Genomic DNA, 57,671 nt, shown 5'->3' with positions numbered 1-57,671 from the left:
TGGGTGCCACCGAAAACGCGCTCATCGGAGAAAGAGAAAACCACATCGTCAGCGGTAACTTCGTCACCATTGTGGAATTTTACTCCCTGACGCAGTTTCAACTCGATTGTTTTGTCGTCCAGACGTTTCCATTCGGTTGCCAGCCCCGGCACACCACCTTGGTCACCCATCCAGTTACGGTTGATCAGGCCTTCCCAGAGATTCGGAAAAAAGACGCGTTCGCCGACGTTGGATTGCTCATTCCAAATATCCAGCGTGTTGTTATTGGTGATCTTCTGAACAGCAACCGTAATCGAGCGGCGTTTCGCTTGCGCGTATCCCCGCATAGGGAGAGCAAACGAGCCCGCAGCGGCCCCTAATGCGCCGAGCGCTTGACGTCTTTGAATGAGCATTGGCTTTACCTTCTGTGAAAAATTGCCCCCGAAAAGTCAGGGCCGTTCTCCAGCAGCTTCTGGGCAATAATCACGACAGCACTGCGACGTTTTCGTTAACCTTTTGTAAATGAGGACATTTCAGGCGACGAAGTAACAGAGCACATGGAAGAAACGCCAAATCAAGTTTGTGGGGCAACTCTGAAATCCTGCAAAATATGCACAATAAAAGTGCACCTTTCAGAAATGCTCGCAAAAGTTTCCACAACATTAACCTGCCTGACTTGACAAAATTACCCCAGCGAAACATTGCTTAATTGTTCCTTTTCCTTGGCTGCCATCACTCTCGCCAAGGCGCTGGAACACCACGCGCCTGAATATATCGGGAGCTGCGGGGATTTTTGGTTTTAGATCAAGGGTTTCCGCTTGCGTACGCTTCTTATATTCGCCCATCCCGTTCCTACCAGCTTTAATGCGGCCGTTTTTGAGGTCACCAAAAAGGCGCTGATTGATGCGGGGCATGATGTCCGCGTCACTGATCTATACGCGGAAGGTTTTGACCCTGTCCTGACCCGCGCCGATCACGAAGCTTATTTGTCCGACACCCAAAGCCTGATTAATAAGGTGCCACAGCACGTAGAAAATCTGCGTTGGGCCGAGGCATTGGTTTTTGTCTTTCCCACATGGTACTATGGCCCTCCCGCCATTCTAAAAGGCTGGTTCGAGCGCGTTTGGCTATCGGGTGTAACCTTTGAGGTTGCACAGAAAAAAGGCGATACCACTTCCTCAAAAATTAAAAACATCCGTCGGTTGATGGTTATCACGACATCAGGCTCTCCCGCATGGTGGATGTTCCTGATCGGCAATCCGTGCAAACGTTTGTTTACCCGCGCCTTGCGGGTGCTGTTCCACCCCACATGCAAAACCACGTGGATGCAGCTGTATGAAATGAACGTTATTGGCGATCCCGAGCGGAAAAAGTTTTTGGAAAAGGTCAAACGCAAAGTATCAAAGATGTGACTGCCATCACATCGATACATGTTTGGCGCACGGATCTGCGCCAAATTTGGCCGTTTCTGGACCCAAGCAAAATGAACTGATCACTTCTACAAAGACCAAATATAAAAGGGGACGTTACTATGACTTTCAAGAAATTCGGCCTTGGTGTCGTTGGCGCAATGTTGGCGGGTACAAGTGTACAAGCTGGCGAAGCCATTACTTTTGGCACGAACTGGGTACCTCAAGCCGAACATGGCGGGTTTTATCAAGCCGTTGCCGATGGCACCTACGCGGACTGCGGCCTTGACGTCACAATCGTTCCAGGTGGCCCAAACGTGAACAACCGTGCGTTGTTGCTGGCTGGTAAAATTGACTTCCTGATGGACGGCAACCTGTTGCAGCCCTTCAACTCTGCCGCCGAAGACATCCCGATGGTTGTCGTTTCCGCCATCTTCCAAAAAGAGCCGCAGATCATTATGACCCACCCCGGCCAAGGTTTGGACACATGGGAAAGCCTGAAAACGGCTGAAACCCTTTTGATCGGCAATGGCGGATACCAGTCATTTTATCGCTGGATGGTCAGCACAGGATTTCGCGATGAACAGCGCAAGCCTTATACCTATAACTCGGCCCCGTTCCTGTCAGATCTGAAAAGTGGCCAGCAAGGGTATGTAACCTCCGAGCCCTACGCGATCCAAACCAATGCCGGATTTGAACCTAACGTCTTTTTGTTGGCGGATAACGGGTTTGACACCTATTCAACCCTGATCGCCACCATGAAGAAAATGGTCGATGAAAAGCCAGAAGTTGTGCAGTGTTTTGTCGATGGGTCTGCCATCGGTTGGTACAATTATCTCTACGGTGACGCGACTGCCGCAAACGAGATGATCAAAGCAGGCAACGCCGAGTTGGGCGATGCCAATATCGAGTTTGCACGCGAGCAGATCGTAAAATACGGCATCGTTGATTCAGGCGAATCCGAAGCAAACGGCATTGGCGCAATGTCGATGGAACGCATTGCCAGCTTCTATGACAAGATGGTTGCCGCAGATGTGATTGAAGCAGGTTTAGATTATGAATCCGCTATTGATCTTAGCTTTGTGAACAAAGGTGTCGGTCTGGACGTCAAAGCCAAGCTGCTAGGCAACTAAACCGATAATCCATACGCCGTCCCATCCAGACGGCGACGAAGAGGCAGGGGTACGCCCCTGCCTTGCAATCCCGAGGGCCCCCATGACCACAAATACACTTCTGTCACTCAAGCAAGTTGGCAAAACCTTTTCAAACGGTACTGTCGCGCTGCAAGACATGTCGCTGGACGTGCAAGAAGGCTCTTTCGTCAGCCTACTTGGTCCCTCTGGCTGCGGGAAATCTACCGCGCTCAAGATCATCGCGGGGTTGGGGAACCTGACCACAGGTAACATGACATGGCCCACCGCAACGGTGGATCAATTGGGTCGGCCCGATCATGAGATATCGTTTGTTTTCCAAGAGCCAACATTGATGCTCTGGGCGACTGTGTTTGACAATGTCTGGCTGCCCCTCCGCCTGAAAGGCGTAAAGAAAAAAGCGGCCCGCGCCGCCGTAGAAGAAGCACTTGAGATGGTCGGTCTGCAAGACTTCGCTACCTCCTATCCACGTGAACTGTCTGGCGGGATGAAAATGCGGGTGTCCATCGCCCGTGCATTGGTAACCCGTCCCAAGCTGCTGCTGATGGATGAACCCTTTGCCGCGCTTGATGAAATCACGCGATCCAAACTAAACGACGATCTGTTGCGCCTGTGGCAAAAGATGAACTGGACGGTGATCTTTGTGACCCATTCGGTGTTCGAGAGTGCCTATCTATCTGACCGTATCGTTGTCATGGCTGCCCGTCCCGGACGTGTGGTGGCAGACATTGCTGTTGATGCGCCTTACCCGCGTGGTGGCGCAGAATTCCGCAGCTCACCAACTTATGCCGAGGCCAGCAACACCGCCTCCAAAGCGCTGCACGCCGCGATGCAATCGGGAGACCACCTGTAATGACAAAATCCGCCCCTAACACCCCCGAAATCCAACTGGACCCAGTTGAGCTCCGCAAAGCGCGAATTGCACGTAATGAACGTATTGGCCGCTGGCTTTTGCCGATCATTGTTATTGTGCTCACCATTGTCGGTTGGGACCTGTTTTGCGTCATCAACGAAGTTCCCCATTACGTCATCCCCAGACCGGGCCGCGTTCTGGAGGCCTTGATCGAAGACTGGTCTTTGCTGATCTCTTCACTTGGCGCGACGCTGGTTATCACCTTTTCCGCGCTGACCCTTGCGATTGTGGGCGGCGTTGGCCTTGCCATTCTCTTTGCGCAATCCAAATGGGTTGAAATGTCGTTCTTCCCCTATGCGATCATGTTGCAGGTCACACCGATCATCGTGATTGCACCGCTGATCTTTATCTATGTGGATTCCAAATTCGCGGGCTTGCTGATTTGCGCATGGATCGTAGCGTTTTTCCCGATCCTCTCTAACACCACCCTTGGCCTGAAATCCGCCGACCACAATTTGGTGGATATGATGAAGCTATACGGCGCATCACGGTGGCAGACTTTGCGCTTTTTGCGCCTGCCTTCTGCCCTGCCCTACTTCCTCGGCGGTCTGAAAATCGCTGGCGGTCTTTCCTTGATCGGCGCGATTGTGGCCGAGTTTGTGGCTGGTTCTGGTGGAGCAGGGTCGGGTCTGGCTTTCCGCATCCTTGAGGCAAGCTACCGCCTGAATATCCCTCGTATGTTTGCAGCAATCCTGTTGATTTCCTTTACGGGTATCCTGATCTTTATGGCGATGAGCTTTCTATCGTGGTTGTTCCTGCACAAATGGCACGAAAGCGCCATCAAGCGGGAAATCTAGACCCCATGTCGTCGACCCCGTTCATGACACCTGCGGAACACGGGGGGCTGCACCTATCCGAGGTCGCCCCCAATCCCGCTGGTCATATCGACCGCCTGTTTTTGCTACAGGGTGGTACAACGTCGCGTATTGTAAATGCTGATCTCCTGCCCGCTAGCAATGCAGCGGGGCGGTTGCGCATTTTTCATTTTAACGACCTGCATAATCACTTGTCTGATCTGTCCGGCCCCACGGCTGGCACACATCGTTTCGCGCAAATGGTCAAACGCGTTCGCGATGCCCGTGCTCAGGGGGATACGGTGCTTTTCTTGTCAATCGGGGATGATCACACTGGCACCATGCTGGATGAATTGATCGGCTGGAACACCGACAGCTTCACCCTTGATCCAAGCTACCGCGCCTATTCTGCAGCTGGGTTAGACGCCTCTGTTTTGGGAAATCATGAGTTTGATCGTGGTTCTGCCCTGCTCGCCAAAGGCATTCACCAAGACGCTGATTTTCCAATCCTCAGCGCAAACGTGCATGGGTCGCAACATTTGGAGATCGGGACGGACTATGCCCCAGCCGCGATTGCGATTGTCGGCGGGCTGCGCGTGGGGATGATCGGATTAACCACCCACGTAGAAACCCGTGTCGGCCAAGCAAGCGACCCCGATTTAGCCGTGGCACCGCCTGTCGCCTGCCTGAACACGGTCCTCCCCGCTATCGCGCCTTTGGTGGATGTGGTACTGATCATGTCCCACTGCGGCTATGGGGATGGTGCACATAAAAGCGGTAAAGCCGCCGAAGTCCGTGACATTGGCGAAGCCGATTTCTCCATTGCTCGGGCTGCGGCCCAACTGACGGATACCCCTGTGATGATCCTTGGAGCGCATACCCACACGCGCCTGAACGAACACGGGCTCACATCTGACAATGTATTTGACGGTGTGCCGATTTTCCAAACCGAATGTAACGGCAAATATCTAGGCGAGGTTGATATCAGCCTGAATACTGGCACGATGACCCTGAACGCCACACGCCTGCACCCGATAAAACCCAATCTACAAGCAACCTCATCGCAAGAGGCTGTTCAGCAGCCTGACGATTATGACGTGCCTTTCCAAGAAACCACAATTGATCCGATCTTGTCCCAAGTCACCCAAGCGTTACGTGCGGAACTGACCACCGTTACCACAAACCGCCTGTCATTCGATGACGCCGTTTTGTCGCGCTATGCAGCTGAATCCGCTTTGGGTAATTTCATCTGCGATACCATCCACCAACGGTTGGCCATTTTGGGACAGCAAGCAGATTTTGCCCTTTTGAATGGCGCGACCCTTCAGGCTGGAATCGAACATGGACCGCTCTCGGCTGGCGATCTGTTCAACGTGCTGCCCTACGCCGACGAAGTATTCATCGTCAAAGTCACAGGCGCACAACTGAACGATATTTTGCAATCAAACGCGCAGCGTCTCCTGCGCCATGATGAAATCGGCAAAATTGATCATACGGGTTTTCTGGCGCGGGGTTTTTTCCACAGCTCGGCCCAGCTCCGTTACTGCGTTGAGCAAGGCGCCTCTGCGGCCCATGCACGCGCCTTTGCTATCACTGTCTGCGGTCAACCGCTGGAAGACCAACTGCACCGCACATTCAACGTCATCATGTCCACATATCTGGCATTGGGTGGATTTGGGGAGCGTTGGAATGGTAAACCCATCAGCGGTGGCGTGCCCGGAGATTTGCAAGGCTATGATCTACGCCCTCTCCCTTCCACGCACACGGGGCTGGTTTTCCGCGACGAAATCGCCATGCAATTACGCAATACAGCCAGCCTAACCGATCAAACCGTTCCCGACGTTGACGGGCGTTTGACCATGACACACATTTAGCAACCGAGGCACCACATGAAACCGAATGATCCTTCCCGCCTCTATTGGGCCAATCACACCAGCGAAAGCCTTGGGCAGATGGTTGCCCGCGATCCTGTTGCCGTGCTGCCTATTGGCGCGATTGAACAACATGGCCCCCACCTACCTTTGGCCGTGGATACAGATATCAATCGGGGGCTGGTCAAAGCGACGGCGGATATTTTGGCCGCCCAAGATTTGCCCGTTTTGTTCCTGCCTACTATGCCCATCGGCAAAAGCACCGAACATCTGGATTTCCCCGGTTCGCTGTCGTTTTCCACCCAAACCCTGATCGCCATGTGGATGGAGATTGGCGAATGTGTTGCGAAAACCGGCATCAAACGGCTGGTGTTTTTCAACAGCCACGGCGGCCAAGTTGCTCCAATGGACATCGTCGCCCGTGACCTGCGTGTGAAACACGACTTGCTTACGTTTTCATGTAACTGGTTTGGGCTTGGTCTGCCCAATGGTCTGCTCACGGAGCATGAAAACACCTATGGAATTCATGCTGGTGAATTAGAAACATCGATGATGTTGGAGCTTCACCCTGATAAATGCCGCATGGAAAAGGCGCAAAATTTCCGCTCGCACATTGAAGACCTGAACGACACAACCCGCCATCTTGGCTTGGGCGCTGGAGGTAAAATCGGGTGGAAAGCCAACGACTTGAACCCGTTTGGCGCATGTGGCGATGCCACGGTGGCAACACCGGAGACTGGCGCAGCAGCAATCAACCATGTCGCAGCGGAGTTCGCCGCCATGCTGCACGAAGTTCATGCCTATGACCTGAGCCAAAGGCCGACAATATGACGCGCCACCTATTGGCAAATGTCGCCATTCCCCCTGCCCTGTCAGACCTTGCGCCAGCAACAGACGGATGGTGCCATGCGGATGTTGTGATTGAGGCAGATAAGATAGCCGCCGTGACACAGACGGGCGTAGAGGACTACGGTGACCTACCCTGCCATGACGCCAAAGGGTCAATCCTGACTTCGGCCTTTGTGGATTGTCACACCCATCTAGACAAAGCGCATGTCGCCGCATTTCATGAGTTTCCTGTGGGGGATTTATTGTCGGCGATCGATGCAATGGCGGTATATAAACAAAGCTGGACCAAGCAAAGCCTCGCCAATCGGGTCGAGTTTTCGCTGCGCTCAGCCTATGCTTACGGCGTGCGGGCCATGCGCAGCCATGTTGATTTCTCCTTAGAAAACGCTCCCTTTATCTGGGAGGTTATGACAGCCGCCCAAACCCAATGGCGCGGGCGGATTGACCTGCAATTCTCGCCGCTTGCTGGCATACCCAACTATGAAGACCCATCGTTTGTCGCTGCAGTTTCAGCAGCCGCAGCACAACAAGGCTGCCTTGGTGTGTTCCTACTCAATCAACCAAATATGGAAGACCTACTGCGTCCTGTGTTTGCATTGGCTTCGGCCAACGGCTGGGATTTGGACTTTCATGTGGATGAAGGGACAGACCCCAACTTGATCGGTCTTGCAGCCGTTGCCAACGTTACTCGCGAGACAGGTTTCAACGGAACCGTTTTATGTGGGCATTGTGTCTCGCTGAGCAGCTATCCAAACGCACAGCGCACCCAAACCATCGCCGCCGCAAAAGAAGCTGGTTTGCATTTTGTGTCCCTCCCCCTGAGCAATCTTTATCTGCAATCACGCGACCCTAACGCGCCGCCGGTATTGCGCGGCATGGCACCTGTTGCGCAACTGGCTCAGAATGGCCTCACCGTGTCGCTTGGCGCTGATAACGTACGCGATGCCTTTTGCGCCTTCGGTGATTTCGATCCGCTGGCGGTACTGGGCATTGGCGCCCAAGTCGCGCATCTAAACGAGCCGCCCCGTGACTGGATGCCACTGATCACCACAAACCCCGCAAAAACGATGAGCCTAGAGTGGGACGGTGTTCTGCGTACAGGCGCGCCTGCGGATCTGGTTTTGCTGGCCGCCCGCAACAGCGGCGAATTTAACATGCGCAACACCGCCCAACGGCGTGTGATGCGGCAAGGACGCTGGATTGATGCCGCGCCTCCTTCCTTTTCAGACCTCACCATCGATGGAGCCTATGATGCCAACTGAGACACTTAACTGGGCCGGTTTTCTTTCCGATATTGAGGGCATCGCATTTACCGATGCGCCGCAGACCGTAAAACTCAAGTCGCGGGATTACTTCTGGTATTCCCCCATCTTAAACCAGAAATTGCGCAAATGCTGGGCCCATATGGTTGTCAGCCCCAAAACCGAAGCCGAGGTGATCACCGTTGCCGCCGCCTGTGCCAAATGGCGCATCCCTGTGACCCCACGCGGCGGTGGTACTGGCAACTACGGTCAAGCCGTGCCGCTGGTAGGGGGTATCATTCTGGACATGACCCAAATGACACGCATCCTAGAGATCGGCACAGGTTTCATCCGTTGCGAAACGGGCATACTAATTGCCGATCTGGATGATGCGGTCCATGTCTCTGGCCAAGAACTGCTGATGTGGCCCTCCACCCGCTCGCAGGCCACAATTGGCGGGTTCATCTCGGGCGGGTCTGCGGGCATCGGATCAGTGCGCCACGGGGTTCTGCGCGATGACGGCAACGTGCGCAGTTTGCGCATTGTCACGCTAGAAGAAACGCCGCGCATCATCACGTTGGAGGGGCCGGACATCCAGAAAGCACACCATGCTTATGGCACTAATGGCATCATCACCGAATTGGAGCTGGCGCTGCAACCCGCAGTCGATTGGCATCACGGCATCGCCCTGTTCGATGAATACACGCAGGCTGTCCAGTTTGGCGAAGCTCTCTGCCGCGAAGATTACGACATCTATTTGATCTCGGTGGTCGATAAAGGCTTTGCGCAGTTTTACGATAAATTAACTGATGTTTTCCCAGAGGGGAAACACGCTGTCTTTTCTATGGTTGGCCCCGATACAATCGAGGCGTTCACCGCAGATGCCGCCACACATGGCGGCCACGTATCATTGATGATGAACGACACAGAGATTGAGCAGGCCAAACTGCCGCCAGCCTATGAATGCTCTTACAATCACACCACGCTTCAAGCCCTGAAAAAAGATCGAAGCTGGACTTACCTACAGGTCGCTTATCCGCAGCCTTATGACCCTGCGGCAGATACCACGATGCTGGCTGAATATGGCGATGATTTGTTGCGCCACCATGAGTTTGCACGTGAACGTGGTGAATATCAGTTGTTCGCGATTCCACTTCTCAAATTCACCACAGCAGAAAAACTCTATGAAATCACCGCACGGTATGAGGAACTTGGCTGCACCGTGTTCGACGCCCATGTGTACACAATTGCCGAAGGCGGCATGAAGCAAGTCGATCCCGTCCAGATGGCGTTTAAGGCTGAGGCCGATCCATATGGCCTGATGAACCCCGGCAAAACCAGCGAAGCCGAAGCCGTTGCCGTTTTGGGAGGTTCGGGAGACGCCCTACCTTAAGGTCAGGACCAATTAACTGGTTAAGCTACCGCATCGACTGGAAATCAGCCTGCCACTACGGATACCCGTAGACTGGAGATACTCATCGGACTGGGACATTTCATTTGAGAACGGGTTGTGATGTAACGCCATAGCTGTCAGGCCCGCAGTCAAAGGGAGACATTCTATGACCAGAAACCTCACGCGCACGACCCAAGACGCCAGAGTCTCAGAGCTTTTGGGATTGGGCGAGGAAATTGACAGCTCTGCGGCGCTTAATACCCAAGTCGCAGACGGCTTACCCGCGACATCCATGGATAGTATTTTGCAAACAATAGATGCGCAGGCGACGATCAAAATCATTCCAGAAAGAGCGCTCCGCCAAGCAAAGCTTAAAAATACCCCTCTCAGCCCGGCAAAAAGCCAAATACTCTACGACTTTGCGCGCGCTTATGTTGTTGCCGACAGGATTTACGACGGGAACAGCGCATTGATCATGCGTTTTTTGGAAAAGCCTCATAACGCGCTTGATGGCGCGGCCCCCTTAGCCATCGCAATTTCAAGCCCCGCTGGTGCGGACGCCGTTATAGACTTACTTGAGCAGTAACCTGTGCCTCTCCGCGCCCAGTTGTTGCAACACCGGCAGAACGCACTGATGATTAACTCAAAGCCGTCGTGGGTATTCTAAAGTACCTGTAGGCCAAGCTGGCTCAGAAGAGCGGCGGCTTGGCGCTTTGAGATTATAGCCCCCTTAAAAAGCCGAGCATCAGTGAGCTTGACGCCACCCAAATCAGCGCCGCGCAGATCAGCGCCCTCAAAACGGCATTCCGGAAGATGCGCATCACGGAGGGAACACTCCTCAAAGACAGCCCCCCTGAAATCACACCCCCTCAGGTCAGCTTCGCTAAAATCAACCTCCTTGAGTGTCATTTTACGAAATGAAAATCTGGGTAGAACGGCAAGGACCAACAACACCCCTTCGAACGACAGGTCCAATACACGTGCATCTGTAAAATCAGCGCCTATCATCTTGCAGTGAGCGATCTTAGTGTCCGTAAGCATAGCCCCCTTAAAGCTGGTGTTGCTGAAATCGCCGCCCTCTATCACTGTTTCCATTAGGCTGGAGCCAACAAAGCTACTGCTTGCGGCTCGGCAATTGATGAATCTAGCTTCGTCCAGCCTTGCGCCGTTAAGAGACGCGTGAGCCAGACTGCAACGCACGAATTGCCATCCGGACAGGTCGATATCCGAGAGGTTTAGTTCCGTAAGATCGCAATCTTCCAGCACCGCTGTGGTGCCTGACTTACTGATCGCTTCAAGCTCGGCCCGCTGGGGGGATTGACCCGTCAATGTGAGTTTTTCATCCATAGGGGCATTTTGCAAATGAAGCCCACATAAACAAGTCTTGTTCAGACGGGCCAACGCGAAATGGGATGTTATTCACCTGACACTCTTGAGACACGTCCAGCAGTTTAGGCGGATCAAATTGATCAACGCAGGGACCACGACAACCTACCTATAGCCCCAGTGATATCAGTGCTTGGCGCTGCAATATTGTATGGCTTGCATCCCGATTGCGACGGCTGGTCCAATCCCCAAGGCAAAGAAAACCGTGCCTAAGCCAAGCGTACCACCCAACATCCAACCGATTAAAACAACCGTGACCTCAAGAAACGTGCGCACCACAGCTATGGGAAGGTTTGTGACAGATTGAAGCCCCGTCATGAGACCATCTCTGGGGCCCGGTCCTAAGTTCGCGATCAGATATATCGCACCTCCAAACCCCGTGACCAAAACCCCGACCATCGCCAAAATGACATTCGCGATATAGCTCTCGAATGTCGGTAACAAGGGCAGTATGAATTCCAGTACCAAGGCGATAATGACCGCATTAAGAATGGTTCCAATACCCGGCACCCGCCTGAGGGGAATCCACAAGACCAAAACCATTACACTGATAACAAAGGTCGCAAAGCCAAGGCTCCACCCTGTTAAATAGGTCACGCCTTCCGCGAAAACGGTCCAAGGGCTAACCCCAACGCCCGCTGTGATAAGCAATGCTTCGCCAAGGCCAAATATCACCAATCCAATGACTAGGAATACGACAGATTTCAAAGGTGGCTTCAGGGTGAACGCTTTGGGCGAACTCCATCCCAGCTTTGGAACTGATGTGATCGAAAAAAAACTCAAAGTCAGCTCCACGCAAATGCACCAATCGTTTTCAAACCATGCCTGATGAGATAACATTCAACAAGGTCACCATTTTCAGAACGTGCCAGAAATCCGAATTGATTTTGATGGGATTTTGGATGGTCTTATGACGGTTCCATCCCGATCTCACGCAAGCAGTGTTTGCCATGACATTGACAGGCCCGAGTGACTTTCTTCAGGCGGGTCTACTCAGCCATTTCCGTTTCCTGATGATATGCAACCACCAGAAAGGCTTGGAAAATGCGCTACATCGGCACCATACGTTATTCGGTGAACACTTTAAGAACGCGTGGACATTAGACAGAGTAGACGCGTTGCGCAGTTCCTGCAAAAAGCATCCTTTTTTCATCCGCGCTATACCCCGAAGCGATCCGCTTAAATGCGTTCCACAACACGGGATAAGTGCAAGTCACCATGTCTACCGGAAAATTACTCTCAAACATGCAGCGTGACGGGCCAAAGGCATCAATGCAGGTTTCGATATACGGGCGCCACGCCTTGGCAAGTTCCTCTGAGGTTGGCGGCCTTTCTCGCGTCTCAAAACCGAAACCACCTAGTTTCATTCCCAAACCGCCAAGCTTACAGGACACATTCGTGGACGCAGCAAGCTCATAAATGTCTGCTTTCCAACCGGCAAAAACCTCGTCTCTCTTGCCCTCATATGCTCCTGAGCCGATGACCCCCCCTACATGATCAAGGATGATATTCGCGTCTGGAAATTCTCTGGCAAGGCTTGTGAGTTCCTTAAGCTGAGTGTGGTAAATCCAACTGTCAAACGACATACCGAGAGCGACTAGGCGCTCAAAGCCTTCGCGAAACTTTGGCTCCAGTAAAACACCCGCTGGTGGGGTGCGTGCAGTGGTGCGCACTGTACCCGTTATGTCATGGACGGTTGACTGCCGAATGCCACGCCATAGTCCTTGGCCCACCTCTTGGTGCATCAATAACACCTCTTCGACACTGGCCCCTTCCATCAGATCGGCTCTACCCACTATGCCTTTGCAAACACCCTTTTTTGAGGCGGGTCCATTTGCTGCTGCACGCGCGAAATCAGCCACAAATTCTGTTTCGCCAAGAGATCGCAACCTTTCGGGGCCGTCTTTTCGATAGGCCTCAGTACATTCCATGTAAACTGTCGCAATCACATTGTGGCCAGCACACAGATCAGCCGCCAGCTCATCCTGAAGGTATCGTGGCAATCGTGGGAGGTCCCACAAGTGGTGATGTGCATCCACTATTTGCAGGTCAGGCTCCAAGATTTCTTCACTATGTAATGAAAGCCATTTTGGATCTGCGGCGGGCAATATGGGGGAAGGCATAGGCGAGGTATCGGATGTCAAAGCGTGGTCCTCCAGATAATAAGGTAAACAAGTGGGCCTGTTTAAATCGCGAGACACTGCATTTGGAGCGTAGGCATCTCAAAAACAAGCGGGACCTCGTTTCTTTAACGCTGGCACAGGTAGTGAAACCGGTCAAGAATATTGAATTTGGTCCGCGAGAGGATTTTGAGGTTTGTCTATCCAGCTTGATCTGCCTTAACTATCGCACCGAATTTTCACGCTCCCTTCAAAACTTCCAGTGCGACATGGGCGGCAGGGCCTTTGTATATACGCGGTGACGCCACCCGTTGCTGCCGTCAGCCTCGCAATCAAAAAAGGGCGGGGTTGTTTCCAACCGCCGCCCCATTGCTACTTCAAAGCCCGTCGTCGCCTCAGCTTTGTTGAAGTTTGCTTTGGTCACGCGACTGCAACCAGTTCAACGTCAGCAACACGCCGATCAACACGGTTCCCACAACTTCGACAGTAAAGTCTGGCCAGAACAAGCAGATGACACCCGGCACCAAAAGAACCCGCATCCAGATCGGCATTGGTGCCCATAAAAAGCCCTCCAACGCAGCGGCAAAGGCCACCAGCCCCAGAATGGCAATGGCCCCGCTCCACAGGACAATCGGGATCGGCCCGCCCATGATGATCTCTTCGTTGAAAACCATAAACAGCGGGATCAGATACAGGCCTTTTGCGTATTTCCATGCCTGAAAACTGGTCTCCATCGGCTTTGATCCTGCGATCGCCGCACCTGCAAAACCCGCAAGCGCAACAGGGGGCGTCACGTTGCTGTCTTGAGAGTACCAGAACACAACCAAATGCGCTATCAATACAGGCACGCCAAACTGCTCGGTCAAGGCTGGACCCACAAGGATGATCAAAACGATATAGGCCGCGGTAACAGGTAATCCCATTCCAAGGATCAGGCTGGCCAGCAACACGAGGATCAATGCCAGCACGATATTGCCACCTGAAAACGCGATCATCATTGCCGAGAACTTGAGCCCAAGCCCTGTCAAGCCAACCACGCCAACCACGATACCCGCAACGGCGCAGGCCATGGAAACCGCAACGGCGTTGCGCGCGCCCAACTCAAGTGAATTGAGGACGATTTTGATCCCGCTTTTACACATGGCTGCAAATTTATCTGCGGTAGGGCCCGTCGTCGCAAAGCGCCACAACGCCCGTGCCGAAGCCGCCGCGAGGATTGACAAGATGGCGTAAAAGCCCACGCGCATCGGTGAATAGCCAGCCACAAGCAAGACAATCAGCGCCACCAACGGCAGAAGGAAATGCCAACCTTCGGCCAGCACATCCCGCACATTGGGCAGGTCTTTTATCTCTAGCCCCTTCATACCCTGTTTTACGGCAGCGATATGAACCAACAGATATACAGTCCCGAAATACAGCACAGCCGGAAAAATCGAGACAAGGACGATTTGTACATAGGGGACGCGGGTGAACTCGCTCATCAAGAAGGCGCCTGCCCCCATCAGTGGCGGCATAATCTGCCCCCCCGTTGAGGCCGCAGCCTCAATACCACCAGCTTGTGCGGGGCGGTAACCCAGCTTTTTCATCAGCGGAATGGTGAACGCACCTGTTGTGACCACGTTGGCGATGGCCGATCCCGAGATCGAGCCCATGCCCGCGCTTGCAATAACTGCCGCTTTAGCAGGGCCGCCCCGCTGCCGACCCGTGGCCGCATAGGCCAGATCGATAAAGAACTTGCCCGCGCCCGTCGCCTCAAGGAAGGCGCCAAAGAGCACAAAAATAAACACAAAAGTTGCAGCCACACCCAGCGGGATGCCAAAAATGCCTTCAGCCCCCAGTGTCATCTGGCTGGCCACCCGCTCAAGCGTATACCCACGGTGGTTCATAATACCGGGCATCCAATCCGCAAGGAACGGCAATTCTCCTCGACCGCCTGCAAAAGCATAAGCAATAAAAAATGCACCGATAAGCGTCATGCCAAGGCCCACGGCCCGCCGTGCGCCTTCCAAAACGACAAGAATCGTCAGGACACCCATAAAAACGTCGATGTTGCGCGGGAAAATCTGATTGGCGATGATATCGATGTTCATCGGCACCCATGCACCAGCAAGAATACCACAAATGATCAAAGCACCATCAATAAGCCAGCCAAACACTCCGCGCCGCTTGTTCGGGCCAAAAACCGGATAGATCAAAAAACACAGAACAAGAATGAACCCCAGATGAATGGGACGCTGGAAAAACAGCCCCAAGGGTTGCACTCCGGCCGCGTAAAGCTGGAACAGCGATAGCGCGATGCCGATGACCGCAATTGCGCGCAGCACAATCCATGGCTGCTGCGCCTCATTTGAGGGAAGTTCAGTGTCAGTTACCATTATTCGGTATTCCTTATCAGTGCGATCCGCACACGTTCGCGGGGTGCCACGGCAGAGAGCGATACAACCGTATCCCCCACTTGCAGGCGATGATCAACGGGGCCCAATCCCGGACGCAACACATAGGCATCCCCCGGAACGGGCTCGTCGATGTCGAGAATAAAATAACCGCCCTGTCCATCCGAAACCTGACGGCCTCGACCGGGGATATGCCCTAGCCCTGCGGCAAAATCAGGGAGATGCGACTTCACCAAAACCATATGCCCTGCCCGGTTTTCGTAGCAATCCGAAACCTCAAAACCTTTGACAGAATGACGCCACAAAACACACCATCCGGTGCCTTGCGGCACTGACAGGCGGGTGATCTCGCTCCCGTCTTCACGGCTGGCAACCAGTTGGTCAGCTTGGCTCATTCCCGCGCAAAGCGCGAAAAGGAGGGCCAGAAGCCCTCCCCTCACTAGTCGTCTCACTCGCGTAGATCGTCCGGTACTTCGGCACCGATTTCGTCGTAATAACGAAGCGCACCCGCATGCAGCGGGATTGGTGTCGCGGAGAGTGTGAATTCGACAGTTGTCTCATTCGTCGCAGGATGAATGGCCTGCAATTCTTTGATGTTCTCAAAGATTGTTTTTGTCAGCGAATACGCCAGATCGTCAGACATCTCGGAAGACACGGTCAGAACGTTTGGAATACCCAATACGGTGACATCTGCGGTCACACCATTATAGCTGTTGCCTGGAAGTGTCGTTTTAGCAAAGGTCGCATTGGCTTCCATCGCTGCTGTCAACTCCGCTTCGGTCAACGAAATGACGACAATATCTTGAGTAGTCGCAAGGTTCAGAATGGAGGACGTAGGTGCGCCAACGGACCAAAAACCAACGTCAATATCGCCATTCGCAAGCGCATCAGCCGTCTCGTTAAAGTTGAGCCGCTGCTCGTCGATATCATCATAAGAGATACCATTTGCCTCAAGGATTGCTTGCGTATTCACCTCAGTGCCTGAACCAGGTGCCCCAACAGAGACGCGTTTACCTTTGATATCTGCCAGCGATGTAATGCCGCTGCTTTCAAGCGCCACGATGTGCACCATGTTGGCATAAAGCGACGTCAGACCACGAACCATCGACAGTTGCTGGCCCTCAAATTTGCCTGTCCCAGTATATGCCTGTGCAACAGTATCCGCCAAAGCAATCGCAAGATCCGCATCGCCCGTCGCGATCAAACCCATGTTCTCGACGGATGCGCCTGTTACTTCTGCAGTCGCGGAATAGCCCTCGATGTGTTTGTTCACAACTTCAGCCAAGCCACCGCCAACAGGATAATAGGTCCCGCCTGTGCCGCCTGTTGCGATTGACAATTGTGTCTGCGCCACCGACGGCGTAGCAAAGCTCATTGCGACCAGCGTCGTAGCACCGAGCAAGCCAACAAATTTGGTGTTCAAGTGATGTAACATAAAAAGTCTCCCTTAAGGGCATCAAGCCCATTACGTTCTGTGTTTCCTCCAGAACTCAAAAAAGCATAAACATAGACGCAGGTGAAATACATAAGTTTACACTAAAATCATCAATTTAGTTCGTGAAAGCTCGCCAAGAGCAATGCTGAACCCATCTCACCGCTTCCAAACGGCGAGGCATCACAGTGTAAGCCGCATATCATGTGAAGAAACATCAGTCGAATCTACCACTGCAGGGATTCGGCGAAACAATGCTGCGCAGTTCGGCCAAGCAAATCTAGTGCTCTGCTAGCGGCAGTATTTACGCCTTTACACGTGCTTTGCGCCATCCGTCGATTGTATAGGTGTCATACTCACGCAGTAAGAACAGCGCAATCGCCGCTCCCAAGGCGGGAACTGCGGCCCACATCAAGTTATTGGGGTATTGAGTAAAATTGATGAGGTTCGGAATTGATGCCAACACACCGGCGGCCTGCATCAAAGCCAATACTGCATAGCTCAGGCTGCGCATAAATCCGAGAACAAAGGCCACAACGATCACCACTTGGACGATGCCCACCGCCGTCCCCATGTGACTCGTGACGAATTCAAGACCGTAAGCGTTTTTAAAAACGTTTTCAAACCATTCAGGGCGATAGAATTTAAGCGAGCTCCACACCCCGAAAAAAGCACCTATACTGAGGCGGAGTATCAGGAGGGAGAGCGATATCTTCTTGTCGTGCATGACTGCGCCAGCCTTCTATTCTATGGATTACGGTGTGACGCCCCTATCCCGATTACATTGCGGAAGCGGCACACAGCACCCAACCATAGAATTTGGGAAATTACGAAACACAGTCTTGTTATACCCTGCGCGACTAATGTTACTGGCTTGAGGAGCGCAGGCTCCCAACGATGCTAAGCGCGGCAAAGATCAGGGCCGCGACACAGACAATTGACGGCCCCGCAGGAGTATCCAACACATAAGCAGCCCGCAACCCGACCAAAGCCGAGACACTGCCAATACCTGCCGCAACCATGGCCATGCCTTCGGGTGTACGGCTCAGCGGTCTTGCAGCGGCGGCAGGAATAATCAGCATCGCAGCGATCAGCAAAACGCCGACAACTTTGATCGCAACAGCGACAGTAATGGCCAGCGCCAGCGTCAGGACAAGTTGCTCGCGCTTGGGGTTAATCCCGCTGGCATAGGCCAGATCCTCGTTCAGCGTTGCAGTTAATAAATCCGACCAGCGCCACCCAATCAGCGCCACAACAAGCGCCGCTCCGCCCCAGATCACTGACAGATCAACGCGCGACACAGCCAGAATGTCACCAAATAGATACGCCATAAGATCAATGCGAATACCCGACAGGAACGACACCGCCACCAGCCCAAAAGCCAGCGCCGAATGCGCCATTACGCCCAAAAGCGTGTCCATGGCATAGCCACGTCCCGTGAGCATGTTCACCGTGAGCGCCATGATCAACGCAACAAGCATCGTCCCCGCAAAAACCGAGATCGACAAGGCCAGCGACAGGGCGATGCCCAAAATCGAAGCATGCGCCGTGGCGTCGCCAAAATAGGCCATGCGCCGCCAAACAACAAAGCACCCCAAAGGGGCCGCTGCAAACGCCACGCCAACACCAGCAAGCGTGGCACGCACCATAAAATCGTCCAGCATTATTCGACAGCCTCTGTGGGGGAGTGGGAGCATGCGCCCAGCGCATCATGATTGTGATCGTGGTCATGGTCGTGATCGTGGCGATAAAGAGCCAACGCGCCCAGTGTGCCAGAACCGAATAATGCGCGATACTCTGGCGCGGAGGCCACGACCTCGGGCGTGCCTTCGCAACAGACATGACCGTTCAGACAGATCACCCGATCCGAGGCGCTCATCACCACGTGCAATTCGTGGCTGATCATCAAAACGGCGCAGCCCGTCTGGCGACGCACTGTATCGATTTGCTGGTAAAACGCGGCAGAACCGGGTTGATCAAGCCCCTGCGTTGCCTCATCGAGCAGCAATATTTGCGGCTTGCCGATCAATGCACGTGCCAACAAAACCCGCTGGAACTGCCCACCCGACAGGCGCGCCATCTGTGCCTTGGCAAGATCAGGCACACCCGCTTGCTTCAATGCCGCATCTATTGCTGCAGGTGCCACACCATTTGGCAGCGCCAAAAACCGCGCAACGCTCATCGGCAATGTCGGGTCGATATGCAGTTTTTGCGGCACATAACCCAATTTAACATCAGCCCCCTGTGTGACCCGCCCCTTTGACGGCTTCACAGCCCCAATGATCGCCCGCAAAAGGCTGGTTTTACCCGAACCATTCGGCCCGACGATTGTAACGATTTCCCCTGCATCCACATGCAGGGATACATTGGACAGCACAGTGTGGCCGCCGTAGCGGATGCTGAGGTTATGAACTTCAATCAGGCTCATGCGGGGGCCTTTTCAACACAAGCGGGGCAGACACCCTCGGCCTCAACCACGGTGCGCTCAATCTGGAAACCGGTGGCTTTTGCTGCAAATGCCAAAGCACCGCGCGTGATTTCAGACTGTGCTTCCGCGACGGAATCACACAGGCGACAAATCATAAAAGCAGGCGCGTGGATCGCATCGGGATGTGCGCAGGCGATAAACGCATTGAGCCGTTCGATTTTATGCGCAAGCCCGTGGGTGACCAGAAAATCAAGTGCGCGGTAAGCAACGGGGGGTTGCGAGCCGAAACCGTCATCGCGCAATTTATCGAGAATAACATAAGCCCCCAAGGCCCTGTGTTCTTGCAGCAAAATTTCCAGCACCTTGCGGCGCACAGGCGTAAACCGCAGCCCTTCCTCGGCGCAGCGTGCTTCAGCCGCGGACAAGCCACCCACCACACAAGCTGTATGATCGTGATGTGCAAAGCCCAGAGGGCCATCGGTTGAAGCACCCGAAGATTTACTTGTCATGTTATTACATTTCCCGTACTGAAACCGTAATGTTATACAATCACACGGAATCAACAATGTCCAGAACACTCCTGCCCCTTTCCTTCGCCGCGGCCCTGCTTGGCAACACTGTTTTGGCTGACGCACCAAGCGTTGCTGTCGATATCGCCCCCGTGCATTCGCTAGTTGCGCGGGTGATGGAAGGGGTCGCGACCCCGAATTTGATCATTCAATCCGGTGCCAGCCCCCACGAATACTCCTTACGCCCCTCCGAAGCGCGTGCTTTGCAAGAGGCAGATGTGGTGTTTTGGGTTAGTGAGGGCATCACGCCGTGGCTGCAAAGCGCGCTGGAGACTCTGGCCGCTGATGCAGCGGTAACCGAGCTTTTGGAGACCGATGGCACAATTGAATTGGAATTCCGCCAAGGTGCGTTGTTTGAAAAGCATGAGCACGGTGAAGAGGCGGAACACGATGGGCATGAAGAGCACGACGCACACGCAGATCATGAAGGCGATGATAACCACGATGACCATGCAGGCCACGGCCATGGAGAACATGATCCGCACGCATGGCTGTCACCCCAAAACGCATCAAACTGGCTGAACATCATCGCGGGACAACTCTCTGCCACAGATCCTGACAATGCGGGCGCATACTTTGCAAATGCTGCAGCAGGCCGCGCCGAGATTGTTGCCCTGACCGCCGAAATCAATGGGATGCTAGAGCCGCTGCGCGGTGGCAAGTTTATCGCTTTTCATGATGCCTACCAGTATTTTGAAAACGACTTTAACTTCCCTGCCTCGGGCGCGATTTCGGTCAGTGATGCATCTGATCCCAGCCCCGCCCGCATCGCCGAAATCCGCGACAGAATTGCCTCTGAAGGGATCGATTGCGTTCTGGCAGAACCCCAGTTTAATCCCGGCCTCATTGCGACGACCCTAGAGGGATCGGACGCGAAAACAGCGGTGATTGACCCCTTGGGTTCCGATCTGGAAATCGGCGCAGGTCTTTACCCTCAGGTCATCCGCAACCTTGCGGCATCCCTTGCAGATTGCCTCTAATCCGCAGCTTCGGTTATTTTCACGCAAAAAGTCTCCGCCCTTTCATGGAATGGCGGAGATCAAACCCACGTCAGAAACGGGTTTATCCAACATCGCCAATTTGGCCTTGAAATCCACGAGTGATCAGACGAAGACATCAGTGAATGTCGCAATTCAATGCGATAACGTCGCAACCGATTGCTGATAGGGTGGCTGTTACTTTGACTGAATTTTTAGATATCCCCAGCCAAATTGCACAGGCGCTGCAATATCACTCAGACAAGCCCGCCTTAGCCGACAGAGCGGCAGCGCTCAGCTATGGCCAATTAGCGGATTTTATCAGCAAGCTTCAGCCTCTTATGCCCAGCGATGCGCCTGTTGCTGTATTTGGCAAACCCTCACTGGCTTTTGGCGCTGCCGTGACAGCCTGCATCGTCTCGGGCCGCCCGTTTGTACATCTGGACCCTGCGATGCCCAACGAGGTTTTGGGTAATATTCTGGAAGAACTGGCAATCAATACCGTTTTTCTGGCCGAGCCCCCTACCGCAGGCCAATTACCCCAGAGCTGCACCCGCATTGAAGTGGCTGCGCAGCTTGATGATCTCAGCCCCACACCACCACGTCCTGTCATCGCCCCAAAGGTGGCTGCCGATGACATCATTTATATTGTTGCGACATCAGGCACGACAGGCAAACCCAAGTGCATTCCTGTGACCCAAATCTCTGCCGCGCTGTCCTATGCATGGCGCGATACCTACACCCCATATGGCCCCGATGATCGGGTGGGTGCCTATATTTTTGCCATCTGGGAGATGTTTCGCCCGCTGCGCAACGGCGCCAGCGTACATTTCGCGCAGTTCAACGAGCTGATGAGCCCGACGGCGCTGGTCCGTTTCTGGCAACGCACCGGCGTGACAGAGATGTTGTTCACGCCGTCCGCACTGGAGAAAAGCCTGCTGGCTTTACCCAACACGGCACTGCCCGATTTGTCGTTGCAGCGCATCATCCTGAACGGCGAAGTGGTGAGCGATGATCTGATCGCCGCTGTGCGCCACAAACTGCCTGATGTAACGCTGTTGAACCTCTATAGTATTTGCGAAACCCATGACATTTGCATCACCGATGTTACCGCACGAGAGGCGCAGAGCGGTCCCGTCTCAGTAGGTGTGCCGATGGCGCATCTGCGGGCCGTGGTACTGGATGACAACGATCAGCCTTGCCCCGCTGGCCAGCCCGGCTTGCTGCATTTTGAAGGCCCCGACATGTTGGGGCCCGGTTACATCAACCGCCCCGAGGAAACGGCGCTGCGGTTTCGCACCCTGAAGCTGGACGGACGCGATGCACGTTTGTACGACACTGGCGATCAAGGCTATGTGGACAGAAATAGCGCGGTGTTTGTGATTGGGCGCATCGCCCATATGCTCAAGCTGCGCGGCCACAGCATCCAGACCCGCGAATTGACGGAGTCATTGCACGACTACATCGGCTTTCAACAAGGGGTGCCGTGGATCAAACCCATCGCGGGCCAAGACAACGCGCTGGTGCTGTATTACACTTGCGACGCGGATCAGGCAGCACAGAATGCGAAGAACTGGGGCTTGGATAAGACCCAAATGCGCATTCCCGCCGCCCTATCCAAGGCCCTGCGCAAAGACCTGCCCGCCTATTGCATCCCCAGCTATCTTATCCGTCTTGATGATATCCCGATCAACGCTGTGTCAGGCAAATACGACTACAAACGCCTGCCAGATATAGATGTGCAAGATGCGCAGGTCGATGACGGCACGGCGTTGCCAACCCTCGCGCAGGCCGCCAAGGTCATGGGGTGTGATGTGGACGCCCTCGATCTCGGCCTGTCGTTCGGCGATCAGGGCGGTGATTCACTGATGGCGGTGACGTTTCTTTTGTCGCTTGAGGAGATTTACAACTGCCCTGTGGATTTCGACTTTGCCCTGAACGTGCCTTTAGGGCGGCTGCATGATCTGCTGTCCGAGGCCACACGCGACAGTGTTCAGGCAGAGTTCACCCGCACGGGAATTTTGCTGACAGGCGCCACCGGTTTTCTAGGCAGTAGCGTTCTGAAAGCCGCCGCTGCTGCCTTGCCTGAGGATCAGGTGATTTACTGTGTGATCCGCGAAAAACGTAATGCCTCCGCCGACCGCCTCCAGCGCATTGCCGCCACCCATGGGGTCGACCCCGATAGATTGGTGCTGATCTCCGCCTCGCTTGAGGACACGCGCTTTGGGTTGGATCAGCAAAGCTATCTCCAACTGGCTGCTTGTGTCCGCAGCGTCATCCACTGCGCGGCGATGGTGAATCTAGCGGTTGACCGCAGCCATTCGCAAAAGTGGTCGCAAACGGGCATCAGCAATATCTTGGCGTTTTGCGCGGAGGCGCAGGCCGATCTGCGTTACACATCTTCCACGGCAGTGTTCCCCGATGCTGGCGGTCCCTTCCCCGAAGCCGCGACCAAAGTGTTTGAAGGGTGTTCGGGCTATGGCGCGGCCAAAATCGACGCCGAGGCGCAGATCATCGCGTCTGGAGTCCCCGCTGCGATTTTTCGCCTGCCGTCGCTGTATGATCTAGCCGCGCCTAATCCTCATGACATCTACGAGATCATCATGACCGCCTGTAATCACCTACAGGCCGTGCCGGAGGGGATCACGTTTCGCATGGTTGACGTGCACAAGGTGGCGGCGGTTCTGGTTGGCATGACGCCAGTTAATGTTGGCGCGCAATATTACAACTACGGGTCAGACATCTTTGTGACACCCGTTCTGATCCCAGATCATTTTACCGTTTGTGCGCCGCAAGACTGGCTGCGTGACGCGCCGTTATCCGATGCCCAGCGGGCTTTGATCGCGTCGGATATGTTGGTGCTGCGGGCAACCTCACGGTTTGAACATACAAACGCCAAAGCCGCATGGGGGCAGGTTATGGATGGCGATTTCGCAACTGCCGCAGACCCCGCTGCCCTTGTACAGGCAAGGTTTACCAATTCGTCGCCGCGTTAACCTTGATATCTTCCATGGTAATCGCACGCCCTGCGTCACTGGCCAGAAACGCCACCAGATCAGCAATCTCGGAAGGCTGCACCAAGGCCCCTTGCGGGTTTGACGCATTGTATTTCGCCTGAATTTCGGCCCGTGACAGGCCCGTTTCCGCAGTTTCCGCGTCCACAAAGGATTTCAGCATTTCGGTTTCAACCCATGTGGGGCTGATGCTGATACAGGTGATCCCATGCGCGGCCCCTTCAAGGCTGACAACGCGCCCCAAGCCCAACAGCCCTGCCTTAGACGTGCAATAGGCCACGTTGTTTTCCAGCCCCTCATGGGCGGCGGTCGAGGCAAGATTGATGATCCGCCCCCAACCCTGCGCTTTCATAATAGGCATCACAGCGCGGATCATTTTGAATGTGCCAGTCAGATTGGTATCAATATGGGCGTCCCACATATCATCTGGATGGTCGATCACCGGAGATTCTTCATAGACACCCGCCGTATTGAGCAAGATATCCACGCGGCCATGCGCCGCAATCACACGCGCGACAAAGGCGGCCACACTGTCACTGTTGCGCACATCCAGGGCAGCCACCAGTACAGGCCGGCCCAGTTTTTCATGTAATTCAGCCACCGACGCAGGATCATCCCCGCGCCGCGCACCAATGCACACTGTAATGCCATCCGCGATAAACCGTTTAGCCGTCGCCAAACCCATACCCGACAGCCCGCCTGTAATAATCGCCACTTTCGCCATGTTATCCCCACCTTTTGTAATCCGATAGGTGCGTTGTGCACGCAAGACACCTTGGTGTTCAACTTATTGTTTTCAGACCTGCGACTTCGTGCCTCCCAACCGATCATTCCAAATTCAACACCCTATTAATTTTACTATTTGCACATGAAGGTTTAAGAGCAATGAGCGGTTTGGATCGTGATCTCTACCAACTTTAAGGACAGCTATCCCATGGCCACCAAAACGATGCTGCACCCTCGCAATCAACATAGAGAAGGTTACGATTTCGAGCGTTTAGTGGCGCAGTCACCCGAGCTTGAGGCGTTTACAACTCGCAATCCTGTCGGTCGGACGACCATCGACTTCCAAGACGTGGGCGCGGTGCGAATGCTTAACCGAGCGCTGCTAAAGACATATTATGACATAGATTTCTGGGATATTCCTGCCGATTATCTATGCCCACCGATCCCCGGCCGTGTCGATTACATCCATTATCTGGCGGACTTGCTGGCCGACAACAATGATCAAGAAATCCCCCGCGGGCCCAATATCAAGGTGTTAGACATCGGTACTGGCGCGAGCTTGGTCTATCCCCTAATCGGCCAGAGTGAATACGGCTGGGACTTCACTGGCGTCGATGTAGACGCAGGCGCGATCAAATCGGCACAACGGATTTGCGAAACCAACAAGCTGAACATCGCCCTCAGACGGCAAGATATACCTGAAAACACCCTTAGAGGCGTGATCAAGCCAGATGATGTGTTTCACGTCACCCTGTGCAACCCACCTTTCCATGCCTCTATGGAGCAAGCCAATAGAGGCACCCAACGCAAGTGGAGTAACCTTGGTAAGGGAAAGTCACAAAAACTCAATTTTGGCGGTCAAAATGCTGAACTTTGGTATCCGGGTGGAGAGATAAAATTTATCGCCAACATGGTCGAACAAAGCAGGGATTTTGCCGACCAATGCCTATGGTTTAGTTCTTTAGTGTCGAAAAAAGACAACCTCCAGCCGCTCTACAAAATCTTGAGAAAAGCTAAAGTTGCGGATTTTAAGGTCGTCGAAATGGCACAGGGGCAAAAAATAAGCCGTTTTATTGCATGGACTTACATAAGAAGAAATCAGCGCTCTCAGTTCCTTAGCGACCTTGCCAAATGAATTGACTGGCAAGCGCACTCCCCGAGGCGTTTGACCCCTCCCTTGGTGCAAGACTGGTGGAAGCCTACTTCGATTATAAAGAAAGACGTTGAGGCCTTGAGGTACGTCGGCTTTGTTACTGCTGAGGATGACTGGGGCCAAAAGTCTAGTGATATTATTTTATATCAAGCTGACATTTTCCTCAGGGGTGATGATTGGGAAACAAAGTTTAACGAAAAATCATACAGCTTAACGGAATCTGGCAGGATACACTTTGATCGGAGAGTTTCAGATATGAAACAGAGTCGTGATCCTAAAAAATGACTCTTTTCAGGTAGTCAGCCCCCTGACACAAATTTTCAAAATTTAAATATATATATTTAATACAATATGTTAAATTAACTATGAGCCCCGCCACCACAGAGAGATGGAAATTCGAATATCGCCTATCAGGCAAAGAAACCTTTCACTCACTGGCGCTTCGCCGCCTATCCTGCACCGTCGTAATCAGGCACTTCTTGTCAGTACAATTGACGACAGCTATCTGGTTTATGTAGGCCCGCGCTCGGCTGGCCCAGTCAAAACAAGGTAAATAAAAATGAAAACAGTAGGCATCACAGCAGTCCTCGCAAGCATGGCTCTTTTGCAAGCCTGTTCCACTAGCCCACAGCAGCAACGGCAAGTTGGCTGTGTCGGCGCAGCCGTAACAGGCGCGGCACTTGGTGCAGCAGTCGGCAACCAGCTCGGCGGCGGATCTGGCAAAGACATCCTGACGGCCTCCGGTGCTGTTGCAGGCGGCTTGGCCGGAAACAACGCAGCAGGCTGCTAAGCGCGCCCGCATTGCTATAAATACGATATGCGGGGACAAGGCACAGCCTTGGCACCCCGCATATATACCGGAGCGTGCGCCCTACTCGACAGCTCAAGCTGCTGCATTGGCCCCCCATCTAAAATCGGTTCTTTCAGAATGCTGTCAATCATGTGGTTGCGCCGCAGCAGCTTTTGAATGCTGCAAGTCACAATGACTATTCGCAGCCAGATTTACCGTGCCCGTATCCAACCACCTTGTCGATCCCGCGACAGTAAGCGCATGCCAAAGCGCCATTTTTCCTCGCCAGCCTCATCTGTGAACTAAATATCAACACCCTTCGCGCAGTTTATCCTGCATGAAACAGATTCAGTGTTCAATTGGTTGGGATAGCGGATGTTAAATGGACGGACACAGCGCTTGGCGCTACTTGCAATGACCCTCTTCGCGGTAATCATCACCTTATTTGCGGGCCCTGCACTCGCCCAGGTGCGGGCGACGAACCGTTTGATCATTAAACACGATTATGGAGGGTCAATCGGACAGCGGCAACACGAGCTTCGTAGCCTAAGACGTGAAAGAAAAAGAGTGGAAATTCATGGCACATGTAATTCAGCGTGCACCATGTACCTTGGCTTACCTACTGTATGCGTCAGCCCCTCAGCATCGTTTGGATTTCACGGGCCGAAAGGCGTGAATGGCCCCCTACCGCCTGACGCATTTGAACATTGGTCGCGTGTAATGTCGCAAGGTTTACCCCCCTCGCTAGAGAGGTGGTTTATGCAACAGGCACGTTATGTTCGCTCGGGGTTTCTCCGTATTTCAGGCAAGCAGTTAATCAATATGGGATACGCACGCTGCTGACCTCGTGAAAGCTAAGTCAGGCTTCAGCAAAGCAAAACGCGGCCCCGATTGGAGCCGCGTTCTTTTTAAGTCCGGTTGGATTACTTCAGGTCGAAGCGATCAAGTTCCATCACTTTCACCCAAGCAGCAATGAACTGCTTTACAAACAGGGCCTCACCGTCTCCTGCGGCATAAACTTCTGCCAATGCGCGCAACTGACTGTTGGAACCGAACACCAAATCAACACGTGTGCCCGTGCGTTTGACCTCGCCAGTTGCGACATCGCGTGCCTCAAAGACTTCCTGCTCACCTGCGACTGGCTTCCAGACAACACCCATTTCCATGAGGGCCGTAAAGAAACCATTGCTCAACGTCCCGGGTTTATCCGTCCACACACCATGCGATGCGGCGCCAAAATTGGCCCCCAACACACGCAAACCGCCAACCAGAACAGTCATTTCAGGCGCTGTAAGTGTCAAAAGCTGTGCACGGTCCACCAGCAGTTCTTCTGCGGAGATGGTAAAGTTGCGGCTCTGATAGTTGCGGAAACCATCAACCAAAGGCTTGAGCACATCGATGCTCTCCACATCGGTTTGCTTTTGGCTTGCGTCGCCACGGCCCGGCGTGAAGGGAACAGTCACATCATGACCGCCCGCTTTGGCTGCGGCTTCAACTGCTGCGGTCCCCGCCAGAACAATCATATCCGCCATCGAAACAGGCTTGCCGAAATCTGCGCGGATCGCTTCCAATACCTCCAGAACTTTGGCTAGTTGTGCCGGCTCATTGACTTCCCAATCTTTCATCGGTGCCAAACGAATGCGTGCACCATTGGCACCGCCGCGTTTGTCAGAACCACGGAAGGTTGAGGCAGATGCCCAAGCCGTTGAGACGAGTTCACCTGTGCTCAGACCCGATGCGAGGATTTTCGCTTTCAATTCAGCCACGTCCGCATCCCCGATCAATGCGTGATCCGGTGTTGGGATCGGGTCTTGCCAGATCAGTTCCTCGGTGGGGACTTCTTTACCCAGATACAGCGAAACAGGGCCCATATCGCGGTGGATCAATTTGAACCAAGCACGTGCAAAAGCGTCTGCAAATTTGTCTGGGTTGGCATGGAAATCTTTGGAGATTGCGAGGTAAATAGGGTCTTCACGCAGCGCCATATCCGCTGTGGTCATCATGGGCGGGTGTTTTGCGTCACTATGCGCATCAGGCACAGCTTTTGCCAGCTTGCCCGCCGCTGGTTTCCATTGATGTGCACCGGCAGGTGATTTGGTCAACTCCCACTCGTTGTCCAGCAACATGTCAAAGAATGTCATGTCCCAAGTGATCGGCGTCGGGGTCCATGCGCCTTCAATGCCAGAAGTGATCGCGTGCACGCCTTTGCCGCTCTCGAAGGTTGAAAGCCAGCCAAGGCCCTGCGCTTCAATCGGTGCGCCTTCTGGTTCTGGCCCAAGCAACGCGGCATCCCCTGCCCCATGCGCCTTACCAAAGGTGTGGCCCCCTGCAACAAGGGCGACAGTTTCTTCGTCGTTCATGCCCATGCGGCCAAAAGTATCGCGAATATCACGGCCAGAGGCGACAGGATCAGGATTGCCGTCGGGGCCTTCGGGGTTCACATAGATCAGACCCATCTGTACAGCGGCCAGTGGATTTTCCAGATCGCGATCACCGGAATAGCGGCTGTTTTCGCCACCGGATTCTTCCAGCCAAATTTCCTCAGAGCCCCAATAGATATCATCTTCGGGTTCCCAGATGTCCACACGGCCACCACCAAAGCCAAAGGTTTTAAAACCCATGTCTTCCAAGGCGCAGTTCCCCGTCAGAACCAGCAAATCGGCCCAAGAGATTTTATTGCCGTATTTTTGCTTGATCGGCCACAAAAGGCGGCGCGCTTTATCAAGGTTGCCGTTGTCAGGCCAAGAGTTCAGCGGCGCGAAACGCTGTGTTCCTGAAGTGGAGCCGCCACGGCCATCCGCCGTGCGATATGTCCCCGCCGAGTGCCACGCCATGCGGATAAAGAACGGGCCATAGTGGCCGTAATCCGCAGGCCACCAGTCTTGGCTGTCTTTCATCAAGGCAATAATGTCGGCTTTCAACGCATCCAGATCAAGCTGCTTGAATGCCTCGGCATAATCAAAATCGCCGCCCATCGGGTCTGATGCAGGCTGGTTCTGGTGCAGCATCTTGAGGTTCAATTGGTTTGGCCACCAATCATGGTTCGCGCGACCGCTGTTATTGGCTTGTTTATTTGCGCCAAAACCCATTGGGCAGCCGCCCTTTTCGCCGTTATCCGATCCGTCCATGCTTACTCTCCGATGCATAAAATTCCTGCGGGGATTCGCACCCCCCTATAGAATGGTTCTAACAAGTTTACCTCATATCTATAAGTTTGTTTTTCCGATAACCGTGATAAGCTAAGCCTATGATCAATTTTACGCTTAAACAGCTCCGATATTTTGAGGCCCTTGCCCGTCACGGCCATTTTGGCAATGCCGCCGATATCTGCGCCATATCGCAACCCGCCCTCTCCGCGCAGATTGCAGCGCTTGAGGCCGCTTTAGGCCAGCAATTGTTTGAACGCGGTGCACGGCAGATACGCCTCACGGCTTTTGGAGAGAAATTCGGCCTACGCGCCAGTATCATTCTACGCGAAGCAGAGGCGCTGGCAGATATGGCGCGCGGAGCTGGCAACACCGCCCTTGACCGCCTGCGTATTGGCGTAATCCCAACAATTGCGCCCTATCTGCTGCCTTCTATCATTGGCCACATCACCGCCGCCAACCCTGAAATTGATCTGATGGTACGCGAAACCATGACCCAAAAGCTAATCGAGGAATTGAGCGAAGGAAAACTGGATTGCGCCATTGTTGCCTTGCCTGTCTCGGAGCCATCTTTAACCGAAGTTGCACTGTTTGAAGAAGCCATGGTTCTGGTGCGCCCACCACAAGACGCTGACCGCCCTGTGCCTGATATGGATACGCTCAGCCAGATGAAGCTGTTGTTGCTGGAGGAAGGCCATTGTTTCCGTGATCAGGCACTGTCTTTTTGCTCCATGCGCAATGCGTTGCCACGCGAAGGCCTGGATGGATCATCGCTGTCAACGCTGGTGCAGATGGTGGGCGCAGGCATCGGTGTAACCCTGATCCCCGAAATGGCCATTCCGGTTGAAACGCGTTCGGCCACCGTCAGCATCGCTGCGCTGGGTGCGCCACATCCCAAACGCACCGTCGGAATGATCTGGCGCAAGACTTCCGCGCTCACCCCCCAGCTAGAAGAGATCGCCGATCTGGTGCGCGAAGCCGCTGCAGCACACCCCGCGTTTTCAAAACCTTAAAGGTCAGCAGCTTAAAGAGTCGTCTTTACTATCCCCTCCGTGATCCAAGCATCCAGAACAGCCAGTGCCGCATCTGCGAAGGCTTGGTCATTGATGTGACAGTCCAGCAGGCTCAGCCCGACAGGCGCTTGCACGGCTTTGGTCATTTCATCCACCATAGCGGCCAAAGCCTCGGGATCATGGGCAGGGCCGCCTTCTTTGTCCCACTCCTCAATCCCCTGTATGGGCATCAACACATGCGCAGGGCCTTTGCCTCCCGCCAGACGCTGCGCCATTTCGCGGGCAACGCCGCGCCGTTCCTCTCCCGAGAGGGCCGCCGATTTGATCAAACGGTTATGAGCATGAAACGGGCGGTCCGCATAGGCGGCGGGAATCTTTTGCCAGCCTGCAAAGTCGATCAAATCTGCGCAACCCGGTGCCACAATCTGCGGAATGCCCATGGCCCCTGCCCCTGTCAGGCGGTCCGCGCCAGAATGGACCACCGATCCGCCGATCAAATTGCTCAACTCTTGTTGCGAGAAGTCCATCACAGCGGCAAAATACCCCTGCCGTGCCAGCGCTTCAAACGCCATGCCACCCATGCCCGTGGCATGAAACACTGCCACTTCAAAACCGCGCTCTAGCAGCGGGTCGCGCAGCAGCTTCATGTATTTCAGGCACGAAGACCCCAGTGAGGTCATCCCGATGACCGGGCGTTTCTTTTCGAGTTTCTCCACTGCCATAGCAGCCCCCAGCACCGCCCCCGCCGCCTGTGACAGCGACGATTTGCAGACCGAGTTCAGGCCAAACAGCCCCCCTGCCCAGAGGATCATCTGGATATCAGGGCTCAGCCGCTCTGTCGGGATGATGGGTGAAAAGCTGACTGTTGAGACAACATATTTCGGCACACCCATCGGCAAGGCCTGTGCACAATCCAGAGCCAGATCCGTGCCCATGGTGCCACCCAGCACAATCATGCCATCCATCCGACCCTCGGCATGCATTTGCGCTGTCAGCTTGGCCGCGCCCTGCGCCATGATCTGCATGGCGATGTTTTCCTCGCGGCTGTCAATTGCCGCCTGAATAGAAGAACCACCCGCCTGCGCCACCTGATGTTTCGACACATCCGTTGGTTTTGAAGGGTCCCCCAAAACGCTCACATCCATCGACACTGTCTTGCCGCCCATCGCCTCAATGCGATCAGCCACATAATGCAGCTCTTCGTCTTTGGTGTCATATGTCCCGATCACCAGAATGGTTTTTGTCATCACAGGCCCTCCCGAGGCTTATAGCTGTATCCATGCCGTTTTGAGATCACGGAATTTGTCCATCCCATGCGGCGATTTATCATGACCATTGCCCGACTGCCCGACACCGCCCAAAGGCACAGTGTTATCCGCCCCTCCATAGGTGTTCACATGCACCACACCTGCGCGCAGGCTCTCCACCATGCGGTGCGCGCGGCTGATATCACGGGTAAAGACACCTGCCGACAACCCGTAATCCGTGCCATTGGCCAAGGCCACCGCCTCCTCCTCGGTGTCAAAAGGCTGAACCGTGACAACGGGGCCAAAGACCTCCTTTTGCACCACTGCGCTGACCTGTGCGGCGTTATCAAACACGGTTGGCGCAATGTAGAATCCGCCCGTATCGGCATGGAGACGCGTGCCGCCTGTGCGCAAATCAGCGCCTTCGGATTTGGCCAGATCAATCGCGCTCAGGATGTTATCCATTTGAGTTTGCGAGGCAATCGCCCCCGCTGCCGTGCCAAGGTCCAGCGGATCACCCACCGCCATCTTCTCGGCATAGGCGACAACACGGCCGGTGAATTCGGCATGTACATTGCGTGCCACAATGATCCGCGATGCCGCAATGCAGACCTGTCCCGAGTTACGGAAGATCGCGCCCACAGCCGTCTTGGCCGCTGCATCCAGATCAGCAGTATCATCAAACACAACCAGCGGGGATTTACCGCCCAGCTCTAGGTAGACCCGTTTGAGATTGCTCGCCGCCGCATATTCCATCAAGCGCCGCCCGACCCCGCCAGAACCTGTGAACGTCAGCACATCCACATCCATGTGCCGGCCCAGCGCAGCGCCCGCACCAATCCCCGTGCCTGTCACCACGTTTAACACGCCGTCGGGCAGCCCTGCTTCATGACAAATCTCAACGAGTCGCAGCAGGCTCAGCGAGGCGATTTCAGAAGGTTTCACCACCACGCTATTACCTGCCGCCAATGCAGGCGCGATCTTCCATGCACCGATCATCAACGGGAAATTCCACGGCACAATCGCACCGACCACACCCACTGGCGCATGCAGCACCATACCCAGCGTGCCGGGCGCTGTGGGGGCGACTTCGCCATATTGTTTATCGCACAATTCACCGTAATAACGGAAAGTACCTGCCGCTGACATCGGCTCGGCTTTGATCGCCATAGAAATTTCTGTGCCGTTATCCCGCACCCCCAGCACGGCCAAGGCTTGCGCCTCGGCGGCGATCGCATCGCCAATCCGCTGCAAGATACGCCCCCGCGCTGCAGGGGCCATGCGCGACCAACGGCCATCGTCAAAGGCACGGCGTGCCGCAATAACAGCGCGGTCAATATCCTCACCCCCCCCCGCAGCAATGGTGCTCAGCACTGTACCGTCAATCGGGGAAATCACATCCAGCGCCGCCCCCGTGGCCGACGAAACAGCAATGCCGTCGATGATGTTTTGCCCTGCCTCTACAGGTGTGTTGCGCAACGTGTTAATCTGGTCTTGGGTGATCATAAGTCCCCCTCCTGTGTCAGGTGAATATCTGTATCAACATCGCGCGGCGGATTGCGCCAATCGCGGATTAGGGTGCGGATGTGGAGGCCAATCACCAATAGGATCATTACAAAAATGATCATCGAAATCGGGCGATCGATCATGTCCCATGGGGTCTTGACCCGTGGCATCGCAGACCGCAGTTTCGTTTCCATGATCCCGCCCAGCACCATGCCCAGAATGATCGGCACAATCGGCAAGTTCAGCCGTTTCAGGATCACGCCAAACACCCCGAACCCCGCCGCCAAAGCACAATCTGTCAGGGAATTGCGCAGACTATAAACCCCCACAAATCCCAGCAGCAGGATCGTCACCCCGATCAAGCGCGTGGGCAGTTCAATAATCCGCGTCAAAACGTTGGTGGAAAAGATCAGGAACACCAGCACAATCACATTCAACACCAACAGCGCGAGATAAAGCGCCATGACAAAATCCATCTGACCTTGGAACAACTGCGGCCCCGGAATGACGTTGTGCACGTAAAAAACGGTCAACATCATCGCCGTCAGCGCTTCGCCCGGGATACCCAGCGCCAACAGCGGGATCATCGCCGCCGCAGGTACCGCGTTATTCGCCGCCTCAGAAGCAATCAGCCCTTCGGGTGCGCCTTTACCAAACAGTTCAGGCGTTTTGGAGGTTTTCTGTGCATAGGTGTAGGACATGAATTGCGCGGTGAATTCGCCCACCCCCGGTATCATACCCATCAACACGCCAAAGCCGGACGAAACCGTCGCCACACGTTTGTAGAGCCATAACTCTTTTAGCCCTGACAAAAGCGAGCCGCTGACTGATTTGATCTTAGGCGTCTCATCAGGCTGAACCAGCAGCAAAAAGGCTTGGCTCAGCGCGAATAATCCCAAAACCACAACAATCAGATCAACGCCAGACGTCAGCCACGTTTGCCCAAAGGTGAACTGGCGTGAATAGGTAATCGGTTCCAGCCCAATGGTTTGCAAAAAGATACCGAAAGACGCCAACATACCCGCTGCGAACACCTGACCACGGTGGGCAAGCACCACAAGGATGATCCCCAAAAGCGCGGCCAGAAAAATCTCGCGCGATCCGAAATGCGGTGCGACTTTGGCCAATAGCGGGGCCAGCAGCATCAGGCAGATGATGGAAAAAACACCGCCAAAGAAAGACGCCGAATAGGCCAGTGCCACAGCGCGGCGGGCCTCGCCATTTTGGGTCATCGGGTAGCCGTCATATGTGGTCAATGCATTCACTGCCGTACCGGGTGTGTTGATCAACACCGCAGGCAGCGCACCACCATACATGCTGGACCCGTAAATGCCCAACAACATCACCAGCCCCACCAATGGCGGCATGGCGAATGTCGCAGGCAACAGGATCGCAATCGCCACCGCCGCGCCGACGCCCGGAATAGCGCCAATAATCACGCCCCCGATAGAGCCAACCAGCAGTGCCAAAAGCACCTGCCAATCCATTAACAACGTCACGGCAGAAGTCAGTACATCCATCTCGGCTACCTTCAGAAATATGTGAGCATGAAGGCGCGCAATCCGCTCGGGAGAAGCTCATAAACGGCCCCTCCGGGGATTTTCACCTGTAGGAAAGATTTGAACAAAACCACGATTACAATCGCCATACCCGACATACTGAACAGCACCCGCCAATTGCGGTATCCCGCACGCAGGCTCAGCAAAACGGCGAACAGCATCGTTGTTCCCAAATAGCCCAATTGTAGCACAACCAAGACATAAGCCATGAACCAGCCTGCATATTCCAGTGCACGCACCCATTGGAACACCTCGCTCCAACGGCCCAAAATGCGCGGCGACAACGCCGAGGACAGCAAATGCAAGGCTGCAAAAAACACCATCAGCATCACTGAGATACTGGGCCAGAAGGCGGGCTGGGTGAATGTCTTGCCCCCTGTCTTCCACGGTGCTTGCGTGCCAAGCTGGCTGAGCAGAAACAACGATAGAGCCAGAAACATCCACGCAAAGACAATATCACCCGGGCGCCGATAGCGTTTGAACAGCTCTTGCAAGCCTTTGAGACGGGTCATGGCGGACCTTTCTTGAATGTAGATCAGATCGCAAAAAGGCACCGCCGCTCTGGATCAGAACAGCGGTGCAGGCATCGCTATTTAAGCAACCCGTCAATGACGCCCATTGTCTTGATGTCTTGGCTGATGCGGGCTTTGCTGGCCTCGGCATCCTGCCAGTAAACCAATGCGCCTGTCTCAGCGGCAAGCGCCTGCGCGCGTTCGGATTTCATCGTTTCCGCCGCAACTGCGATGATTTTCTCACGCACATCGGCGGGTGTATCCTTGTGCACAAACAATCCGTTCCACAGCGACACGTTCAAATCCGGCTCCAGCTCGGCCACAGTCGGCGAATCTGATGTCAGGCTGATCCGTTCCTCGCCAATAGAGGCCAGAACTTTGACCTCATCCAGACAGGGCAGAACCAGTTGCAGCGTGGTGTTTATCACATCCACATCGCCCGAGGCCAATGTATTGCAATCCAGCGCATCAAATGCCGCGTCAGACGCGTATGAGAAATCCATTTTCGCGGCCAGCGCCTTGGTCACCTGCGTCGGCACCAGCGGCGCGCCAAAGTGGCCCAACAACACGTCGTTTTCTTGTGCATAGGCTGCAAGCCCCGCCATATCGTCATAAGGCGCATCTTTGCCCGCAACGATCACAAACGGATATGTGAGGAAAGTGCCGAGCGGTTCAAACGGATCAGGGTTCAATTCGGGAATGCCGATGTTCGGACCAACCACGGGCACCGCGATCAAGAACGATCCGATCGTATACCCATCCGCAGGGGCATTTGCGACCTCTACTGCACCGGGGAACGGGCCGCCGCCGCCGCCGGGCTTGTTCACAACAGCCGCTGGCACGCCGTATTTGGCCTGAAAATCATCCGCAATCATCCGCGTCAGCACGTCCTCCAAATCACCCGGAGGCCATGGCACCACAAATGACACAGGTTTTTCCGGATAATCGGCAACCGCTGCGATGGGCGCGGCCAGCATTACCAGCGCGGTGCCGGATGCCAGAATGGCTTTGGTAAGGTTCTTCATTTTCATCTCCCTGATGCGGGCTCTGCGGCCCCTCATTTCCGCCTTGACGTTATTGGTACGTTATTGTTACCAGCGGTACATATAGTTTGCACAGCGCATTTGTATCTGTCAACATTCCATCCAACGGGCACCCGAATTCGCCCGCCACACCGGAGCAAAACCCAATGGCGAAACCTGTAATGAGCACTGTAGACAAGGCATTATCACTGCTGCGCCATTTTTCTGTGCAACAGCCCGAAATGGGTCTGAGCGAGCTGGCAAGGATGGCAGGATACGACAAAACAACGGTTTTGCGCTGCATGACCGCCTTGGAAAACAACGGATTTATTGAGCAAGACTCGGTCTCGAAACGCTACCGCCTTGGGCTGGCACCGATCAACCTTGCCCGTATCCGCGAGCGCAGCTTTCCATTGCTCGCCGTTCTGCAACCCCATGTGGACCGTCTGCGCGAGCGCACAAACGAAACATCACATGCAACGGTTTATTCCTCAGGCAAATTGGTCAACGCCTTTGTCAGCGACCCTGATCGCGCCATTCGCGTATCCATGGACCCTTATGCAAATCTGCCGTTTCACGCTACGGCGTCGGGCATTGTTGTTGCCGCCCACCTACCGCCAAGCGAACGCGCCAAAATAGTCGGGAAATGGGATTTCGAGAAATTCACCGACAAAACCCCCACGTCGCCCGAAGCAATGGAGCCGCTGTTTGCACAAGCCCGAAAACAGGGATTTGCCCGCTCGGATCAATCCTATGATATTGACGTCATCGGCACCGCAGTTGCGTTTTTCGGCCCTACGGGATTGCCTGCTGGCGCCATAGCTGTCGCGGCTGTGGCATCGCGTTTTGACGCGGAACTGGCCCAGACCATCCAACAAGAACTGCTGACCACGGGCCGTGAACTCACCATGGCATTGGGCGGCATTCTTCCCACCCCTTAATTTTCCACATCCTTCAAACTGGAGCTATTCATATGAAAGACGAAAACTTCCTCAAGGCCAATAACGCCCAACATATGTGGCATCCGATGACCAGCCCCGCAGATTCGCTGGCTAACCCACCGCGCATCATCACCAAAGGCAGCGGCGTGCGGATTACCGATATTGACGGGCATGAAACGATTGACGCCGTTGGCGGGCTTTGGAACGTCAATCTTGGCTTCTCGAATACCGCCGTGAAAGAAGCCATTTCAAACCAGTTGGATGAACTCCCCTACTATTCAACCTTCCGTGGTACGTCGAACGATCAGGTGATCGAACTGAGCTATATGCTGGGCGAGTTTTTCAAACCCGACGGGCTGACGCGGTCCTTCTTTACGTCTGGCGGGTCCGACAGCGTAGAAGTGATGCTGCGTTTGGCGCGGCAGTACCACAAGATCAAAGGCGAAAGCGGCCGGACAAAATTTCTGTCGCTGAAAAAAGGCTATCATGGCACGCATATGGGCGGTGCCTCGATCAACGGGAACGCCAATTTCCGCACCCAATATGAACCCCTGATGGCAGGCTGCTATCACATCCCTGCCCCCTATACATACCGTAACCCCTTCAATGAAACCGACCCAGAAAAACTGGCCCAGCTTTGCTTGCAAGCACTGGAGGACGAGATCGCCTTCCAAGGGGCAAACACCATTGCGGCCTTTATCATGGAACCCGTGCTGGGCGCAGGCGGTGTGATCCCACCGCATCCAGGCTTCCTGCCTGCTGTGCGTGAAATCTGTTCGCGCAACGGCATCTTGTTATTGCTGGACGAGGTCATCACCGCTTATGGCCGTTTGGGCAGTTGGTCTGGTGCGCGGCATTTCGGCGTAAAACCTGATATGATCGCCACCGCCAAGGCCATCACCAACGGCTATTATCCCTTTGGCGCGACGATGATTTCCGACACTGTTGCCGAAGTTTTTGAAAGCGACCAAACCGCCGCTGCCAACATCGCCTCGGGGTATACCTATTCCGGTCACCCTGTCGGTGCGGCGGCTGCTGTTGCTTGCCTCAAGGAGACCCTGCGTCTGAATGTAAAAGACAACGCCGCCGCGCGTGGGACGCAGATGTTTGAAGGGGTGCAGGCATTGATGGCCAAACACGACATCATTGGCGACATCCGTGGGGGTGTGGGCCTGATGACAGCGATGGAATTGATCGGTGACAAAGACAAAAAAGCGCCGCTAGACAAGGCGCGGATCGCAAAATTCTATGAAGCAACCTATGCGGCAGGTACCATGGTGCGTGTCTCTGGCCCAAATGTCATCATCTCGCCCTCGCTTGTCATTGAGCAAGCAGATGTGACCAAAATTCTGGCAGATCTGGATCACGGCTTGTCACAAGCCTGATCACCCTATGCGCATCTGATCCGTCAGGTGCGCATATTTTTATAAGTTTCAGCAACAATCCAATGTCGACTGGGAAACCTTGGCTTCTCTTGGATTTGGCAGCAGGAAATGCCCCCTATCCAGCAGATCGTCGATTGAAGAGAAATCCAGATTGAGCACTGCCAAAGTCTCGGCCTCAGTGCGGCAAACTGTGACTTTCACACCGCCTTCATATTCAGCAAGCGATTGATACATACGCGCCGATCCATAGGCTATTTCGCTAGGCGCATAGATCACTGTATGTGTCTTATCTTTTTTCTTACCTTCAACGGCATTTACCATGTTGAGGGCAGACCAAATCTGATTGAAATCTGCGTCTAGCACCTCCAATCCCGAAAAATCACAAAGATCGGGACGTCCTAAAACATAGTTTTCGTCATTTAGATACATTTCAAACATTGCACGAAATTGATCCAATGCCACGGCTCCCGACCAACGCGCATACACAACATCCAGTTCATTCGATATTAAATAGTTCATGGGCACGGACATAGACCTTCTGAAGCTGGACATATCAACCATAGAGATTTTTCAACAAGACAAGGCCCCACCGCCAATAAAAATTTAATATAAACAAACAGCTATAAATACTTACGTCGCGCCGAAACCAAATTTTAATCGTGATAAGGAAACTATTTTTCTTTTATCATTAACATAGATCAAACCAGAAATAGTTAACGCGTTCCACAAACTAGAAAAATAAAATCGTGAACCGTGAACAGACTCGACCTCAAAAGAGGGAGGATAGAGCGCCGCATCTTGCTGCGCGGCGCTCTGGCTTCATATTAGTTATCGTTCAACAGTACATTACCAAACTCTTCACGCAATTTGTTTTTCTGGACTTTTCCAGTCGAGCCGATTGGCAGTTCGTCCACAAATATCGCACGATCAGGAATCTGCCAGCTCTCTACTTTTCCTTTGTAGAAGTTCAACAGCTCTTCCTCGGTCACCTCACCAGCTTTGATCACAACCAAAACGGGCCGTTCGTCCCATTTGGGGTGCAGCGCAGCAATTGCAGCGGCGTTGGCAACGGCAGGATGCGCGATGGCGATGTTTTCCAAGGTCACGGTCGAAATCCACTCGCCGCCTGACTTGATAATATCCTTAGAGCGGTCACGGATGATCATAAAACCTTCGCCGTCAATCGTCGCAACATCACCTGTGTCAAACCAACCGTCCGCCGTCAGTGCAGGGGCATCTTTGCCAAAATAGGTATCAACAATCCACGGGCCGCGCACTTGCAGATCGCCTTGTGCTTTGCCGTCATTCACCAAGGTGGTGCCATCTTCATCGACCACGCGCAGATCAACCCCATATGGCGGACGCCCCTGCCCCAGACGGATTTCCGCCTGTTCTTGTGCTGACAGTTTGGTGTGGCGTTGCAGCAATTGGTTCATCGATCCCAAAGGCGAAGTTTCCGTCATGCCCCATGCGTGCACAAGATCAACACCGTATTCCGCAAATTTAGGGATCATTGACGGCGGCAGCGCAGAGCCGCCCACAACCGTACGTGTCAGGCTTGGAACTTTGGAGCCCGTTTCCTTCAGTGCTGCAAGTAGCCCCATCCAGATGGTCGGCACACCCAGAGCCAGCGTGGTTTCGGTTTCATCGATCAGTTTCACAAGGCTTTTGCCATCAAGGTTTGGACCGGGCAGTACCAGTTTGCAGCCTGTGGCCGCTGCGATATAGGGTACACCCCAAGCGTTCACATGGAACATCGGCACAACCGGCATGACCGTATCCATCGCCGAAATCGCGATGCCATCAGGCTGGTTACCCGCCAGTGTGTGCAACACAGTAGAACGGTGGGAGTAAAGCACACCTTTGGGATCACCCGTGGTGCCAGATGTATAACACAGGCTGGAAGCAGAGTTTTCATCCAGATCAGGCCATGGTTCGGACGCATCACCAGTCTCCAACAGCTCATCAAAGAACTTAAGGCCCGGGATCATCTCGGCGGCGGCTTCATCACGCGGGCCCATCAGGACGATATGTTTGCAATGCTTCAGCGCGGGTGCCAGTTTGGCAGCGGCGGGCACAAAGGTGGCATCAACGAACAACACCTGATCTTCTGCATGGTTGATGACATAAACCATCTGCTCTGCGCCCATGCGCGGGTTGATCGTGTGGCAGACAAAGCCGCCGCTGGACACACCATAATAGATTTCCAGATGGCGGCGGTTGTTCCAAGCAATTGTGCCACAGCGCGCGCCCTGTTCCAGACCCAGACCGCGCAGCGCGCTGGCCAGACGGTGTGCATTGGCGCCAATTTGACCCCAAGTCGTGTATTCAATGCCGCCTGTTGTCTCTACCGATACGACCTCGCCTTGGCTGTGAAATCGTGTGCTGTGATCGATCATGCTACCGATTGTCAGCGGCATGTGCATCATTTGTCCAAGCATTATGTAGTACTCCTGTGTTCTATTAACTTTATCCCGCAGCCACAGCGCGTGCTGCCTCTGCTTTGATGAATTCTGCTGCCCGTTCAGCAATCATAACCGTGGGCGCATTTGTGTTGCCGCTGGTCACCGTCGGCATAACCGAGGCATCTACAACGCGTAAGGCCTGCATGCCGTGCACACGCAATTCCAGATCAACAACGGCCATATCGTCTACACCCATTTTGCATGTACCAACGGGGTGATAGATTGTATCGGCGCGGGCGCGGATGATCTGCTCCCAATCAGCATCGGTCATCCCGTCGCGCACGCCAAACATTTCTGAATGCTCAAAAGCCGCCATAGGCGGGGTTTTCATAATCTCCCGCGACATTTTTGCACCTTTGATAAGTGTGCTTAGGTCTGCGTCTTTGGTTAGAAAATTAGGATCAATCGCAGGAGCGGCCATTGGATCGGCGCTGGCCAATGACACAGTGCCGCGCGATTCAGGGCGCAGCACGCAGACATGACAGCTATAGCCATAACCCAAATGCAGTTTGCGGGCGTGATCATCGACCACCGAGACCACAAAATGCAATTGGATGTCCGGCCGCTCCAGCGCCGCATCGGTTTTGAAAAACGCCGCCCCTTCTGCAAAAGGCGTGGCCAGCAAACCTTTGCCCGTCTTACGCCAGTCCCAGATATGTTTGAGCAGGTTAAACGACCCGCGCAGCCCGATTCCAAAGTTATCGGTGTCTTTGGATTTATAGCCGAGCGTGAAATCCAGATGGTCTTGTAGGTTCTGCCCGACGCCCGCCAGTTCATGCACCATTTTGATGCCATGCGGCGCGATATCTTCGGTGCGGCCAATGCCCGACAGTTGCAATAATTGCGGCGAGTTAAACGCCCCGCCGCACAAGATCACTTCGCGCGTGGCAGACACATGGGCGTCATCTTTGCCCTTGCGGTAATGAACACCCGTCGCGCGTTTGCCTTCTAGTGACAGGCGTGTGGCATGGGCCCCCGTGATCACCGTCAGATTGCTACGTGACATGACCGGATGCAAATAACCCGCCGCGACGGAACAGCGTTCGCCCACATGAGGGCCGTCGTGAAACTGGGTCACCTGATACAGGCCGACACCTTCATTGTCGCCGCTGTTAAAATCCGTAACTTCACGGTGTTGCAGCCGCGTGGCCGCTTCAATGAAGGCGCGGGTAACGGGGCGTGGTGATTTCTGATGTGCAACATGCAAAGGGCCACTGCCGCCGTGCATATCCGTGATGCCGTCTTCGTGGTTTTCCGAGCGCAGGAAATACGGAAACACCGTATCCCAATCCCACCCCGTGCAGCCATTTTCGGCCCAACCGTCATAATCCTGACGTTGGCCGCGCACATACAGCATCGCATTGATCGCACTGGAGCCGCCCAATGCTTTGCCACGCGGTTGATACCCCTGCCGCCCATTCAAGCCTTTTTGAGGAACGGTTTTGAAAGCCCAATTGGAAATCTTGCCCCACCCCGGCAACATCGCCACAACACCGGCGGGCATCCGTATCAAAAGGTGATCCCCAGCGCCGCCCGCCTCCAGCAAACAAACGTTAACAGTCGGATCTTCGCTTAACCTAGCGGCAAGCGTCGCCCCGCCAGAGCCACCGCCAACAATCACATAATCAAAAGACATCGACGCACCTCCCAGCAGGCAACAGGCCTCCCGTGCCTGTCTGCATGGAAATAAGCCAAATATTGCAGTGAGAGTCTATCGGTATTCAGCGCCAAAACGTACTCGCTCACGTAGCGTCACCACCTGCACACCCTTTATACGAGTAATTTCACTTAGGTAGCGGAGGTTTCAAAGGGCTGCGCAGGTACTCTTCAGCTGCCCAGCAGTGCCTTTTGAACATCTTCACCCCAGCCCAAGTAATAGCTGTCGTTATGCTGGATCACCGGACGCGCCATTACTTTGGGTTTGGCCGCGATCTGCACCTCAGCTTCGGAGTTCTTGAGCCAGCTATTCAAGGCACGGTAATCATTGGTGGTTTGATCCACCAAACGGTCCCCGAACTCAACAATCAATGCGGCCAACTCGCCTTCGCTCAGAGGGTCTGCGCGCACATCACGGAACGTAACTTTCTCGCCTGCGGCCTCCAATGCCTTATGTGCCTTTTGGCAAACGCTGCAGGTGCTTATCCCGTATACAATCATCTTTTTGCTCCAGTGAATGTCTGATGCAGAGTGTTGCATCAGCCTGCCAAAGGCAACCTTTTTGGTGCCTTTGGCACAGCACCTATGCGGCCAAGGGTGCTGCCTGATTGCTTCCGATGCGGCTAAACACAGCCGCGCCGACGGTGATGCTGCCCAGCGCCAAAAGCGCAGCAATGCTCAGCGCCGAACTCCCGCTAAGCCCTGCCCCGACGGTACAGCCGCCTGCCAGAACGCCGCCAAAACCCATTAGTGCCGCACCGCTGAAGTAACGCAGCATTTGCGGCCCGCCTTCAAAACCTTCCAGTTTCAACTCTCCACGCACGATTGCGCTAAAGAAACTGCCCAGCAGAACACCGCCGATAAATCCGGTGCCAAAACCTGCAGGAATGGCACTGGAGGCAATGGTCCAGAACAGGGTCTCGGTCCATGGCAAGGTAAACGCCACGGATTGCACATCCAGCGGCTCAAACTCATCCATCAACAAAACGCTTGTGGTAGCCCAACCAAGTACCGGCACAAGACCGATCACAATCGCCAGTGCAACATGCGCAACAGACGGCTGATATTTCCGAACCAAATAAAGCGCTGCCAATAAAACCAACGCGCCTGCGACGGACGGTGCGAAAGGGATCGCGTAGAGTGATCCAAACGGCAAATCGACGGTCAATGCGCCCAGTGTTGTGCGCACAGGGGCCAACACACCTTTTAAGGTCGCATGAGCGATCACAGCAAACACCACCAGCACGGCAGCAGCGCGCAGATTTCCCGTTGCTGCCAGCACCGTCAACCGCGATGCACAGCCCCGCGTCAGGACCATCCCTGCCCCAAAGGCCAGCCCCCCCAACACAATCGCAACCACAGGGATTGAACTGTCGAGATAGCGATGCCCTTGCAGATCAATGAAGCCCGCAGATGCAGCCACCTGAAAGCTGATGATTGCAACCGCCAACGCAGTCAGCCAGATCGCCCCCGCAGGCCCGCGGTCGGCGGCCTCCGGCACAATAGCACGGCGCAGACAGAACCGTGTGATCTGTGCGGCACCGCCCAGCAGGAGACCCAGCCCAAGAGCAAACAAAACCTGTAATGTGCGGGCGTCGATACCCCAATCATATTGCTCCAGCAGCATAGCAATCCCCTTTTCAAACCTGTCGAATGTACGAACTGTCTGCGACATCATCGCTTGTCACCGCTGAGTCAACCGCCCCATCAAGAACAAAATCAACATTTTGCGCGTCATGTCGGAACAAGATACCCGTGTAGACGCTTGCGGTTGACGTACATCCAGATTTTCGACCCTGATCAGATCGTTTTCCTTATCTGCTAGCCTCGGCGAAAACCGCCTAAACTCTGCCCCTACATCACGGCAGACCTTGCCCCTTGACACCCACGCGCACACCGCCCTACTAATCACGCATAACCAGGGGTGCTCTAACCAGAGCTGAGATGCGCAATACCGCGCGAACCCTTCACAGCTGATCCGGATAATGCCGGCGGAGCGAGGGACTATGTTTATAGGCGCACAAGTGTCACTTTATCCGATGACGTCCGATTTTGTGACTGTCATCACGTCGGGGCTCAAGGCACTGGCCCCCTACCACGACAAACTGCGGATCGAGACAGATGATATGTCGACCTTGATGGTCGGCGCACCTGATCCTTTGATCGATGCCATTCGTGATCTGTTTGCCGCTTCGGCGCGCCTGCCTGATCACGTTACCATGCATGTTACCCTATCACGTGGCTGCCCCGGTGAACCAGATGATCCGACCTGCCGCTGCGAGACGCTGACGCGGGCGCAGGATCAATCGCTGGATGAGCGCAAGGCGCTGGCGCTACAAGCGGTCACAGCTGCCCCTGATCTTGGGGTGCAAATTGATGTGCAATTCTCGCTTTATGTGCTGGGCCATGACCGCCACATGGATGAGATTTACGGTTGCATTGATTTTCTCAAGGCATCGGGGACCTTCCTGAAGTCCAAGAATTTCTGCACCCGTCTGCGCGGAGATGCAGGGGCTGTGTTTGAAACCCTGCGCCAAGCATTCTTGCGTTTCGGTCCGGCGGAAGGGCATGTCACGATTGACATGACAGCCTCCGCCAACAGTCCCAGCCTTAGCTGATCTGCCCTTCTCGCAACCCTGTTGCGTCCGGAGACATCATGCAGTCATTTCGACATTTTCTGCCAACCCTCGTGTTGGCCACCGCCCTGCTGCTTGCGTGGCAAATCTATTGCACCTTGGCACAGGTATCACCGCTGGTGTTGCCTGCGCCCACGCAAGTCCTGCGCGCCCTTTTCATTGAGCGGGCGCGCATCGGGCCACATGCACTCAGCACAATCTGGGTCGCGACACTGGGCTTTTCCACCTCTGTGACATTCGCCTTTGCCGCCTCTGTCGCCTTGCATTTCAGCCCATGGCTGCAACGCGGACTGATGCCGCTGCTGGTGGCCAGCCAGACGATCCCGCTGGTGGCGTTGGCGCCTTTAATGATCTTGTGGTTCGGCTTTGGCCTGCTGCCCAAAGTGCTCTTGGTCATTCTGGTCACCTTCTTTCCCATACTTGTCAGCCTGCTGTCAGGGTACGGACAAGTCCCCCAAGCCTATCTGGATCTGCTCAGCTCTATGAGGGCGGGAAAAATGGCGATCTTTCGGCGGGCGACATTGCCCATGGCGCGTGCGTCCTTCTTTGCGGGGCTGAGGATTTCGGCCACCTATGCCATCGTCGCTACGATTTTCGCGGAATATGCAGGGTCTCGGCAGGGTTTGGGCATCTACATCCTCACCGCCAAAAACAGCTTTCGCGCTGACCTTGTGCTTGCTGCGGTTGTTGTATCTGCCGTTTTGACCCTGTTGTTGCTGGCCGTTATCCGCCTGACTGAAAAGCTGACCTCAAAAGGCCCCGCAGGAGGGAAACGCCATGCTGCACATTGAAGGGCTTTCCATCAGCATCGAGAACCGCAAACTGGTGTCGGATTTCTCCTGCGCGTTAAGCGAAAACGAAGTCACCTGTTTGATCGGGCCATCGGGGTGCGGGAAAACATCTGTATTAAAATGGCTGGCTGGCATCCTATCCCCGACCCTAGGCGCAACAGGTGCCCTCACCTTGGACGACACAGGCATCACGCCGCCACATGCCAGCACCACCTACCAACCGCAAAGCGATGCTCTGTTCCCATGGCTGACCATCGCGCAAAACGCAGCGCTTGGGCTGGAAGTGGCAGGCATACCCACCAAAACAGCCCGCGCCGATGTCTTGATGCATTTCAAGACATTCGGCCTTGCGGGGTGTGAAAACCTCTACCCCGAACAAATTTCGGGGGGGATGCGGCAAAGGGCGGCGTTTTTACGTACACTCGTACAAAATAGCCGCTTCATCCTGCTGGATGAGCCTTTCTCGGCCCTTGACGCGGTAACGCGGCTGAGGATGCAGGCGTGGCTGTGTGACCAGTTGGCACATACCCCGCGCGGCGTGTTGATGGTCACACATGATCTGCACGAAGCAACCCAGATCGCCGACCGCATCCTTGTGATGCCCGCAGCCGGTGGGCCATTGGCCGCCAATATTTCCGTCACCACACCACGCCACGCACGCACAGAAACTGCGATGGCGCAAATTCGCACCACTTTGAAATCCTTGTTACTGGAGAGTTAACCCCATGATCCGCACTCTATTACTTGCCGCCTGCATCGCCCTGCCTGCCACCGCGCAAGCGCAGGAAAAAGTCACCATCGCCCTTGATTGGGTTCTCAATACCAATCACGTTGGGCTGATCGCCGCACGTGAACGCGGGTTGTATAGCGATGCGGGGCTTGAGGTGGAAATTCTGCCCTATTCCGACACCAGTTCAACCGCGCTACTGGCCGCAGGGGCAGCGGATTTTGCCTATATGACCTCACTAGGTTTCATGAGCGCCCGTGGCATAGGGGCCGACATCACGGCGCTATGGGCCACGATGCAGCATGAAAACGGACGTCTGGTGTATAACACCGCCAATACAGAAATCACCCGCCCTGCCGACTTGGCGGGCAAGACCTACGCCGGATTTGGCAGCGCATGGGAGGAAGCCCTGATCGGCACGATGATCCGCCATGACGGCGGCGATCCCACCTATGACACAGTCACGCTGGGCACAGGCGCTTATGAAGCGCTGGCGGCGGGCCAAGTTGACTTCACGCTGGAAGTGGCGACATGGGAAGGCGTGAACGGCGTCCTGTTGGGGCGGCAACAATCCTCCTTTGCCTATGCCGATTACGGCGTACCCGATCAGCAAAACGGCTATATTGGCACCCGTAACGCAGTGTTGCAGGATCAATCGCCCATGGTGGTGGCCTTTATGAAAGCTACGCAAGCGGGATATGAGTGGGCCGCAGATCACCCACAAGAGGCAGCCGAAATGCTGATCGAAGTTGGTGAATTCCCCAATCCCGAATTGGTGCGTGGATCAATGCAGGCGATAGCCGAGGGCGGATTTCTGCGCGATGGCGACACACCCGTTGGCAAGATTGACGTCACGCGCTTTACGCAAATGGCCCAGTTCCTCTTCAAAAGCGGCGTCTTGCGCGGCGCGGATGGAAAGCCGCTTGCTTCACAATCAGATGTCTCGGATTGGTTCAATCAAAGCTGGATGGCAGATAACAACTGACCAACGTCTTGTTCACCAAAACAGCCAAGCCGCTCCTTTATTCGGGGCGGCTTTTTTGCATCTAGCCAGATCAAGCTGCACCTTGGACAGATACCCAATGCCCAGCCAATGCCAAAGCCCCCCAACACCCTCAGGCTAGCCTGCACTTTTGCAAGGCAAAGGCATTGAGAAACAACCGGTTTTTGATCCTGTCATGAAACTGAAACGTCATGGGCGTAGCCAGCCCTCACAACAGGCGAATCTTTTCAATTGTTTTCGTAACCGAATTCCACATTTCAGGAGAAACTGATGTCACGTACCCTTTTGGCGGCCACCCTTGCGCTGGCGCTTCCGACATTTGCAGCAGCAGAAACGCTCACCCTTTATACATCGCAACCCAATGCCGATGCACAAAAAACGGTTGATGCATTTGAAGCCGCTAACCCTGACATTGACGTAGAGTGGGTGCGCGATGGCACCACCAAATTGATGGCCCGTGTTGCAGCCGAAATGGAGGCGGGCCAGCCACAAGCCGACGTCTTGCTGATTGCCGATACGGTCACACTGGAAGGTCTGGCGCAAGAAGGTAAGCTGGCAGCACATAAATCACCTGAGGCCGCCGCCTATGACGCCTCCCTCTACAGCGCCGATGGCTACTACTACTCAACCAAACTGATCACGACGGGCATCGTTTATAACACAGGTGCCGAAATGGTGCCGACGTCTTGGGCCGATCTGGCCAAGCCTGAAATGGCAAACCTCGTTGCCATGCCTTCACCGCTGTATTCTGGTGCTGCGTTGATCCATCTGGCGACACTGACAGGCACTGAAGGTCTGGGCTGGGAATATTACGAAGCGCTGGCCGCGAATAACACCCGTGCCGAAGGCGGCAATGGCGGCACGTTCAAGGCGGTTGCAGCGGGCGAAAAGCCATACGGTGTGTTGGTCGATTTCCTTGCCATCCGCGCCAAGGCTGACGGTTCTCCGGTTGATTTTGTGATCCCGTCAGAAGGTGTATCATATGTGACCGAGCCTGTAGCGATCATGGCGGGCACCAAAAACATGGATGCAGCGACAAAGTTCGTTGATTTTCTACTGAGCGAAGCAGGCCAAAATCTGGTTGTGGACATGGGTTACATCCCAGCGCGCAACGGTGTGGATAGCCCCGAAGGTTTCCCCGCCCGTGCAGACATCAATCTGATGGCATTTGATCCCGCATCAGCACTGGCCAACGCCGATGCCAACAAAGAGCGTTTTGCAAAGGTATTCGGCATCCAATGAAGGCCCTCCCCAAGTCACGTGGAAGCAGCCGGTCATTAGACCGGCTGTTGCCTATTATTCTGCTGCCCATCGCGCTGATCGCGCTTGGTCCTGTGGCGCGTTTGTTGTTGGAGGGTGTCGGTTTCGGTGACGGGTTCACCACCGAACATCTGACCACAGTGTTAACGCGTCCCTCAACAGGCACCGCCCTGCAACATTCGCTTATCACAGCGGGTGGCGGCACGATCCTGTCTATTTTAATCGGTGCGACCTTTGCCTATCTGGTGGCCCTCACGGATATTCGCGGTAAAGGCGCATTGGTATTTTGCCTGATGATCCCCATGATGATCCCCCCGCAAATCACTGCATTGGCGTGGATGCAGATGGCTGGTCCTTCATCAACAATCCTCAAGATGTTTGGACTGGCACCGCCATTAGGCAGCCCCCAGCCGCTGCATTCGCCCGCTGGCATCATCCTATTGCTGGGTATTCAACATGCCTCTTTGGTGTTTCTGACACTGCGTGCTGGTCTGCGGATGATCCCCGCCGATCTGGTTGAGGCGGCGCGCATGTCTGGTGCGAGTTCTTTTCGCGTCTGGACCCAAACCGTTCTGCCCCTTTCCATGCCCTCGCTTATCGCAGGTGGCGCGATGGCGTTTGTCACCGCGTTGGGTAATTTCGGCATCCCCGCCATGCTGGGTATTCCTGCGGGCTATGCGACCCTGCCCACACTGATCTATCAACGTCTGGTAGGCATGGGCCCTTCTGTCCTGCCCGAAGTTGCGGTCTTGTCATTGCTGATTGGCACCGTTGCGATCCTCGGCGTATTGCTCAGCCGTTATGTGCTGTCGCAGCGGGGCTTTGGCCTTGTGGGTCTGTCGGGCAATCCCCTTGCGCTCAACCTCGGTACCGCACGGCGGCCTGTCGAAATCGGGCTGTGGTTGTTCATCTTTGTGATCCTAGCCCTCCCCCTACTGGCGCTGGCCGCGACGTCACTGATCCCTGCTTATGGTGTCACACTTACCTTCACCAACGCCACCTTTGACGCTTGGAAAGAAGTATTGTTCACCCAGCCCGTCACCCGCCGCGCCTATGCCAATTCGCTTATGCTTGCCACAGGTGCTGCGGCGGTACTGCTCATGATCAGCCTGCCGCTGGCATGGTTGATGGAGCGACGCTCCAGCCCGTTGACCCGCCTGCTGGACGGGTTGATTGACCTGCCCTACGCCCTGCCGGGTGTAGTTCTGTCCATCGCTTGCATTCTCACATTCCTGAACCTGCCTTTCACTGATCTGACCCTCTACGGCACCATCTGGATCATCCTGCTGGCCTATCTGGCACGGTTCTTTGTGGTGATGTTGCGCCCGATTCAGGCCAGCATTGCCCAACTGGACCCCGCCATGGAAGAAGCCGCCGCAAGTGTCGGCGCGCATCTAGGACGGCGGTTGCGCGATATCGTGCTGCCGCTTGCCGCCCCGTCCGCAGCCGCGGGGGCGATCCTTGTCTTTCTCACGGCAGTGAATGAATTGACTGTCTCTGCCCTGCTCTGGTCGTCGGGCACCGAAACCTTGGGCGTTGTCATCTACAATCTAGAAGACAGCGGCGAAACAGTGATGGCATCGGCGCTCGCCATGTCCATCGTTCTGCTGATTGTGGTGTTGATGGGCATCGTACAGGCAGGCGCAAACAGATTTCCAAAAGGAGTAATCCCATGGCAGAGCTAGAGTTTTCAAACCTCTCCAAGTCGTTCGACGGGCTCCCTGCCCTGCAAGACATCAACGCCCAGATCGCCTCTGGCGAATTTGTGGCGCTGCTGGGGCCATCGGGCTGCGGCAAGACCACGCTGTTGCGCCTGACAGCAGGATTTGAACAGCCCACATCGGGCCAGATCAATCTGGGCGGTAATACCGTGGCGGGCCCGAATAGTTTTGTTCCGCCAGAAGAACGCGAGATCGGGATTGTGTTTCAATCCTACGCCCTCTGGCCGCACAAAAGCGTCTTTGGCAATGTCGCCTACCCGCTGGAAGTGCGCCGTGTCCCCCGCGCTGAACGTGAAGCGCGGGTGAAAGAGGCACTGGCGCTTACAGGCCTAAGCGCCTTTGGTGACAGAATGCCGTCGCAACTTTCTGGCGGTCAGCGCCAGCGCGTGGCACTTGCCCGCTGTCTGGTGTTTGATCCCCGTGCCGTGCTGCTGGATGAGCCATTGGCGAACCTTGATCTGGCCTTGCGTGCCTCCATGCATGAGGTGTTTTCCATGTTCCACCGCCGCACGCAGGCGACGATGCTCTATGTCACCCACGATCAAAGCGAAGCCTTGGCGCTGGCTGACCGCGTAGCTGTGATGGAGGCTGGTAAAATCCGCCAATTCGCCGCGCCCGAAGTGCTCTACCGCGAACCTGTGGATTGCTTTGTCGCTGGGTTTGTTGGCGACGGGGCGGTTGTTTCAGCCGAAATCACAGGACGATCCGAGAATAAAAACCTGATCCTGAAGGTGTTGGGCCAAGAGGTGCAATCGCGCAGCGCCACAGCCGAGCCAAGCCACGTGAGCATTCGCCCAGAGGCCATCACGTTAAGCAGTGATGCGCCTCTGCGTGCTAAAGTCATCAGCTGCACCTATCTGGGCGGACGATTCCGCCTGACGCTGGATGTGGCGGGAGAAACGCTCATTGCCTTCTCCGAACACCGCGCAAGCATTGGGGAGAGTGTTGGCGTCACCCTGCATGATCTCTGGGCCTTCCGCGATCCTGACGCTGATGTTGTTATAGCAAAGAGCCTTGCCCATGCGTGATGATACACTCCTAGACACCGCATGGGTCGAAGTCCTGTCGGGATTGGGCGAAAAAGGGCCCGCATGTATCCGCCTTTGGACGGGCCGCGCCCTATGGGTGCTGGATGTCGGTGTCGGGCCAGAGGCCACATCGCCATTCAATCCGCACTGGTTAGAGGGCGCAGAGCGCGTTTTCATCACCCATGACCACATCGATCACATCGGCGGCGCAGCCCATGCAGTGGCTGCAGGACTGCCGATCCATTGCACTGCGCAGACCGCCCATGCCCTGCCCCCCAGTGCAGATGTTCACCTGCTGCCCAACACAGGACAAACAGTGGTTGAGGGCATTACCCTGACGACTGGCCGAAATGGCCATGCCTTGGGCGGTGTCTGGTTCCACTTTGATCTAGGGGATGGCCTGTTCTTTTCTGGCGATTGGTCCGAAGAAAGCGACTGGTTTGCCTTTGACACACCACCGCAGGCCCTCACCGCATTGATTGACGCTTCTTATCATCTGGATGACATCCCCCAGACCCAGCGCAAAGAGGCACTGGACAAGATGCTAGCGCAAAACAAGGGCCGCCAAATCCTGTTTCCTGTCCCCCCGTCTGGCCGCGCAGGCGAGCTGGCTTTACACCTCATGGGTAAAGGCGATGTGTCACTGGACGATATGTGTCGACAAACCATTGCTCGCGCCTTGCAAACAGGCACGCTCAGCGATGCTGCCGCACAACTGACCCCGTTGATCGAGCGTGAATTTGACCCAAGCGCCGAGTTCCTGATCTGCGACACGCCAAATGCTGATGCGGGCATGGCGTGGCAAATCGTACAGGACTGGCGTGACATTGGCCGCTTGGGGCATGAGGCGCTGGTGCTGTTTACCGGCCATATGACAGCCCATGCCCGCGCAATTGCGGCGCAAGGCGGGATGTTTGTGCGCTGGAACGTGCATCCACCGCTCACAGATCAAATCAACATGATCGCCACCCTTGGCGCACAGAACTATACGCCATTGTTTTGCTCACAACCAGAAGACTACCTGCTAGAACCACGCATACGCGCAGCCATGCTGATGCATGAAAGATCAAGGCTATGAACATTCTCCAAAAGCGCTTTGTCATTATCCGCCATGGCCAAACTGACGCCAACCGCGATGGTACAATTGCGGGCCGGATCGAAGCGCAACTGACACAAGAAGGCCGCGATGGTGCAGCCAAGCTGGGCAGCTGGCACTGGCCAAAGCAAATTGCCCTTTTTGTAAGCCCGCAGCAACGGGCGCAAGAGACTGCCAGTCTTGCTTTTCCCACCCAGACTATCATCACCCTGGAAGGGCTGCGCGAAAGAGACTGGGGCGTATTTGAGGGCCGCCCTGTATCCGAGGCTCCCCCTCGCGAAAAGACACCAGATGACGGCGAAGCCTGGGCAGATGTGATTGCACGCGTTGCAGCAGAAATATCCCGTGCCCAAAGCCAAAGCTCCGATGTATTGCCCGTATTTGTCGCTCATTCTGGTGTGATCCGTGCGGTTCGCGCATTGACTGGCGGCACCGCGCACGGCCCCTCCCCCGCAAATACGACACCCTATCTGTTCACCCCCACGCAATGCAGCTGGACGGAAACACGCCTTGATAAAAACGCTACACAGAAGCTTGCTCAGCACGATATGCAAAACGCCGATTTGCACCTTGGGTGAGCGCACAGGAAGTGGATCGAGTTGTCTAAGGCATCCACGCCCCAATTGATTTTGACGAAGTGATTGCTTGCTCGATTGGATGCGGGTTCCGCAGTGCAGCGTGTTGCCCCGATCAAAGGATCTGGCCCCTACGGCGCCCCGCAAACGATGCACATGAATGCGGCGATGCACCGCGTATCGCAGCTTACAGGATAGAATTGCAGCGTCTATGTCTGCCTGAATAGCCCTTCCTTATAACCGGAAAAGTCACTGGACCCATTTTTTAATCAAAGGCCTAACACGCGCGCAGATTACATCAGAGATCACTGGTCAGTATGCTCGGTCAATGAGCAGGCTTACTGACGCACATTTATCGTGCATAGAGACATGCACTGCTGAGTTTCTGATGAGCGAAAGGTAACACGGCAAAATCTATGCCGCAGCTTCTCTCACCTCAAAGCAAGTAGACAATTTGTTCAGGGTAACGGGTTTTGAAACAAACCAGTTCATGCCCGCGTCAAGGCACGCTTTGCGATCAGTTTCAAAAGCATTTGCGGTCAACCCTATGATATACGTCCGGCTTCCAGCTTCGCGAACCTGTCGGGTTGCCGCCAGCCCATCCATCAGCGGCATACGCATGTCCATGAAAACGAGGTCAAAATCCATTGACATGATCCGCTCAACCGCTTCCTCCCCATTTTGTGCGCAAGTCGCTGTCACTCCCAGTTTTTTCAACAATGCAGTCACAACACTCCGGTTTGCTTTACTGTCATCGACCACAAGAATCCGAAGCCCTGGGTCTAACTTCCTAGTTGGTTTCTCTGGGGTTGCTATCTTCGCAAACACTTCGTCACGAGGGTCACAGTCAGGTAAGACAAACCAAAAGCAGCTGCCAACGCCCAGCTTAGAACGCGCTCCGATCGTACCTTTCATGGCCTCCACGAGTCTTTTACATATGGCGAGCCCTAAGCCGGTTCCCCCTGTGCGCCGTGTGTTTGACGTATCAACTTGAACAAATTCACCAAACAGCTTCGCGATACTTTCTTCAGAAATCCCGATCCCCGTGTCCTCAACTTCAAAATATACGCCTGTGCCATGATCTACCCAAATACGTAGAAATACGTCTCCCTTGTCCGTAAACTTCATGGCATTGCCCACCAAATTTACCAGAACCTGCCGCAACCGTGCAGGGTCCCCGCAAAGGCTGATATTGGGAGCGTCTATTTCAAGCGTAATGTTTCGCTCCGAAGCACTCGTATCCATCAATTTTCGAATGGGTTCAGTAACATCTTGAAGGTGAAACCGTTCCTCCCGAAGTTCGTTCTCTCCGGTTTCAAGGTGCGAAATTTCGAGTATGTCGTTAATTACGTCCAGAAGTAGATTGCCAGACTCACGTATTATATCGACGCTACGCACTTGATCGCCACTCAGATCACTATGCGAAAGCACTTCAGACATACCGATGATCCCGTTCAGCGGTGTGCGGATTTCATGGCTCATAGTTGCAAGAAAGCGCGACTTGGCACGGTTTGCCGCCTGTGCGGTGTCTGCGGCTTGGCTGTTTTCTTCGCTCAGCTGCTGCAAATTACGCTGCGACTGCGCATCTTGCCGTGCCTGCGCCAACAGCAATCCAACCAACCCGCATAAAGTTAAGGTCAACATAAATACCGATATTGCGATTTGCTGATGTCTCGCGCTCATGAAAACCCGCGTGTCCACGAGCCAATCGTTTTTCGCGCGCCCAGTAAGGCCTACGAGCTGTACTGTCATTTCGCGCAATGCGCGGGCCTCAACCAAAAGCGCAGGAATTTCGGCTACCAACTGCTCCCGATTTTCTGTCAATGAGTCAAACTGGTCTGCAAACTCCAAAATCTTGTCCCGAGTTTTGAAACCTGCTTCGCGCACTTCTTCGTTGCCACCAAAGCCCCTCGAAAAATGCGGTGTAGAGACGTCAAACGCGCGGCTATAAACCACATCCACGCGCAGCCCTAGCGAAACCATCGCTTCAGCCGTTCCCTTTATCTGCGTTTCCAGCAGCGCCTCAATCAAACGGCCCGCTTCGCGATCTGTCGAATAGGCTGCCCAACTTGAATCTTGTCGTACGCCCATTTCTACCGACTGCTCACGCTCAACCAGCGTACGAAACAACAGGGCAATCCCTACTAGAAAAAAGATACACAGTAACACAAGTAAGGAAATCGCGATGGTCCGCAAACTGTCACGTTTTTGCGAACTGAACTCTCTAGCCACAAAAGTTACTTAATTTCTATTGAAACAACCTGCCAAGCCGAACGGCTAAACGTCATCTCGTTGTAAAGTTCCGGCATATCCGAAAACGGATAGATCACGATCAGCGGCCCCTTATTGCGCACAGTAATACGCGCACCATTGACACGGGTGGCAAGAATAAGCGGGTATTTGTGAATTTCCTCCACCGGAATTGTCGAAACGTAGTCATTCAACGCCTTGAACTGCATTACATCACCCTCGCCTTTAACCGCATCCATTAAGGTCGCCAGCAAAGGGCCCGAAAAAGCAGACTCCCCCTCGTGCCAAGGTGTTTCTGTGCGTGTCTCATGCTGTGGGAATGCTTCAAGCATATCGACATCAAATTGTGCTGTTGCATTGACGTTAGTAACGCCTATCTGGCCTGATATCGAAAGTACCACCGGCCCGCTTGGTGCTGGCATTTCTGCACTTGTCATTGTCGCGCAAAGCACAAAGTACATAGCAAACAAAAAGAAAGCACATTTGGATATCATCTTCTAAATCCTTCTTTTATTCACAAAGCATGCACGTACGTCTCGGCCCCATAGATGAACGCAAGAAGTAAATAAATCCTTATGCAAGGGTTATATATCCTTCGCTGCATGAGCCGTTGTTCTTGAAAAACGAGTATCCGTCTTGGTCAAGCGCCTCTCTTCACCCAATATCGATCTGCTTTGATAAGGGCGTTTGCGAGTTCGATGAGCTTTCTCATAAGTGCAGTGACGGCGACTTTTGGTGGCTTTCCTGCTTTGATCAAGTCCTGATATTTGACCTTGAAGTCTGGGTTGTGTCGCATCGCGACCAAGGCCGGCATGTAGAGGGCGTCCCTCACTATTTTACGGCCACCTTGAATGAACGATTTCCCGCGCCACTGTCCAGATTGGCGTGTCATTGACGCCAGACCAGTCAAACTGGCCACCTGTTTTCGATCCAACCTCCCGATTTCGGGCATCTCTATCAAAATGGTGGCAGCACAGACTGCACCAATGCCATGAATTGAGCGGAGAAATTTCATCGAATGCGCCAGCGTATCGCTGGAGCTTATCAGGCGTTCAACTTCAGCATTAATGTCTGCGATTTGCTTATCTACTTGAGCCAAGCGTGCTTTACTTTGGCGGCGCGTGATGGATAGCGTTTCGGTCTTCAGACGGATGCTGGTTCTATCCTTGATCAACCCTGCACGAAATGAGCGCAGCTCTTTAAGATCATGCTGTATTTTTATGGCTGTCTCATCTGGCTTCAATGCGAAAGCATCCCCCATGATGGCCAGCATTTTGGCATCAACGGCGGCCGTTTTTGCGCGCACGCCTTGGGCTTGTGCAAACCGTCTGGCCTGCAAAGGCTTCACCTTTACCAAAGGCAGATGTGCTCCCAAAGCACGCTCAAGCCCACTATGATAAGCCCCAGCTGCTTCATAAATAACGCGCGCCACTGCAGTCTTTGCACTGGTTGGACCTGTCGCGGTTTGATGCCGCTCCTTTGATAGCATTTACTGTAACAAAGGAGATAAACTATGGGACTGAAACGGACGGACGAATTTCGCC

50 protein-coding genes, 1 pseudogene and 1 riboswitch (1 of these 52 running past the window's edge) are annotated in these 57,671 nt (G+C 54.5%); of the genes and pseudogenes, 25 read left to right on the top strand and 26 right to left on the bottom strand.

The window, feature by feature from the left end; genetic code table 11:
- Window positions 1-392: the 5' portion of an ABC transporter substrate-binding protein gene (locus GGR95_RS16590; RefSeq protein ID WP_184567851.1), read on the bottom strand. The gene continues 1,237 nt to the left of window position 1, outside the view; only the first 392 of its 1,629 coding nucleotides appear in the window; the start codon lies at window positions 390-392; the stop codon falls past the left edge of the window.
- A gap of 405 nt (window positions 393-797) precedes the next feature.
- On the opposite strand from GGR95_RS16590, the gene GGR95_RS16585 reads away from it, so the two are divergent.
- The 9 genes from GGR95_RS16585 (at window position 798) to GGR95_RS16545 (ending at window position 10,186) form a co-directional block, all read left to right on the top strand.
- The gene (locus GGR95_RS16585; protein WP_184567849.1) at window positions 798-1,391 is read left to right on the top strand and encodes an NAD(P)H-dependent oxidoreductase; all 594 of its coding nucleotides are present in this window, start codon (window positions 798-800) and stop codon (window positions 1,389-1,391) included.
- Between the two features lie 119 nt (window positions 1,392-1,510).
- On the top strand, window positions 1,511-2,521 hold the full coding sequence (locus GGR95_RS16580; RefSeq protein ID WP_184567847.1) for an ABC transporter substrate-binding protein: 1,011 nt from the start codon (window positions 1,511-1,513) through the stop codon (window positions 2,519-2,521).
- Window positions 2,522-2,603: 82 nt separating this feature from the next.
- Window positions 2,604-3,392 carry an ABC transporter ATP-binding protein gene (locus GGR95_RS16575; protein WP_184567845.1) on the top strand — a complete coding sequence of 263 codons (789 nt, stop codon included), beginning with the start codon at window positions 2,604-2,606 and terminating at the stop codon, window positions 3,390-3,392.
- On the top strand, window positions 3,392-4,249 hold the full coding sequence (locus tag GGR95_RS16570) for an ABC transporter permease (RefSeq protein ID WP_184567843.1): 858 nt from the start codon (window positions 3,392-3,394) through the stop codon (window positions 4,247-4,249). Before GGR95_RS16575 ends, GGR95_RS16570 begins: the two co-directional genes overlap by 1 nt.
- 5 nt (window positions 4,250-4,254) lie before the next feature.
- Window positions 4,255-6,120 carry a bifunctional metallophosphatase/5'-nucleotidase gene (locus GGR95_RS16565; protein WP_184567841.1) on the top strand — a complete coding sequence of 622 codons (1,866 nt, stop codon included), beginning with the start codon at window positions 4,255-4,257 and terminating at the stop codon, window positions 6,118-6,120.
- Window positions 6,121-6,135: 15 nt separating this feature from the next.
- Complete coding sequence (locus tag GGR95_RS16560; RefSeq protein ID WP_184567839.1) at window positions 6,136-6,948, top strand: creatininase family protein; 813 nt, start codon at window positions 6,136-6,138, stop codon at window positions 6,946-6,948.
- On the top strand, window positions 6,945-8,228 hold the full coding sequence (locus GGR95_RS16555) for an amidohydrolase family protein (protein WP_184567837.1): 1,284 nt from the start codon (window positions 6,945-6,947) through the stop codon (window positions 8,226-8,228). The genes GGR95_RS16560 and GGR95_RS16555 overlap by 4 nt, the downstream gene beginning before the upstream one ends.
- Window positions 8,218-9,600 carry an FAD-binding oxidoreductase gene (locus GGR95_RS16550; protein ID WP_221384967.1) on the top strand — a complete coding sequence of 461 codons (1,383 nt, stop codon included), beginning with the start codon at window positions 8,218-8,220 and terminating at the stop codon, window positions 9,598-9,600. The genes GGR95_RS16555 and GGR95_RS16550 overlap by 11 nt, the downstream gene beginning before the upstream one ends.
- Window positions 9,601-9,766: 166 nt before the next feature.
- Entirely contained in the window at window positions 9,767-10,186 is a 420-nt protein-coding gene (locus GGR95_RS16545) for an antitoxin Xre/MbcA/ParS toxin-binding domain-containing protein (protein WP_184567835.1), read from the top strand.
- A 77-nt stretch (window positions 10,187-10,263) separates the two neighbouring features.
- On the opposite strand, the gene GGR95_RS16540 is transcribed toward GGR95_RS16545, so the two are convergent.
- The 10 genes from GGR95_RS16540 to GGR95_RS16495 all read right to left on the bottom strand — a co-directional run bounded on the left by GGR95_RS16540 (window position 10,264) and on the right by GGR95_RS16495 (window position 19,868).
- Window positions 10,264-10,947 carry a pentapeptide repeat-containing protein gene (locus GGR95_RS16540; RefSeq protein WP_184567834.1) on the bottom strand — a complete coding sequence of 228 codons (684 nt, stop codon included), beginning with the start codon at window positions 10,945-10,947 and terminating at the stop codon, window positions 10,264-10,266.
- A 165-nt stretch (window positions 10,948-11,112) separates the two neighbouring features.
- A complete protein-coding gene (yczE, locus tag GGR95_RS16535) occupies window positions 11,113-11,769 on the bottom strand; it encodes a membrane protein YczE (RefSeq protein ID WP_184567832.1) in 657 nt (218 codons plus the stop codon).
- Window positions 11,770-12,086: 317 nt separating this feature from the next.
- Window positions 12,087-13,109, bottom strand: coding sequence for an amidohydrolase family protein (locus GGR95_RS16530; RefSeq protein ID WP_184567830.1), 1,023 nt, complete (start codon window positions 13,107-13,109; stop codon window positions 12,087-12,089).
- 392 nt (window positions 13,110-13,501) lie between these two features.
- Window positions 13,502-15,481, bottom strand: coding sequence for a TRAP transporter permease (locus GGR95_RS16525; RefSeq protein WP_184567828.1), 1,980 nt, complete (start codon window positions 15,479-15,481; stop codon window positions 13,502-13,504).
- Window positions 15,481-15,894 carry a DUF1850 domain-containing protein gene (locus GGR95_RS16520; protein ID WP_184567826.1) on the bottom strand — a complete coding sequence of 138 codons (414 nt, stop codon included), beginning with the start codon at window positions 15,892-15,894 and terminating at the stop codon, window positions 15,481-15,483. Before GGR95_RS16520 ends, GGR95_RS16525 begins: the two co-directional genes overlap by 1 nt.
- 53 nt (window positions 15,895-15,947) lie before the next feature.
- Entirely contained in the window at window positions 15,948-16,934 is a 987-nt protein-coding gene (locus GGR95_RS16515) for a TAXI family TRAP transporter solute-binding subunit (protein ID WP_184567825.1), read from the bottom strand.
- Window positions 16,935-17,235: 301 nt separating this feature from the next.
- On the bottom strand, window positions 17,236-17,658 hold the full coding sequence (locus GGR95_RS16510) for a DoxX protein (protein ID WP_184567823.1): 423 nt from the start codon (window positions 17,656-17,658) through the stop codon (window positions 17,236-17,238).
- Window positions 17,659-17,797: 139 nt separating this feature from the next.
- A complete protein-coding gene (locus GGR95_RS16505; RefSeq protein ID WP_184567821.1) occupies window positions 17,798-18,595 on the bottom strand; it encodes a metal ABC transporter permease in 798 nt (265 codons plus the stop codon).
- Window positions 18,595-19,359 carry a metal ABC transporter ATP-binding protein gene (locus tag GGR95_RS16500; RefSeq protein ID WP_184567819.1) on the bottom strand — a complete coding sequence of 255 codons (765 nt, stop codon included), beginning with the start codon at window positions 19,357-19,359 and terminating at the stop codon, window positions 18,595-18,597. Before GGR95_RS16500 ends, GGR95_RS16505 begins: the two co-directional genes overlap by 1 nt.
- A complete protein-coding gene (locus tag GGR95_RS16495; protein WP_184567817.1) occupies window positions 19,356-19,868 on the bottom strand; it encodes a helix-turn-helix domain-containing protein in 513 nt (170 codons plus the stop codon). Before GGR95_RS16495 ends, GGR95_RS16500 begins: the two co-directional genes overlap by 4 nt.
- A 56-nt stretch (window positions 19,869-19,924) precedes the next feature.
- Between GGR95_RS16495 and GGR95_RS16490 the strand changes: the two genes are divergently transcribed.
- Window positions 19,925-20,908: a zinc ABC transporter substrate-binding protein gene (locus tag GGR95_RS16490; RefSeq protein ID WP_184567815.1), complete on the top strand. Its 984-nt coding sequence runs from the start codon at window positions 19,925-19,927 to the stop codon at window positions 20,906-20,908.
- 200 nt (window positions 20,909-21,108) lie between these two features.
- The gene (locus GGR95_RS16485; RefSeq protein WP_246423429.1) at window positions 21,109-23,901 is read left to right on the top strand and encodes an AMP-binding protein; all 2,793 of its coding nucleotides are present in this window, start codon (window positions 21,109-21,111) and stop codon (window positions 23,899-23,901) included.
- On the opposite strand, the gene GGR95_RS16480 is transcribed toward GGR95_RS16485, so the two are convergent.
- Window positions 23,879-24,643: an SDR family NAD(P)-dependent oxidoreductase gene (locus tag GGR95_RS16480; protein WP_184567811.1), complete on the bottom strand. Its 765-nt coding sequence runs from the start codon at window positions 24,641-24,643 to the stop codon at window positions 23,879-23,881. The two genes, GGR95_RS16485 and GGR95_RS16480, sit on opposite strands and share 23 nt — an antisense overlap.
- Window positions 24,644-24,853: 210 nt before the next feature.
- On the opposite strand from GGR95_RS16480, the gene rlmF reads away from it, so the two are divergent.
- Window positions 24,854-25,780 (top strand): 23S rRNA (adenine(1618)-N(6))-methyltransferase RlmF, encoded by a 927-nt coding sequence (rlmF, locus tag GGR95_RS16475; RefSeq protein ID WP_184567809.1) that lies wholly within the window; start codon window positions 24,854-24,856, stop codon window positions 25,778-25,780.
- Between the two features lie 577 nt (window positions 25,781-26,357).
- On the top strand, window positions 26,358-26,588 hold the full coding sequence (locus GGR95_RS16470; RefSeq protein ID WP_184567807.1) for a glycine zipper 2TM domain-containing protein: 231 nt from the start codon (window positions 26,358-26,360) through the stop codon (window positions 26,586-26,588).
- A 923-nt stretch (window positions 26,589-27,511) separates the two neighbouring features.
- On the opposite strand, the gene katG is transcribed toward GGR95_RS16470, so the two are convergent.
- Window positions 27,512-29,716: a catalase/peroxidase HPI gene (katG, locus tag GGR95_RS16465; protein ID WP_184567805.1), complete on the bottom strand. Its 2,205-nt coding sequence runs from the start codon at window positions 29,714-29,716 to the stop codon at window positions 27,512-27,514.
- Between the two features lie 119 nt (window positions 29,717-29,835).
- On the opposite strand from katG, the gene GGR95_RS16460 reads away from it, so the two are divergent.
- Entirely contained in the window at window positions 29,836-30,747 is a 912-nt protein-coding gene (locus tag GGR95_RS16460) for a hydrogen peroxide-inducible genes activator (protein WP_184567803.1), read from the top strand.
- Window positions 30,748-30,758: 11 nt separating this feature from the next.
- Here the strand turns inward: GGR95_RS16460 and GGR95_RS16455 are convergent, their stop codons facing one another.
- From GGR95_RS16455 to GGR95_RS16435, 5 genes are all read right to left on the bottom strand, one after another.
- On the bottom strand, window positions 30,759-31,994 hold the full coding sequence (locus tag GGR95_RS16455) for a Tm-1-like ATP-binding domain-containing protein (protein WP_184567801.1): 1,236 nt from the start codon (window positions 31,992-31,994) through the stop codon (window positions 30,759-30,761).
- An 18-nt stretch (window positions 31,995-32,012) separates the two neighbouring features.
- A complete protein-coding gene (locus GGR95_RS16450) occupies window positions 32,013-33,500 on the bottom strand; it encodes an aldehyde dehydrogenase family protein (protein WP_184567799.1) in 1,488 nt (495 codons plus the stop codon).
- A complete protein-coding gene (locus tag GGR95_RS16445) occupies window positions 33,497-35,020 on the bottom strand; it encodes a tripartite tricarboxylate transporter permease (RefSeq protein WP_184567796.1) in 1,524 nt (507 codons plus the stop codon). Before GGR95_RS16445 ends, GGR95_RS16450 begins: the two co-directional genes overlap by 4 nt.
- 11 nt (window positions 35,021-35,031) lie before the next feature.
- Entirely contained in the window at window positions 35,032-35,571 is a 540-nt protein-coding gene (locus GGR95_RS16440; RefSeq protein ID WP_184567794.1) for a tripartite tricarboxylate transporter TctB family protein, read from the bottom strand.
- A gap of 77 nt (window positions 35,572-35,648) precedes the next feature.
- Window positions 35,649-36,602 (bottom strand): tripartite tricarboxylate transporter substrate-binding protein, encoded by a 954-nt coding sequence (locus GGR95_RS16435; protein ID WP_184567792.1) that lies wholly within the window; start codon window positions 36,600-36,602, stop codon window positions 35,649-35,651.
- Between the two features lie 173 nt (window positions 36,603-36,775).
- On the opposite strand from GGR95_RS16435, the gene GGR95_RS16430 reads away from it, so the two are divergent.
- Both GGR95_RS16430 and GGR95_RS16425 read left to right on the top strand, forming a co-directional pair.
- Window positions 36,776-37,534, top strand: coding sequence for an IclR family transcriptional regulator (locus GGR95_RS16430; RefSeq protein ID WP_184567790.1), 759 nt, complete (start codon window positions 36,776-36,778; stop codon window positions 37,532-37,534).
- Between the two features lie 32 nt (window positions 37,535-37,566).
- Window positions 37,567-38,919 carry an aminotransferase class III-fold pyridoxal phosphate-dependent enzyme gene (locus GGR95_RS16425; protein WP_184567788.1) on the top strand — a complete coding sequence of 451 codons (1,353 nt, stop codon included), beginning with the start codon at window positions 37,567-37,569 and terminating at the stop codon, window positions 38,917-38,919.
- A 48-nt stretch (window positions 38,920-38,967) separates the two neighbouring features.
- Here the strand turns inward: GGR95_RS16425 and GGR95_RS16420 are convergent, their stop codons facing one another.
- The 5 genes from GGR95_RS16420 to GGR95_RS16400 all read right to left on the bottom strand — a co-directional run bounded on the left by GGR95_RS16420 (window position 38,968) and on the right by GGR95_RS16400 (window position 44,715).
- The gene (locus GGR95_RS16420; protein ID WP_184567786.1) at window positions 38,968-39,438 is read right to left on the bottom strand and encodes a hypothetical protein; all 471 of its coding nucleotides are present in this window, start codon (window positions 39,436-39,438) and stop codon (window positions 38,968-38,970) included.
- Window positions 39,439-39,743: 305 nt separating this feature from the next.
- Window positions 39,744-41,360, bottom strand: a complete 1,617-nt coding sequence (locus GGR95_RS16415; RefSeq protein WP_184567784.1) for a long-chain-fatty-acid--CoA ligase — start codon at window positions 41,358-41,360, stop codon at window positions 39,744-39,746.
- Between the two features lie 28 nt (window positions 41,361-41,388).
- Window positions 41,389-43,020: a GMC family oxidoreductase gene (locus tag GGR95_RS16410; RefSeq protein WP_184567782.1), complete on the bottom strand. Its 1,632-nt coding sequence runs from the start codon at window positions 43,018-43,020 to the stop codon at window positions 41,389-41,391.
- A gap of 191 nt (window positions 43,021-43,211) precedes the next feature.
- Window positions 43,212-43,541: an arsenate reductase family protein gene (locus GGR95_RS16405; RefSeq protein ID WP_184567874.1), complete on the bottom strand. Its 330-nt coding sequence runs from the start codon at window positions 43,539-43,541 to the stop codon at window positions 43,212-43,214.
- An 82-nt stretch (window positions 43,542-43,623) separates the two neighbouring features.
- Window positions 43,624-44,715, bottom strand: coding sequence for a YeeE/YedE family protein (locus tag GGR95_RS16400; RefSeq protein WP_246423428.1), 1,092 nt, complete (start codon window positions 44,713-44,715; stop codon window positions 43,624-43,626).
- 235 nt (window positions 44,716-44,950) lie between these two features.
- Window positions 44,951-45,057: riboswitch (TPP riboswitch) on the top strand.
- On the opposite strand from GGR95_RS16400, the gene GGR95_RS16395 reads away from it, so the two are divergent.
- The 9 genes from GGR95_RS16395 (at window position 45,047) to GGR95_RS16355 (ending at window position 53,880) form a co-directional block, all read left to right on the top strand.
- The gene (locus tag GGR95_RS16395) at window positions 45,047-45,658 is read left to right on the top strand and encodes a YkoF family thiamine/hydroxymethylpyrimidine-binding protein (protein ID WP_184567780.1); all 612 of its coding nucleotides are present in this window, start codon (window positions 45,047-45,049) and stop codon (window positions 45,656-45,658) included. (Overlaps the previous riboswitch by 11 nt.)
- Window positions 45,659-45,696: 38 nt before the next feature.
- Window positions 45,697-46,467: an ABC transporter permease gene (locus GGR95_RS16390; RefSeq protein ID WP_184567778.1), complete on the top strand. Its 771-nt coding sequence runs from the start codon at window positions 45,697-45,699 to the stop codon at window positions 46,465-46,467.
- Window positions 46,454-47,188, top strand: a complete 735-nt coding sequence (locus GGR95_RS16385) for an ABC transporter ATP-binding protein (protein WP_184567776.1) — start codon at window positions 46,454-46,456, stop codon at window positions 47,186-47,188. The genes GGR95_RS16390 and GGR95_RS16385 overlap by 14 nt, the downstream gene beginning before the upstream one ends.
- A gap of 4 nt (window positions 47,189-47,192) precedes the next feature.
- Window positions 47,193-48,179, top strand: coding sequence for an ABC transporter substrate-binding protein (locus GGR95_RS16380; RefSeq protein WP_184567775.1), 987 nt, complete (start codon window positions 47,193-47,195; stop codon window positions 48,177-48,179).
- 288 nt (window positions 48,180-48,467) lie between these two features.
- On the top strand, window positions 48,468-49,439 hold the full coding sequence (locus GGR95_RS16375) for an ABC transporter substrate-binding protein (RefSeq protein WP_184567773.1): 972 nt from the start codon (window positions 48,468-48,470) through the stop codon (window positions 49,437-49,439).
- Window positions 49,436-51,142 (top strand): ABC transporter permease, encoded by a 1,707-nt coding sequence (locus GGR95_RS16370; RefSeq protein ID WP_184567771.1) that lies wholly within the window; start codon window positions 49,436-49,438, stop codon window positions 51,140-51,142. Before GGR95_RS16375 ends, GGR95_RS16370 begins: the two co-directional genes overlap by 4 nt.
- Window positions 51,130-52,206, top strand: coding sequence for an ABC transporter ATP-binding protein (locus GGR95_RS16365; protein WP_184567769.1), 1,077 nt, complete (start codon window positions 51,130-51,132; stop codon window positions 52,204-52,206). Before GGR95_RS16370 ends, GGR95_RS16365 begins: the two co-directional genes overlap by 13 nt.
- Window positions 52,199-53,284, top strand: a complete 1,086-nt coding sequence (locus GGR95_RS16360; RefSeq protein ID WP_184567767.1) for an MBL fold metallo-hydrolase — start codon at window positions 52,199-52,201, stop codon at window positions 53,282-53,284. The genes GGR95_RS16365 and GGR95_RS16360 overlap by 8 nt, the downstream gene beginning before the upstream one ends.
- Window positions 53,281-53,880, top strand: coding sequence for a histidine phosphatase family protein (locus GGR95_RS16355; protein WP_184567765.1), 600 nt, complete (start codon window positions 53,281-53,283; stop codon window positions 53,878-53,880). The genes GGR95_RS16360 and GGR95_RS16355 overlap by 4 nt, the downstream gene beginning before the upstream one ends.
- A 411-nt stretch (window positions 53,881-54,291) precedes the next feature.
- Here GGR95_RS16355 and GGR95_RS16350 read toward each other — a convergent pair whose 3' ends face one another.
- The 3 genes and pseudogenes from GGR95_RS16350 to GGR95_RS16340 form a co-directional block, all read right to left on the bottom strand.
- On the bottom strand, window positions 54,292-55,764 hold the full coding sequence (locus GGR95_RS16350; protein ID WP_184567763.1) for an ATP-binding protein: 1,473 nt from the start codon (window positions 55,762-55,764) through the stop codon (window positions 54,292-54,294).
- A 350-nt stretch (window positions 55,765-56,114) separates the two neighbouring features.
- Window positions 56,115-56,621, bottom strand: coding sequence for a putative pterin-binding protein (locus GGR95_RS16345; protein WP_221384965.1), 507 nt, complete (start codon window positions 56,619-56,621; stop codon window positions 56,115-56,117).
- Window positions 56,622-56,767: 146 nt separating this feature from the next.
- Window positions 56,768-57,571, bottom strand: a pseudogene (locus tag GGR95_RS16340) (IS110 family transposase); the annotation flags it as partial.
- Between the last annotated feature and the right edge of the window lie 100 nt (window positions 57,572-57,671).

Source organism: Sulfitobacter undariae, from assembly GCF_014196805.1.
Lineage (GTDB): Bacteria > Pseudomonadota > Alphaproteobacteria > Rhodobacterales > Rhodobacteraceae > Sulfitobacter > Sulfitobacter undariae.
The sequence above is the reverse complement of the archived record's forward strand: the minus strand, read 5'-3'. Positions and strand labels throughout refer to the sequence as shown.

Excerpts from the sequence above, each read along its gene's own strand:
- GGR95_RS16470 (WP_184567807.1), top strand. The coding sequence starts at position 26,358 with ATGAAAACAGTAGGCATCACAGCAGTCCTCGCAAGCATGGCTCTTTTG.
- GGR95_RS16540 (WP_184567834.1), bottom strand. The coding sequence starts at position 10,947 with ATGGATGAAAAACTCACATTGACGGGTCAATCCCCCCAGCGGGCCGAG.
- GGR95_RS16555 (WP_184567837.1), top strand. The coding sequence starts at position 6,945 with ATGACGCGCCACCTATTGGCAAATGTCGCCATTCCCCCTGCCCTGTCA.
- GGR95_RS16380 (WP_184567775.1), top strand. The coding sequence starts at position 47,193 with ATGATCCGCACTCTATTACTTGCCGCCTGCATCGCCCTGCCTGCCACC.
- GGR95_RS16455 (WP_184567801.1), bottom strand. The coding sequence starts at position 31,994 with ATGACAAAAACCATTCTGGTGATCGGGACATATGACACCAAAGACGAA.
- GGR95_RS16495 (WP_184567817.1), bottom strand. The coding sequence starts at position 19,868 with ATGACAAGTAAATCTTCGGGTGCTTCAACCGATGGCCCTCTGGGCTTT.
- GGR95_RS16430 (WP_184567790.1), top strand. The coding sequence starts at position 36,776 with ATGAGCACTGTAGACAAGGCATTATCACTGCTGCGCCATTTTTCTGTG.
- GGR95_RS16480 (WP_184567811.1), bottom strand. The coding sequence starts at position 24,643 with ATGGCGAAAGTGGCGATTATTACAGGCGGGCTGTCGGGTATGGGTTTG.
- GGR95_RS16550 (WP_221384967.1), top strand. The coding sequence starts at position 8,218 with ATGCCAACTGAGACACTTAACTGGGCCGGTTTTCTTTCCGATATTGAG.
- GGR95_RS16515 (WP_184567825.1), bottom strand. The coding sequence starts at position 16,934 with ATGTTACATCACTTGAACACCAAATTTGTTGGCTTGCTCGGTGCTACG.
- GGR95_RS16410 (WP_184567782.1), bottom strand. The coding sequence starts at position 43,020 with ATGTCTTTTGATTATGTGATTGTTGGCGGTGGCTCTGGCGGGGCGACG.
- GGR95_RS16565 (WP_184567841.1), top strand. The coding sequence starts at position 4,255 with ATGTCGTCGACCCCGTTCATGACACCTGCGGAACACGGGGGGCTGCAC.
- GGR95_RS16405 (WP_184567874.1), bottom strand. The coding sequence starts at position 43,541 with ATGATTGTATACGGGATAAGCACCTGCAGCGTTTGCCAAAAGGCACAT.
- GGR95_RS16440 (WP_184567794.1), bottom strand. The coding sequence starts at position 35,571 with ATGACCCGTCTCAAAGGCTTGCAAGAGCTGTTCAAACGCTATCGGCGC.
- GGR95_RS16575 (WP_184567845.1), top strand. The coding sequence starts at position 2,604 with ATGACCACAAATACACTTCTGTCACTCAAGCAAGTTGGCAAAACCTTT.
- GGR95_RS16415 (WP_184567784.1), bottom strand. The coding sequence starts at position 41,360 with ATGCTTGGACAAATGATGCACATGCCGCTGACAATCGGTAGCATGATC.
- GGR95_RS16395 (WP_184567780.1), top strand. The coding sequence starts at position 45,047 with ATGTTTATAGGCGCACAAGTGTCACTTTATCCGATGACGTCCGATTTT.
- GGR95_RS16460 (WP_184567803.1), top strand. The coding sequence starts at position 29,836 with ATGATCAATTTTACGCTTAAACAGCTCCGATATTTTGAGGCCCTTGCC.
- GGR95_RS16375 (WP_184567773.1), top strand. The coding sequence starts at position 48,468 with ATGTCACGTACCCTTTTGGCGGCCACCCTTGCGCTGGCGCTTCCGACA.
- GGR95_RS16545 (WP_184567835.1), top strand. The coding sequence starts at position 9,767 with ATGACCAGAAACCTCACGCGCACGACCCAAGACGCCAGAGTCTCAGAG.
- GGR95_RS16360 (WP_184567767.1), top strand. The coding sequence starts at position 52,199 with ATGCGTGATGATACACTCCTAGACACCGCATGGGTCGAAGTCCTGTCG.
- GGR95_RS16510 (WP_184567823.1), bottom strand. The coding sequence starts at position 17,658 with ATGCACGACAAGAAGATATCGCTCTCCCTCCTGATACTCCGCCTCAGT.
- GGR95_RS16385 (WP_184567776.1), top strand. The coding sequence starts at position 46,454 with ATGCTGCACATTGAAGGGCTTTCCATCAGCATCGAGAACCGCAAACTG.
- GGR95_RS16425 (WP_184567788.1), top strand. The coding sequence starts at position 37,567 with ATGAAAGACGAAAACTTCCTCAAGGCCAATAACGCCCAACATATGTGG.
- GGR95_RS16525 (WP_184567828.1), bottom strand. The coding sequence starts at position 15,481 with ATGGTAACTGACACTGAACTTCCCTCAAATGAGGCGCAGCAGCCATGG.
- GGR95_RS16365 (WP_184567769.1), top strand. The coding sequence starts at position 51,130 with ATGGCAGAGCTAGAGTTTTCAAACCTCTCCAAGTCGTTCGACGGGCTC.
- GGR95_RS16390 (WP_184567778.1), top strand. The coding sequence starts at position 45,697 with ATGCAGTCATTTCGACATTTTCTGCCAACCCTCGTGTTGGCCACCGCC.
- katG (WP_184567805.1), bottom strand. The coding sequence starts at position 29,716 with ATGGACGGATCGGATAACGGCGAAAAGGGCGGCTGCCCAATGGGTTTT.
- GGR95_RS16520 (WP_184567826.1), bottom strand. The coding sequence starts at position 15,894 with ATGAGCCAAGCTGACCAACTGGTTGCCAGCCGTGAAGACGGGAGCGAG.
- GGR95_RS16490 (WP_184567815.1), top strand. The coding sequence starts at position 19,925 with ATGTCCAGAACACTCCTGCCCCTTTCCTTCGCCGCGGCCCTGCTTGGC.
- GGR95_RS16570 (WP_184567843.1), top strand. The coding sequence starts at position 3,392 with ATGACAAAATCCGCCCCTAACACCCCCGAAATCCAACTGGACCCAGTT.
- GGR95_RS16580 (WP_184567847.1), top strand. The coding sequence starts at position 1,511 with ATGACTTTCAAGAAATTCGGCCTTGGTGTCGTTGGCGCAATGTTGGCG.
- GGR95_RS16370 (WP_184567771.1), top strand. The coding sequence starts at position 49,436 with ATGAAGGCCCTCCCCAAGTCACGTGGAAGCAGCCGGTCATTAGACCGG.
- GGR95_RS16505 (WP_184567821.1), bottom strand. The coding sequence starts at position 18,595 with ATGCTGGACGATTTTATGGTGCGTGCCACGCTTGCTGGTGTTGGCGTG.
- GGR95_RS16500 (WP_184567819.1), bottom strand. The coding sequence starts at position 19,359 with ATGAGCCTGATTGAAGTTCATAACCTCAGCATCCGCTACGGCGGCCAC.
- GGR95_RS16450 (WP_184567799.1), bottom strand. The coding sequence starts at position 33,500 with ATGATCACCCAAGACCAGATTAACACGTTGCGCAACACACCTGTAGAG.
- GGR95_RS16445 (WP_184567796.1), bottom strand. The coding sequence starts at position 35,020 with ATGGATGTACTGACTTCTGCCGTGACGTTGTTAATGGATTGGCAGGTG.
- GGR95_RS16355 (WP_184567765.1), top strand. The coding sequence starts at position 53,281 with ATGAACATTCTCCAAAAGCGCTTTGTCATTATCCGCCATGGCCAAACT.
- GGR95_RS16435 (WP_184567792.1), bottom strand. The coding sequence starts at position 36,602 with ATGAAAATGAAGAACCTTACCAAAGCCATTCTGGCATCCGGCACCGCG.
- rlmF (WP_184567809.1), top strand. The coding sequence starts at position 24,854 with ATGGCCACCAAAACGATGCTGCACCCTCGCAATCAACATAGAGAAGGT.
- GGR95_RS16400 (WP_246423428.1), bottom strand. The coding sequence starts at position 44,715 with ATGTCGCAGACAGTTCGTACATTCGACAGGTTTGAAAAGGGGATTGCT.
- GGR95_RS16560 (WP_184567839.1), top strand. The coding sequence starts at position 6,136 with ATGAAACCGAATGATCCTTCCCGCCTCTATTGGGCCAATCACACCAGC.
- GGR95_RS16530 (WP_184567830.1), bottom strand. The coding sequence starts at position 13,109 with ATGCCTTCCCCCATATTGCCCGCCGCAGATCCAAAATGGCTTTCATTA.
- GGR95_RS16345 (WP_221384965.1), bottom strand. The coding sequence starts at position 56,621 with ATGATATCCAAATGTGCTTTCTTTTTGTTTGCTATGTACTTTGTGCTT.
- GGR95_RS16420 (WP_184567786.1), bottom strand. The coding sequence starts at position 39,438 with ATGAACTATTTAATATCGAATGAACTGGATGTTGTGTATGCGCGTTGG.